A 55,561-nucleotide genomic window follows, 5' to 3' on the forward strand; every position below is an offset into this window, starting at 1 on the left:
GTGGAGTCCGGCAGGCCGCGCGTCAGGCGCAGCGCGACGTCGAAGCCGTCTTCGATCAGGTCGACGATGCGGTCGTTGCAGACCAGGTCCACTGTCAGGTCGGGATATTGCGCGATGAAGGCGGGCAGCCAGCCGGCCAGTTCCAGCGTGCCGAAGGCCATCGGCGCGTTGATGCGCAGGCTGCCGGACGGGCGCGCCTGGTGCTGCCCGACGGCGCGGTCCGCGTCGTCCAGCGCGTCGAGAATCTGGCGGCTGGCTTCGTAGTATTGCTTGCCGGCGTCGGTGAGGGCGAAGCGGCGCGTGGTGCGGTTCAGCAGCTGCGCGCCGAGGTGGGCCTCCAGCTGCTTGATCTGGCGCGAGACGGCGGTGTGGCTGAGATCGAGCGCCTCGGCGGCAGCCGTGAAGCTGCCCAGTTCGACCACGCGGCGCAGGGCGCGCAGCGCAGCCAACTGGTCGATGCGCGCCGGCTCAGCCAACTTCGTGCTCACTGCCTAGGCAAAGCGCAAGCCGTCGAGCGCGAAGCCCTTGATGAACTCGGCCGCCGGCAGGCGTTTGCCGCCCGGCTTTTGCAGCTCGGTCAGGCGCAGCGAACCGCCGCCGCCGCAAGCGACCACGATGCCGTGCTGCGCGTCGGCCGCCAGCACCTGGCCGGCCGGGGCGGAACTGTCGGCGTCCAGCACTTCGGCGCCCCACAGCTTGATGGTCACGCCGTTCACCTCGCCGTGCGCGCCGGGGAAGGGATTGAAGGCGCGGATCCTGCGGCCGATCTCGCGCGCGGACTGGGAAAAGTCCAGCGCCGCTTCTTCCTTGCTGATCTTGGCGGCGTAGCTGACGCCCGCTTCCGGCTGCGGTACCGCTTCCACCACGCCTTGTTCCATCTTGCGCATCACCTTGACGACCATGCGCGCGCCCATCGCCGCCAGCTTGTCGTGCAGCACGCCGGTGCTGTCCTGCGGGCCGATCGGCAGGCGCTCGATCAGCAGCATGGGGCCGGTGTCCAGGCCTTCTTCCATCTGCATGATGGTGACGCCGGTTTCCGCGTCGCCGGCCTCGATGGCGCGGTGGATGGGCGCCGCGCCGCGCCAGCGCGGCAGCAGCGAACCGTGGATGTTGATGCAAGGCTTGATGTCCAGCGTGCTGCGCGGCAGGATCAGGCCGTAGGCGGCCACCACCATGGCGTCGTAGTCGGTGGCCAGCAGCAGCTCGTGGGCTCGCTTCGCTTCGGCGGCGCGCTGCGGGTCTTTGCTGTCCATGCGCAGCGACAGCGGCTGCGCGACCGGGATCTGGTGCGCCACCGCGTACTGCTTGACGGCGGACGGGTGCAGATGCATGCCGCGTCCGGCGGGGCGGTCGGGCTGTGTCAGCACCAGGGGGATCTCGAAACCCGCCTCGTGCAGGCTTTGCAGCGCAACGGCTGCGAATTCGGGTGTGCCCGCGAAGATTATTTTCATGTTTTTTCCTCTTGAGGTGGCACTAAGCTAACATGGCCGGACTGTGCCGGCCATGTGGGGGGGAGTGGTGCGTCAGATGCGGCGGCCTTGCTCGCGCAGCGCTTTTTCGCGCTGCAGCCCGCGTTCTTCCTTGATCATGCGGGTCTTGATGCGGTTGCGCTTCAGCGGCGACAGGTATTCCACGAACACCTTGCCCACCAGGTGGTCCATTTCATGCTGGATGCACACGGCCAGCAGGCCGTCCGCTTCCAGTTCAAACTGTTCGCCCTTGACGTCGAAGGCGCGCACTTTCACCTGGGACGGGCGTTCCACGCCGTCGTACACGCCGGGCACGGACAGGCAGCCCTCGTCGTACACCTGGCGCTCTTCGCTGGCCCAGATGATTTCCGGGTTGATGAAGGCGATCAGGTTGCTCTTGTCTTCGGTGATGTCGATGACGACAACGCGCTCATGGACGTCCACCTGGGTGGCGGCCAGGCCGACGCCGGGTGCGTCGTACATGGTTTCGGCCATGTCGCCGACCAGTTTGGCCAGGCGCGCATCGAAGGCGGTGACAGGCTGCGCGATCTTGTGCAGGCGCGGGTCGGGATAGCGGAGGATATTCAGTATGGACATGCGGATTGGTCGTGTGACTTAAAAATGCAACAGGCGCACCCTGCTGCGCAGCGTGGTTTCTCTTGCTAGTTCAGGGTATTATGGGCAGAATTTGATTCAGCAGGGCAACCTTCAGGTCGCGATCCAGCCTTTCGTCCATGCCCGCCTTTAACGGACATCTCAATGAAAAATTTTAGCACAGTCGGCGCACGCCTGTTGATCGCGACGCTCATTTCCGGTGCAGCGGCAGCCTCGGCGCAGGCCATGAACTGCGAATTCCGGCCCAACGCGCCGGACCAGCACGTGGTGGTCAAGGGCGATACCCTGTGGGATATCTCCGGCAAGTTCCTGGAGCGGCCGTGGTGCTGGCCCCAGGTGTGGGGCATGAACCGCGACGAAATCCGCAATCCCCACTGGATCTACCCGGGCCAGATCGTCTACCTGGACCGCGCCGCAGGCCGCTTGCGCCTGGGCAACCGGGTGGGCGCCGGCGGCGGCAGCGGATCCGGCGATCCGTCCGCGCTGCGCCTGTCGCCGCAGCTGCGCATGGAGGGCCTGGGCAAGGACGCCGTGCAATCCATCCCCACCGGCGACATCGAACCCTTCCTGACCCAGCCGCTGATTATCGAGGAAGACGAGCTGCAGAACGCACCGCGCATCATTGCGGCGCAGGAGGGCCATGTTTTCCTCGGCAAGGATGAAAAAGCCTATGTGCGCGGCGACCTGAAGGGCGGCACCTCGTTCCAGGTGTTCCGTCCGGGCAAACCGCTGAAGGATCCGGTCACCAAGGCCGTGATCGGCCAGGAAGCTTTCTATTTAGGCACGCTCAAGCTGGTGACGGCCGCCAAGCCCGGCTCCGAAGTGCACACCTTCATGGTGGCCACGGCCAAGGAAGAAATGGGCAAGGGCGATTTGCTGATGCAGGCGCCGCCCACGCCGATGCAGAATTATGTGCCGCACCCGCCGGAGCGCCAGGTGGACGCCGCCGTGGTGGCGATTTACGGCGGCGTGAGCCACGCCGGCCAGAACCAGGTTGTCAGTATTAATCGCGGAAAGCTTGACGGACTCGATATCGGCTCCGTGCTGCAGCTGTACCATAAGGGACAGACGGTGACTGATCCGGGCGCCAGCAAAGGCTGGCACAACCTGGGCAAGCCGCAGGTCAAGCTGCCGGACGAGGAAGTGGGCAGCTTGTTTATCTTCCGCGTGTTCAAGCATATTTCGTACGGCCTGATCATGCAGGTCACGGCGCCAGTGGAAGTGGGCGACGTCGCCAAATCGCCGGAGTAAACCCCGCCGTGCAAGCCACGGATACCCCCACCCCCCGCCCGCAGCCGCTCAGTGCCCGCGCCCTGGCCAGCTGGCTGCGTCTGCAGTTGACGCCCGGTGTCGGCGTCACCGCCGCTGCTGCACTGATAGCTGAACTGCAACATCCCGACCGCGTTTTCGAGGCCGATCCCGCCGCGCTGGGCAGCGTGCTGTCCGAGGTGCTGGCGGACAAGCTGGTGCCGGCCGCCGTGCAGGCGTTGCGCCGCCCGCCGCCGGCGCTGCTGGACGAGTGCGCCGGCCTGGCCGAGGCCGCGCTGCGCTGGCTGGAGTTGCCCGGCCACCAGCTGATGGCGCTGGACGACCCGGCCTTCCCGTCCCAGTTGCGCAACATTCCGGCCGCGCCGCTGCTACTGTATACAAGGGGGCGGCGCGCGTTGTTGTACCAGCCATCTGTTGCCATCGTCGGCAGCCGCAACGCCAGCGCGCAGGGCGTGGCCAACGCGGACCGCTTTGCCGAGGCGCTGGCGGCGTCCGGACTGACGGTGGCCTCCGGGCTGGCGCTGGGCATCGACGCGGCCGCGCACGCCGGCGCGCTGGCCGCCGGGCCGGCCGGGGGCGGCACGGTGGCGGTGGTGGGCACCGGCATCGACCGCCTGTATCCGGCCCGTAACCGCGAGCTGGCGCTGCGCATCGCTGCCGAAGGCTGCATCGTCAGCGAGTATCCGCTGGGCACCGCGCCGCTACCGGACAACTTTCCGCGCCGCAACCGCATCATCAGCGGCCTGGCGCGCGGCGTGCTGGTGATCGAGGCGGCCGCGCAGTCCGGTTCGCTGATCACGGCGCGCTATGCCCTGAACCAGGGGCGCGACGTGTTCGCCGTGCCCGGCTCCATCCATGCTACGCTGAGCAAGGGCTGCAATGCGCTGATACGCGAATGCAAGGCCAAGCTGGCCGAGTCCGCCGCCGACGTGCTGGAAGACTTGCTGCCGGAAGCGCCGACCGGCGCCGGCGCCGAGCGGCTGCAGGTCACCGCCCAGCTGCGCGCCGAACTCGACGCGGTGCTGACCGCACTCGGCCACGACCCGGCCAACGCCGACGCCCTGGCGCTGCGCGCCGGCCTGTCCGCCGCCGACGCGCACAGCCATCTGCTGGCGCTGGAACTGGCCGGGCTGGTCGAGCGTTTGCCGGGAGGAATTTTTCAGCGCCTGACCCGGCAGCGGCCGTAACGATGCGGTGCAGGGCTTGTGTTTCGCCGTTCTTAACTGTTAGAGTAGCGCCATGTTCGACATCCTTGTTTATCTCTACGAGACTTATTACCGCCCCGATGCGTGCCCGGAACCGGCCGCATTGGCAAGGAAACTGTCGGCCGTCGGTTTCGACGACGAGGAGATATCCGAGGCGCTGGTCTGGCTGACCGACCTGAATGAAATGGCCGGGGTCGAGCAATCGCTGACGGCCGCGTCCACCGGCACCCGCTACTATGTGGAGGAGGAGCGGGACGCGCTGGGCACCGCCGCCATCGGCTTCATCCAGTTCCTCGAAAGCGCCCAGGTGCTGTCGCCGCTGCAGCGTGAAATCGTCATTGAACGCGCGCTGGCGCTGGATGAAGTTCCCGTGTCGCTGGGCAAGCTCAAGGTCATCGTCCTGATGCTGCTGTGGAGCCAGGGCAAGGAGCCGGACGCGCTGATGTTCGACGACCTGTTCGGTTCCGACGAAGATCAGACGCCGCGCCTGCTGCACTGACCGCTTCCCGTTGTTCCCCGCTTGCATGCCGCAAGACTACAAGATTACCCTGTGCTGCGGCCGTGCCGTGCCGCCATACCGCGGCAGCCATACCGGGATTGCAAAAGTTCGGCATGCGGTATAAGAATGTTCTGTATGATGCGCATGCTGCGCCAAATCCAGAGTAAAAAAACAAGAGAATACTAAAACTATGAGCAAAACCCTCATCATCGCCGAGAAGCCATCTGTCGCGAACGACATCGCGAAGTCGCTGGGCGGCTTTACCAAGCACGATGAGTACTTTGAGTCCGACGAATACGTGCTGTCCTCGGCCGTGGGCCACCTGCTGGAAATCGCGGTGCCGGAAGAGCACGACGTCAAGCGTGGCAAATGGAGCTTCGCGCACCTGCCGATGATCCCGCCGTACTTCGCGCTGAACCCGATCGCCAAGACCGAGTCGCGCCTGAAAGTGCTCAACAAGTTGATCAAGCGCAAGGATGTCACCGGCCTGATCAACGCATGCGACGCGGGCCGCGAAGGTGAACTGATCTTCCGCCTGATCGCGCAGAACGCCAAGGCCAAGCAGCCGGTGCAGCGCCTGTGGCTGCAGTCGATGACGCCCAACGCGATCCGCGAAGGCTTCAGCAACCTGCGCTCGGACGACGAGATGCTGCCGCTGGCCGACGCCGCGCGCTGCCGCTCGGAAGCGGACTGGCTGATCGGCATCAACGGCACCCGCGCCATGACCGCGTTCAACTCGAAAGAGGGCGGCTTTTACCTGACCACCGTGGGCCGCGTGCAGACGCCGACCCTGTCCATCGTGGTCGAGCGCGAAGAGAAAATCAAGAAATTCGTCTCGCGCGACTACTGGGAAGTGCGCGCCGAGTTCATCTGCGCGGCCGGCGTGTACGAAGGCCGCTGGATGGATGCCAGCTTCAAGAAGGACGAGAACGATCCGGAGAAGCGCGCCGAGCGCCTGTGGTCCAAGGCCGCCGCCGACAGCATCGCGCTGGCCTGCAAGGGCAAGCAGGGCAACGTCACCGAGGAATCCAAGCCGACCACCTCGATGGCGCCCGGCCTGTTCGACCTGACCAGCCTGCAGCGCGAGGCCAATGGCCGCTTCGGCTTCTCGGCCAAGAACACGCTGGGCCTGGCCCAGGCGCTGTACGAGAAGCACAAGGTGCTGACCTACCCGCGTACCGATTCGCGCCACCTGCCGGAAGACTATCTGGACACCGTCAAGGAAGTGCTGGGCGTGCTGGGCGAGAACAACAATTACCACACTTTCGCCAAGCAGATCCTGACCAAGGGCTGGGTCAAGCCGAACAAGCGCATCTTCGACAACAGCAAGATCTCGGACCACTTTGCCATCATTCCGACCGGCATCGCCCCGAAGAATTTGTCCGAGCCCGAGCAGAAACTGTACGACCTGGTGACGCGCCGCTTCATGGCCGTGTTCTTCCCGGCCGCCGAGTTCCAGGTCACCACCCGCTACACCGAAGTGTCCGGCCACCAGTTCAAGACGGAAGGCAAGGTCATGACCAATGCCGGCTGGATGGCCATCTATGGCAAGGACGTGGCCGCCGACGACGACAAGGAAGGCAGCGGCATGCTGGTGCCGGTCGCCAAGGGCGAGAAGGTGCACACCGAAAAGGTCACCGCCAATGGCCTGGTCACCAAGCCGCCTGCACGCTACAGCGAGGCGACCTTGCTGTCGGCCATGGAAGGCGCGGGCAAGCTGATCGACTCGGACGAGCTGCGCGACGCCATGTCCGGCAAGGGCCTGGGCACGCCGGCCACGCGCGCGGCCATCATCGAGGGCCTGCTGGGAGAGAAATACCTGCTGCGCGAAGGCCGCGAACTGATGCCGACCGCCAAGGCTTCCCAGCTGATGACCTTGCTGCGCGGCCTGGGCGTGAACGAACTGACCGCCCCCGAGCTGACCGGCGAATGGGAATACAAGCTGTCGCAGATGGAAAAGGGCCGCATTTCGCGCGAGGAATTCATGCGCGAAATCGCCCAGATGACGCAAATCATCGTCAAGCGCGCCAAGGAATACGACAACGACACCATTCCGGGCGACTACGCCACCTTGACCACGCCATGCCCGAACTGCGGCGGCGTGGTGAAGGAGAACTACCGCCGGTTCGCCTGCACCAAGTGCGAATTCTCGATGAGCAAAACGCCGGGCAGCCGCCAGTTCGAGATCGCCGAAGTGGAGCAGCTGCTGAAAGAGCGCACCATCGGTCCGCTGCAAGGCTTCCGCTCCAAGATGGGCCGTCCCTTCGCCGCCATCCTGCGCATCGTGCGCGACGAGGACATCAGCAACTTCAAGCTGGAGTTCGACTTCGGCCAGAACGACGAGGAAGGCGAGGACGGCGAAGGCGTGGACTTCACCGGCCAGACGCCGGTCGGCCCGTGCCCGAAATGCGCCGCCAACGTGTATGAGATGGGTCTGGCCTATGTGTGCGAGCACAGCGTGGCCAAGCCGAAGACCTGCGACTTCCGCAGCGGCCGCATCATCCTGCAGCAGGAAATCCTGCCCGAGCAGATGAGCAAGCTGCTAAACGAAGGCAAGACCGACCTGCTGCCGGGCTTCGTGTCGCAGCGCACGCGCCGTCCGTTCAAGGCCTTCCTGACCAAGGGCAAGGACGGCAAGATCAGCTTCGAGTTCGAAGAGCGCAAGGCCAAGCCGGGCGCCAAGCCGAAAGCGGGCAAGGCGGACGCGGCTGAAGGCGCGGAAGGCGAGGCGGCAGCGGCGCCGGCAGCTCCCGCCAAGAAAGCCGCCGCCAAGCCGGCCGCCAAGAAAGCGGCCGCCAAGCCTGCGGCGAAAAAAGCGGCAGCCAAACCGGCCGCCAAGAAGGCGCCGGCCAAGAAAGCTGCCGCCACCGCAGAGTAATCAGCGCCTACCGGCGGCATAAGCAAACGGGACCTTCGGGTCCCGTTTTTATTTCTGCAGTCGTGCTCGCACCGACCGCAAGCTGCGTCTGCCATGCAGCACTACCAAGGAGTCGCGGGCAATGTACGCTGCAATGGAGTCAAGGTCCTCGATTGCTTTTTCAGACCGAACTATGGGTTTAGCCATGTGTTGAGCCGCCGTTCGTTCGCGCTGCTGCTGTGCGTGCGCCCGGCGGTGCAGCTGCCTAAGCCAGCGCCGTAACGCGCCAGTGGCCGGGGGCGAAGGGCAGGGTGGTGACGTCCGCCAGCGCGAAAGGCTGGGCCGCCAGGGCGTCCGCATCGGGCACGTCCAGCCCCTCCTGCCAGGCGCAATTGGAGCCGGCAACGCGCCAGCCGCCGCCCTTGTGCAGCACGGTGAATTCGCTCCAGGACCCGGAGCCGGGCGCGGAAGGGGAATAGGCGTCGGCGGGGCTGCCGCAGGCCCAGGCCATCCAGCGCTCGCCGATGATCAGGTAGGCAATCGACGCTCCCGTCGGCCCGGCCGGCCCGGTTGATTCGAGCCGCACGCCGCGCATCGGCGCCGAGGCCATGCGTACCCAGTCTTCTTCGTAGCTGTTGTCGATGCCGGTTTCGTGGACGGCGTCCTCGCTGTCGAAGCGCATCCAGCCCGCGTCCAGGTCGGCGCTCAGGGTCGGGAAGGCGATCTCCGGCCGCCACTCGCAGCGCTCGCCCGCCACCACGGTCTTCCCGGCGAAGCCGGTCTGCGCGCTGAAGCGGGCCAGTTGCGCAGGAGCCAGCGCGGCCAGCTGGGCGCGGCTGTCCATGGAAGGGCGGTCGATGGGGATGCGTAAATCGATGTGGAAACTGGCCGACTGAAACCACCAGACTTGCGTGCTCAGGTCGCTGGTGCCATTGCTGCGCCAGATACCGGTGCGTCGCCACAAGCCTTGGTAGATCGCAGGAACTGTCATCACCGCAAGTCTTCGGTAGAGAAGTAGACCGTGCCGCGTATGGCGGACGGAACTGCCTGCAGCGCGGCGGCCAGTGCCTTGGCTTCCGGTTCTGCCATGCCGTGCTTGGCGATGGTAAGGGACGCGTAGGGCGCATGCGATGCTGCACGGTAAGAAACAATATGATCCAAATCAGGCCGGCTGTCGATCTTCTTGATGAGATAACGCTGCTTGCCGTTGCCTATTTGCACATAAGTTGCCGTGGAGTTTGTTTTTACGTCGGGAGAAAGCTGCCGGAACAATAAAACTTTATCCACTATCAATGTTGCATTACTGTACTGCGTCTTGCCGCCTTGTTCGAAATGGCCCAGCACCAGCTGGGCTTTGAACCGGCGCAATGGATGGGCCGCGTCCGGCGCCAGCCGGTCCAGCTCGAATTTTTCAGGGTCCACGGTCCACAGCGCGGTTTTGCCATCCAGCCGCTTTTTTAGCGCCGCGTCCAGTTTGGGATCGGCCACGCGGACCTGCAGCACCACCTGGTAATCGTGCGGCGCATGGAACATCGGCAGATGCGAGGCATACAAGCCGTCCTTGCCGCCGAACAGCGCCATGCCGTGGGTGCCGAAAGTCGGGCCCGCTGCCAGCGCCGAAGCCGCCAGCGGCCAGGCCACGGCAGTCACTGCCGCTGCGCGCGGCCACGTTGTGAGGAACAGTGTTTTCATTCCGTAATGGTATTCCCGCTGGCCGGTCCGTGTACAGCAGCGCTCATCCTTGCGTTCACTGTCGAGGTGACTATAGTGAAGCTATGATCCCCGCGCTAACATTGCCGCTTAGCTACTCCCTGTACCAGCCTCCCGCGATCGAGGAGACCGGCACGGAGGACGCTGTGCTGCCGTCGATCGCGGTCAGCCTGTCGGCGCAGTCCAGCGTGGTGGCCTCCCTGGGCGGCAACAACTCGACGGCGCAGGTCTACACGGCGTCCGGCTTGCTCGATTCGATCCTGCAGGCCGGTACGCTGCCCGATCCGGTGGCGGTGCCGCCGCTCGGCAGTTCCACCCAGGGGCTGGCCCTGCAGCAGCAAAACCAGCGGATCGCCGCCAGCCTGGAAGCGGGCGCCTTCAATTCCGGGCTGTACACCGGCGCCGGACTGCTGCAAAGCTCACCGTCCTCGGCGCTGTCGTCCTACTGGGGCGACGTGCTCAAGACCCGGCCCAACCTGGCCGGCGTGGCCGCCAGCGCCATGTTCAACGGCGCCGTGCTGGGTGCGTTCGAGGCGTATGCATAAAATCTACGTAGTTTCCACGAGGCACTAATTTTCGACTTCGTGTTACACTCCTGCCCTTCCCTAGCAGTTCTATCAATACCAAGTGCCGCTATCCCACAGCAGCACGCTGTCTCATTGTCGCAATCGCAGTTTCCCATGGACGCACTGGCACCAGTTTTCAGCCGGGGCGCGGTTTATCCGCCTGTGTCCCATACATAGTTTTTTGAGAGAAAAAATGAACAACCTGAAAATTGGCACCCGCCTCGCCGGCGGCTTTGGACTCGTGTTGCTGCTCACTATGCTGATGACCTGGATCGGCCTGAGCCATATGCAGTCGGTTGCCGACGCGACCAGCGAAATGATGCAGCAGCCGCTGGCCAAGGAGCGCATGATCTCCGACTGGTACCGGCTGATCCATACCAGCGTGCGCCGCACCACCGCGATCTCCAAGTCCAGCGACCCCAGCCTGGGGCCTTTCTTCGCCGCCGACACCGCCGCTTCCACCAGCGAAGTGAACGAGCTGCAGAAGAAAGTCGAGCCCTTGCTGGAAAGCGATGCGGAGAAGAAGCTGTTCGCCGACATGGTGGCGGCACGCAAGCGTTATATATCTTCACGCGACGCCATCGTGGCGCTGAAAAAGGAAGACAAACTCGAGGAAGCCGCCGCCGTGCTGGAACAGCGCTTCATCCCTGACGGCAAGGCCTACCTGGATGCGCTGAACGGCCTGCTGGTGATGCAGCGCCACAGCATCGACGCCAATGCGGCCAGCATCGACGCCGAATACCACGCCAACCGCAGCTTCATGCTGGCCTTCGCCGCCGTGGTGCTGGCGCTGGGCGGCGTCTGCGCCTGGCGCCTGACGCGCGGCATCACCCGGCCGCTGGGCCGCGCGGTGGAAATCGCCTGTGCCGTGGCCTCCAACGACCTGCGCAGCGACATCGTGGTCGACAGCAAGGATGAAACCGGCCGCCTGTTGCAGGCGCTGAAAACCATGAACGACGGCCTGGCCCGCATTGTCGGCGAAGTGCGCGCCGGCACCGACCAGATCGCCACCGCGTCCGGCCAGATCGCCGCCGGCAACCAGGACTTGTCGGCCCGCACCGAGCAGCAAGCGGGCAGCCTGGAAGAGACCGCGTCGTCGATGGAGGAACTGACTTCGACCGTGAAACAGAACGCCGACAATGCGCGCCAGGCCAACCAGCTGGCCGAGGCCGCCTCGCACGTCGCCGAGCGCGGCGGCGAAGTGGTGGGGCAGGTGGTCGACACCATGGAATCGATCAACGCCTCGTCGCGCAAGATCGTGGACATCATCAGCGTCATCGACGGCATTGCCTTCCAGACCAACATCCTGGCGCTGAACGCGGCCGTGGAAGCGGCGCGGGCCGGCGAACAGGGCCGCGGCTTCGCCGTGGTGGCCACCGAAGTGCGCAACCTGGCGCACCGCAGCGCCGCCGCCGCCAAGGAAATCAAGGCGCTGATCGACGACTCGGTCGGCAAGGTCAACGCCGGCAGCCAGCTGGTCGAACAGGCCGGCATGACCATGAGCGAGGTGGTCGACAGCATCAAGCGCGTGACCGACATCATGGGCGAAATCACCACTGCCAGCATGGAACAGAGCGCCGGCATCGAGCAGGTGAACGAGGCCATGATCCAGATGGACCACGTGACGCAGCAGAACGCGGCGCTGGTCGAAGAAGCCGCCGCCGCCGCCGGCGCGCTGCAGGAGCAGGCCGAATCGCTGGCCGGCGTGGTCGGCGTGTTCAAGCTGTCCGAGGGCTACAGCCATGCGCCGGCGCTGACCGTGCACAGCTCCGCCGCCGTGCCCGCCGCGCCGCGCGCCGCGCGTCAGCCGGCGCTGCGCCTGCACGCCTGATTCGCTAGCTCTGCAGCAGCGCGCTGCAAAAACCCCGAAGTATGTAGACTGTGACAACAACTACATGCTTTGGGAGAAATTATGCGAAATACCTGTCTGAAACTGAGCGCCCTGGGCGCCGCACTGCTGCTGTCCGCTTGCCAGACCATGCAGACCAGCAATACCGCCGCCCAGGACGAAGCGCCGTCGCCGAAGAACCCGGAATTCACCTCCGAGATGGCGAAATTCAACGCCCAGTTCCCGAACGCCAAGGTCAGCAAATACGAGGATGAATCGATCGCCTACAACAACGCGCAGAAGTTCGATGAGCGCGGCAATTGCCATGGCAAGTCCAAGTATCCGGTCACCATCATGCTGCTGCTGGACGCGAACGGCAAAGTCACCAGTACCGTCACCGACGTGGAAAACAGCAAGGCGGCCTGCTTCCGCCAGAACTACGCCTCGGTGCAGTTCCCCAAACCGCCCATCGCGCCATACCGCAAAGCCATCCTGCTGAAGTAAGCCCGCCGCACTGCGATCAGAGTTCGACGGCGATCATGTTGTCGTCGGGCTTGCGGTCGATCAGCTTGTTGTCCGGGTCGATGCCGGCCTTGGCCGGCCGGCCGTTCACCACCAGCGTGTACACGCCTTCCTTCTGCGACACCAGCTTGCGTTCGCGCAGCAGGCTGTTGCCGTCCTTGTCGTCCACGCCGATGTCGATCAGGTCGCGGATCGCCACTTCCTTTTCCGCGCCCAGTTCGTCCGCACGCAGCTTGCTCGCGTGTACTTTCAAGGTCACCTCGTACTTGCCGTCCTGCCGCTTGCGCGCCGTGGCGCTCAGCGCGCGGTTGTCGTGCAGCACGATGGCGTTGAACAAGTCGTCGATCAGGTAAGCCTGCTCGGGCGGCGCGATCTGGCGCAGCGCGTCCACCAGCACCGTCACGCTCGGATAGGGCGGGGCGTGGAAGGCGTGCTGCGCCAGCAGGCCCTTCAGCACGGCGTTGACCTTGTCCTCGCCGAGGATGTCCTGCAGCTGGTACATGGCCAGGCTGCCCTTGCGGTAGTGGATGTAGGGCTGGTTCTCGTTGTCGGCCAGCGGCAGCTCTTTCTTGTTCTCCAGCGCGCGCCCCATCAGGTACTGGTTCAGGTCGTAGCGCAGGAAGCGGCGCATGCGGTCCGGGCCGTACTGCTTCTTCATCACCATCAGCGCCGAGTATTCGGACAGCGTTTCGCTCAGCACGGTGGCGCCGCGCGTGTCGCCGCCCACCAGCTGGTGCGCCCACCACTGGTGCGCCACTTCGTGTGCCGTGACGTAGAACGGATAGTCGATGTCCTTCGGATTCTTGTCGTCCACCTTGGCGATGAAGCCCACGCTTTCCGAGTACGGTATGGTGTTCGGGAAGGACTGCGCAAAGCCCGCGTAGCGCGGAAACTCGACGATGCGCACCACCTTGTGCTGGTAGGGGCTGTAATTCTTGCTGTAGTAGTCCAGCGCGTCCTTCACGCCCTTGGCCATGCGGTCCAGATTGTATTCGTGGCCGGGGTGGTAGTAGAGCTCGATGCCCACGTCCTGCCACCAGTCGTGCTTGACCGCGTAGCGGGCCGACTGGAAGGCGTAGAAGTTCAGGATCGGCTTGTCCATCTTGTAGTGGAAGTAGCGCCGGCCCTTGGCTTTCCATTCCTTCTCCAGGTAGCCGGGCGCCACCGCGATCTGGTCCGCGCTGGTGCTGACGGTGGCGTCGAAGGTGACCCAGTCGGCGTCGTTGCCGAGATAATTGTTGGCCAGGCCTTTCGGATCGTCGCGCGGCAGCGCGCGTTCCTGCGCCGGCAGGCCGTGGCGCTTGCGGTCGCGCGGATCGGTCAGCTCGGCCTGGCGCTGGTAGCCGATGTGGGGCAGCACGGTATTGTTGAAGAAGGTGCCGTTGGCCACCACCGGCGTGTCCTGGCCCAGGCCGAGGATGCCCTTGGGGGCATAGTCCAGCTCGAACTCCAGCGGCATGCGCGCGCCCGGCGCCAGCGGGGTGGACAGGGTGTAGCGGTACACGCCCAGGTCCTCGTCCTTCATTTTCAGCTGCGCCACCTGGCCGAAGCGCAGCGGCTGCATGTCGGCCGTGGTGTCCTGCGTGATGTAGATGTCGGAGATGGCCTGGGCGCTCTTGTTCTCCAGCATATAGCGGCCCTTCACGTGCAGGCGGCGCTTTTCCGGCTCGATAGACACGCCCAGCTGGACGTCCGTGATGCGCGGCTGCGCCAGCGCGGCCAGCTGCTGGTACTTGCGCTCGTAGTCGGCGCGGTCGGCCAGCTTCTGGTAGGACGATTTGTAGCAGTTGGCAATATGCAGGTTGTAGAACAGCACGCCGCCGGCGCCCAGCACGATGCTCACGCCCAGGGCCAGCGTGGCCAGCACCGGCATGGTCAGCGCGTGGCGCGCCAGCGCGATGCGCTGGCGCCATTCGTCGTTGTTGCCGCGCGCCCAGAACAGCAGCGACAGCACCAGCAGGATCAGCGCCGCGCCGCCCCAGTACAGTTCGAACCAGCGTTCGCGCACCAGGTAGTGGCCGTAGCCGTTCATGGCCGAATAGACAAAGCTGGGCGAGGTGCCGTACACCAGCAGCGGGTGCTCGATGCCCAGCGAGGGCAGCGTGATGCTGGCCACGAAGTAGACGATCATGGCGAAGTGGGCCATGTATTTATGGTTCAGCACCACCTGCGCGGCGATGGCCAGCACGGCCACCAGCGCGTAGGACGGCAGCTGGATGGTGAACAGGTGCTGGAAGTACAGGCCCGGTTCAAACTGGAAGTAGCCGTTGACGACCTGGATGGTCATACCGCACAACATCACCACCAGCATCAGCAGGGCTTGCAGGCCGATCAGCGCGAACAGCTTGGACAGCAGCGGCAGCCAGCTCGGCACCGGCAGCGCGTCCAGCATCTGCGCCATGCGGTTCTCGCGCTCGCGCCACACCAGCTCGCCTGCGTAGAAGGTGGTGATCACCAGCATGAACAGCGCGAAGGTGTCCGACACCATTTCCAGCACCATGTAGGTGATGGGATAGGTCTTGGTGCCGAACATGGAACCCATGTCCAGCGCGCCGGCGAACATGGTCAGCACGCCGGCCAGCACGATCACCAGGAAGTAGACGTTCTTCACCGTTTCGCGCAGGTTCAGCCAGCTCATCTTGGCCAGCAGCAGGCCCAGGCTGCGCGACTGGAAGTCCGGCGCCTGGTGCGTGTGGCTGGCCGAGTGGCTGATGCGCAGCGCCGGTTCGGCCTCGCCGCGCGCGTCGGCCTTGCCGCTGTCGATGCTGCTGACGAAGCGGAAGCGCCAGTAGCCCAGCAGCAGCACCACCAGCGAGAACGAGGTCCAGATCACGCGGTTCAGCAGGTACACGCCTTCCGGCAGCACCAGGCGCGTGTTGCGTTCGGCGATGGGCCAGTATTCGGTGAGGTTGATGGCGGCGGCGGTGCCGAAGGGGTCGATCAGCGCGGCCAGGGTCTTGTAGTCCAGGTCGCGCGCCAGGCCGGGTGCGACGATGTAGCCGATCAGCATTACCACGCTGGAAATATAGACCGGCAGCATGCGCCGCGTCAGCGCGGCCAGCACGAAGAAGATGGCGCCGAAGATGAACAGGTTGGGCAGCAGCGTGGTGAAGTAGGGGATCAGCCAGGCCGCCAGCGGCGGCTTGCCCAGCCGCTCGGGATCGATGCCCGGAATGAAGGTGCCCAGCCATGCGCCCAGCAGGATGGAGGAGAACACCACCGCCAGCGTCAGGTAGGCGCCGATGAAGCGGCCCAGCATGTACTGGACCTTGCGGATCGGCGCGCTGAAGAAGAAGTGGTGCATGTCGTATTCGAAGTCCTGCTGCACCGAGCGGCCCATCATGGCGGCCACCACGATCACGCCCAGGCAGCCGAGGAAGCTGGCGGTAAACAGGATGGAGCGCGGCGCGTTGATGAACACGCGGCCGCCGAAGGTGACCACGGCTTCCTTGAACACGCCGCCGGCGGCCGCCATCCACAGCATGGCCAGCAGCAGGAACATGCCGAAGTAGACCCAGGTGGACAGCATCTTCAGGCGCTGGCGCGCTTCGAACAGGGCGATGGCGAACATGGTGGCCGCCTTAATCGCAGCTATCGGCTGCGCTGTGGCGGCCGGCGATGGTGGCGAAGTAGAGGTCTTCCAGGTCGCCGATGGCTTCCTCGAAGCCGTCGCCCGGGTCGTCGTCGCTGTAGACGTGGATCAGGGTGCGGCCGGACAGCAGCCGGGTGGAGATGACGGCGTGGCGGGTCTGGAACTGCTGCAGGTCTTTCTTGTCCACGAAGCGCGCCCAGATCTTGCAGCTGATGTCGTCGATCAGCTGCTGGGTCTGCCCGGTGAGCAGCAAGTGGCCCTTGTTGATGATGGCCATGCTGGCGCACAGGTCGGCCACGTCGCTGACAATGTGGGTCGACAGGATCACGGTGCGGTCTTCGCCGATGTCCGACAGCAGGTTGTGGAAGCGCACCCGTTCCTGCGGGTCCAGGCCGGCGGTCGGCTCGTCGACGATGATCAGTTTCGGGTCGCCCAGCAGCGCCTGGGCGATGCCGAAGCGCTGGCGCATGCCGCCCGAATAGGTGCCCAGTTTCTGGTGGCGCACCTCGAACAGATTGGTCTGCTGCAGCAGACCGTCCACCACCTCGCGCCGGCGGGCGCGGTTCGACAGGCCTTTCAGCACCGCGAAGTGGTCCAGCATTTCGTAGGCCGAGACCTTGGGATAGACGCCGAAGTCCTGCGGCAGGTAGCCCAGCAGGCGGCGGATCTCATCCTTCTCGTCCAGCACGTCCAGCTCGCCCAGGAACACCGAGCCCGAATCACATTCCTGCAGCGTCGCCAGGGTCCGCATCAGGGTCGACTTGCCGGCGCCGTTGGGGCCCAGCAGGCCGAACATCCCGGCCGGTATCGTGAGCGAAATATTGTCCAGCGCCACCACCCCGTTGGCGTAAGTCTTGGACAAATTGCGGATGCGTAATTCCATGCTGACTCCTGTCGTGTCCTGCTGCACCGCAACAGGACATACCACTATTCAATGTTGGCATTGTATTGAAATTGCGGCTGAGCGGTGGCTTCATTGCGACAGTCGGCACAATCGGGGTTCCAGATTGCCGAAAGCGGGCGCTTTGCCAGAGAATGTTAATTCCGGAACAGCACCTGTTCACGGCTGAACCACCAGCGGCACAGGGCCAGCAGCGCGCCGGCCGTGATGGTGGTGGAGACCAGGATCACCGCGAACATGCGGTAGTCCATGGTGCCTTTCACCAGTTCCTTCATGGCCAGCGAAACGTTGGTCAGCGGCACCATGGCCCAGAACCAGTTCAGCTCCACCCCGGGCAGCAGGGCCACCATCACCGGCAGCAGCGACAGCAGCATCAGCGGCGAGATCAGGCCCGCCGCTTCCTTGTAGCTCTTGGCGTAGATCGACAGCGACAGCAGCACGGAGGCGAAGATGGCGGCGGTCGGCGCCAGCATCAGCGCCAGCATGGCCATGTCCAGCACGCCGATCGCGCGCACCATGGCGGCCAGGTCGGGCGAGGCGGTGGCGCCGAAGAAGAACAGCAATGCGCTCATGCTGCCCACCATGAGCACCGACGAGGTCAGGCCGATGGTAAACAGCACCAGGAACTTGGCCAGCACGATGGCGCTGCGCGGCACCGGCGCCAGCAGCAGGGTTTCCAGCGTGCCGCGCTCCTTCTCGCCGGCGCCCAGGTCGATGGCCGGGTACATGGCCGCCATCAGGCAGCCCATCAGCAGCAGATAGGGCAGGATGCCGCCCAGCATGGCGCCCATTTTCTCGCGCTGGCCGGCGGTGGAGCGTTCCTCCAGTGTCACCGGATTGAGGGCGAAGCGCAGCTGGCTCTTGCTCAGGTTGAGCGCCGACAGCTCCTGCTCGCGCAGCTCGGCGTTGTGCGCATCGAGCTCGGCTGAAACGCGCTTGCGGATCACGTCCACCATCACGGCGCTGTTGTAATGCAGCACCACGCTGGCTTGCTGCTTGCCGTCCAGCCGCCGCTGGAATTCGGGCGGGATCACCAGCGCGAACTTGATCACGTCCTTGTCGATCGCGTTGCGCACGTCGTCCGGCGTGGCCAGCGCCACTTCGCGGAAGCCGCGCTCGGCGGTGAAGCGCCGGCTCAGGCCGGGCGCGTATTCCTTGCCGAACACCGCGTAGCTCAGTTCGGCGGTGCGCGCGCGGTTGAACATATTGGTCGACAGGTAGCTGAAGCCGCCCAGGATCAGCGGCATGGCCAGCACCGGGATCAGCACGGTGAAGATGAAGGTCTTGCGGTCGCGCGCCAGCTCCAGGATTTCCTTCAGGTAGATGGTCCACATGGCTCAGCCCTCGCGGTTGACGACGTCGATGAAGGCGTCGTACAGGTCGGCGCTGCCGCCCAGGTGGCGCAGCTGGTCGACAGTGCCGTTGAAGGCGGTCTTGCCGTGGTTGATGATGCACACGCGGTCGCACAGCTTTTCCACCTCGTGCAGGTGGTGGGTGGAAAACACCAGCGGGATGCGCAGCGCCTTGTAGCTGGCGATGAAGTCCAGCAGGATTTTGGACGACATGACATCCAGTCCGGTGGTCGGCTCGTCCAGGATGACGATTTGCGGATTGTGCACCACGGTGCGGGCGATGGCGCATTTCTGCTTCATGCCGGTGGACAGGTGGTCGGCGCGCTTGCCGCCATAGTCCTGCATTTGCAGCAGCTCGAACAGCTCGTCGCAGCGGCGCTTCAGGTGCGCTCCTTCCATGCCGTGCAGGCGGCCGAAATACTCGACGTTCTCGCGCGCCGTCAGGCGCCCGTACAAACCGGTGGAACCGGACAAAAAGCCGATGCGCTGGCGCGCCAGCAGCGGGTGCTGCAGCAGGTCCACGCCGTCGACCATGGCCTTGCCCGCGTCCGCCGTCAGCGCGGTCGACAGCAGGCGCAGCGTGGTGGTCTTGCCGGCGCCGTTGGGGCCAAGCAGGCCCAGCACTTCCCCGGGCGCGCAGCTGAAGCTCACGTCACGCACCGCGTGGAACCAGCCGTCGTGGCCGCGCGGATCGCGCGTGGCGGCCGGCTGTCCCTTCTGTCCATGCAGGCGGAAGCGCTTGGCCAAGCCCTGAACTTCGAGCATTTTGTTATCCTGTTGTAAAGATGGTGAGCAAGGGTAGCATGCCAAAATTCCGGCGTGCAAGGTACAAAAGCGTTTTGTCTTGCTATAGTCGAGCCACTATGAAAAACAGCCAGCTGATCGATAGCGCCACCAAGGAAAAAATCCTCGCCGTCACGCGCAGCGGCACCACCGTGTCCGAAGCCACCGGCTTTTTCCGCGTGGCGCTGGGCCTGCATTACCTGTCCGGCCTGATGACCAAGGAAACCCTGGACTTCAAGAGGCTGGACAAGGAGTACAACCGCTTCATCTACCACGCCATCGGCAAGGGCCACAGCATCACCAGCATCCTGCAATACATGAGCGGCGAGAAGGTGATCAAGGTAGTCGATTCGCCGCGTTTCCTGCGCTCCTTTGGCCAACACTGCGACGCCGTGCCGGTGGACAGCATCCCCTTCCTGCTGGGGCTGAACCTGGGCGTGGCCAAGGATTTGTCCGGCATCGACGTGCGCGGGCCGGTGGCGGACTGGATCGAACGCCAGCGCATCCTGCGCGAAGAGCGGGAAGGCAGGGCTTGAGGCCGCGCTTGGGGCATATAATGGTGTCTTCTGAACCAGCTTGAGCAGAACATCATGGCAGCAAACCATTTTCACACTCCCCTGGACCGCTTCATCGCCGGCGCCGACAAGGCGCTGCGCGTCATGGCCGGCGTGGCCTCGGCCTCGCGCCCGAACCCGGCCGCGCACGCGGCGGACGCGGCCCTGACCGAAGCCGAGCAGCGCCACGCCGCCGGCCTGATGCGCGTGAACCACGTGGGCGAAGTGATGGCGCAGGCGCTGTACAACTCGCAGGCCCGCTTCGCGCGCAGCGACGAGATCCGCCGGCAGTTTGAGCACGCCTCGCGCGAGGAAGAAGACCACCTGGCGTGGACCGCGCAGCGGCTGGGCGAGCTGGGCTCGCAGATCAGCGTGCTCAATCCGCTGTTCTACGCGGGCGCCTACGCGCTGGGCACGGTGGCCGCCGTGCTGGGCGATGCGCGCAGCCTGGGCTTTGTGGTGGAAACCGAACGCCAGGTGGAGAAGCACCTGACCAGCCACCTGGACAAGCTGCCGCCGCAGGACGCCAAGTCGCGCGCGATTGTCGAACAGATGCGGGTCGATGAGGTGGCGCACGGCGCGGCCGCGCAAGAGATGGGCGCCGAAGCGGCGCCCTTGCCGGCGCGGCTGGCCATGACGGCCATGGGCAAGCTCATGACCGGCACCGCGTACTACATTTAAGGTCTGGCGGGGTCGCGCAGCGCGTCACCCGCCGCCGTCAGCCTTCCACAATCTCGTACGAGTGCGTGATCTCGGCCGTCTTGGCCAGCATGATGGACGCCGAGCAGTACTTGTCGTGCGACAGCGACACCGCGCGTTCCACCGTGGTCTGCTTCAGGGCCTTGCCGGTGACGGTGAAATGGAAGTGGATCTTGGTGAACACTTTCGGGTCGGTGTCGGCGCGCTCGGCCTTCAAGGTTACGTCGCAGCCGCGCACGTCTTCCCGGCCGCGCTTGAGGATCAGCACCACGTCATAGGCGGTGCAGCCGCCCGTGCCCAGCAACACCATTTCCATCGGGCGCGGCGCCAGGTTGTGACCGCCGCCTTCCGGCGCGCCGTCCATGTTCACCAGGTGGCCGGAGCCGGTCTGGGCCAAAAAGCTCATGCCCGACGGGCCGTTCCAGCTGACTTTGCATTCCATTTCATTTCTCCGTAAAAAAACTTTGCCACCATTGTAATGGAGCAAAGCCGGCCGCGCTTCGTCCCCTCCCCGGCGCCGTGGTGCAGTGCGACATCTTTTGCTGCCGGCCAGCCCGGTTTCAGTGGATAGCCATCTGCAATGCACTGCAACATAAATGTTGCTGCCGCCCACGCAATCTCGCATACTGATGCGCACCGTAGTTCGCCTCACCCTTGCGTCCATCCCTTTCATACAGGTAGGTAACCATGAGCCATACGACCGCATCCGAGACCAGTTTCAAGCACCTGTGCCACTACGGCGAGCTGGCTTTGCCCGGCACCACCGAGCGCGGCGCGCTGCCGGACGATTTCACCATGAATTCCCCGGTCGGCGTTGCGCGCGACAACTACAACCACGTGTGGGTGTGCGATACCGGCAACAGCCGCGTGCTGGTGTTCACGGCCGATTTTGAAACCCTGCTGCACGTGATCGACGGCGACCCGGCCAGCACCGGCCTGGACCAGCGCCTGCTGATGCCCTTCCACCTGTGCCCGCACCCCACCGACGACATCATGTACTGCACCGACATGGGCAACGGCCGCGTGGTGGCTTTCGAATACGACGAGCACAGCGCCGGCTTCCAGTTCGCCTTCGGCAACGTGGCCGGCAAGACCTTCATCCCCTTGTCCGACCCGAACGGCATCACCGTGGTCAAGGAAGCGGACGGCGAGCACTACCTCTACGTGGCCGACGAGTTCTTCCACACCGAGGGCGACGTGCGCAGCCGCTGCGTGAAGTTCACGCTGGAAGGCGAGTTCGTGCTGCAGTTCCGCGCCGTGCAAGACTCGAACAGCACCCACGAACTGCTGTGGCCGCAAGGCCTGGCCAGCGACTCGAAGGGCAACCTCTATCTGGCCAACACCGGCTACTACGAAATCCTGAAGATCGACACCGCCTGGCCCATCAGGAACGAGACCGTGCAGGCCACCAGGGAAACCGCCTTGCTGCACGGCTTCGGCCTGCCCACCGGCATCGGCAAGTTCAACGTGATGCGCTCGGTGTGCGTCATCGACGACTATGTGTTCGTGCCGGGCCAGGTGGAAAACGCCATCATGGTCTACAACCCGCAAGGCCAGTTGCAGGAAAAAGTGATGGGCATGCTGCCCATGTGGAACCACGAACCCGAGCCGGTGCATTCGTACACCGACCTGGTCTATGGCGCGCTGGAAGACCGCGTCTTCGTCGGCCCTTACCAGATCTGCGCCGGCAAGGAAAAGAACACGTACTACATCAGCGAGCCGTTCGCCTCCACGGTGCTGCACGTGAGCATCAACATCATTGACGACAGCCTGCCCACCGTGGCCGTGCTGCTCGATTCGGTCGGCCACCGCCGCGACAACGCGTCGAAGGCGTTGGCCACCTCGCAGTTCAACTGCATGACCTCGGTGATCCGCGTCGACCCCAAGCGCAAGGGCGACGGCGTTTTGCCCAGCAATAATTGGTGGGACGGCTGGGCCAAGACCACGGCCGGCGTCTACCAGTACTGGTACGACCATGTGCTCAAGCACACCGGGCTGGACCCGCTGGCCCATGTCGGCACGTCCTCGTACAACATCGACTCGGGCAACTGGTGCCTGAAAACCTACAACACCGCCGTCAATCCCTACGCCCAGCTGCAGGACATGGTGCGCGGCTTCTTCACGCCCGGCGATATCGCCATGACGGCCTATTACCCGTCGCAGCCGCTGCTGGGCCAGGTCTGCCCCGGCACGCCGCTGATCTTCATCACCAACTTCAACATGTGCACGGTGTCCATGTACCAGTACGGCCCCAATGGCCACCTGCTGAACTACGGCGTGCCGTTCGGCCGCGAAGGCGTGGGCGGCGAGGGCACGCTGAAGGCGCCGCAGGGCATCGCCGTCAACAGCCACGGCGAAATCTACATTGCCGATTCGCTCAACAACCGCATCGCCAAGTGGCAGCTGCAGGCCACCGGCATCGTCACCTTCGTCAAGAACTTCGTATGGCAGGAGGGCGGCCAGCCGCTGGCCTCGTTTACCCCGTGCGACATGGACGTCGACTCGCAGGACCGGGTGTTCGTGTGCGACCAGTTCAATAACTGCATCCGCGTGTTCGACCGCGACGGCAACAGCCTGTGGAGCTACGGCAAGGCCGGCTATTGCGACGACCTGGAGAAAGATTATGAAAACTTCTACTTGCCGGCCAGCTTGTGCATAGACGAGGGCGACAACCTGATTGTCAACGACCTGGTGAACCGCGCGCTGAAGGTGTTCAAGATCCAGGACGGCACGCTGGAATACAAGACCGGCGACCTGGTGTTCAAGAAATACCCGGAGGCCGGCGGCGTGTGGATGCCGTTCTTCATCTATGCCCACAAGGGCAATGTGTATGTGCCGGACACCACCTTCAACGTCGTCAACGTTTACAGTTATTGACCGGAATGCGCAAGCCGGGCTATAATTGCCGGCTTTCCCATTCGCTCAGGGAAAGTAAACAACAAGGATGCGTCCGCTGCAACACCGGGGCGGAACCACCAGATGAGCGTTTTTATCTTTCACAGAAAGTCATAACATGAAAACTTTTTCCGCTAAGGGCCATGAAGTCCAGCGCGATTGGTTCGTGATTGACGCGACGGACAAAGTCCTCGGCCGTGTTGCCAGCGAAGTGGCACGCCGACTGCGCGGCAAGCATAAGCCAGAGTTCACCCCTCACGTCGACACCGGTGACTTCATCGTCATCATCAACGCAGGCAAACTGCGCGTGACCGGCACCAAAGCAACCGAGAAGACCTACTACCGTCACTCGGGCTACCCAGGTGGCATCTACGAGACGAACTTCCTGAAAATGCAACAGCGTTTCCCAGGCCGCGCTCTGGAAAAAGCCGTCAAGGGCATGCTGCCCAAAGGCCCACTGGGCTACGCAATGATCAAGAAGCTGAAAGTGTACGCCGAGGGTTCGCACCCGCACGCTGCTCAGCAACCTAAAGCACTCGAAATCTAAGGAACTGACATGATCGGTAACTACAACTACGGCACCGGCCGTCGCAAGAGTGCAGTGGCTCGCGTGTTCATCAAGGCAGGCACTGGCCAAATCATCGTTAACGGCAAGCCAGCGGCTGAGTACTTCTCCCGCGAAACCGGCCTGATGGTAATCCGTCAACCACTGGAACTGACCGGCAACGTTGAACGTTTCGACATCAAAGTCAACGTACACGGCGGCGGCGAGTCCGGCCAGGCAGGTGCTGTGCGTCACGGCATCACCCGCGCACTGATCGACTACGATGCAGCTCTGAAGGGCGACCTGGCACGTGCCGGCTTCGTCACTCGCGATGCGCGCGAAGTTGAACGTAAAAAAGTTGGTCTGCGCAAAGCACGTCGCGCAAAACAATTCTCGAAGCGTTAATATGCTTCACGCAGCGCTGGCTGGTCCAGCGCTGTATCGAAAGCCGCCCGGTACGCCGGGCGGCTTTTTTTCAGCCCTGCTAAAATGGGCGTCCCCTCTTCATTTACTCCCAAGGAAAGAACATGATCAAAGTTGGCATCGTCGGCGGCACCGGATACACCGGAGTGGAACTGCTGCGATTGTTGGCCGTCCACCCGCAAGTGCAGCTGACGGCAATCACGTCGCGCAAAGAGGATGGTTTGCCGGTGGCTGACATGTATCCTTCCCTGCGCGGCCGCGTCAACCTGGCGTTCTCGGCGCCGGACAAGGTCGACCTGGCCCAGTGCGACGTGGTGTTCTTCGCCACCCCGCACGGCGTGGCCATGGAGCAGGCGCCGGCGCTGCTGAAGGCGGGCGTGAAAGTGATCGACCTGGCGGCCGACTTCCGCATCAAGGACCAGGCGGTATTTGAAAAGACGTACAAGATTCCGCACACCGCGCCGCAGCTGATCGAGGAAGCCGTGTACGGCCTGCCCGAGCTGAACCGCGACGACATCAAGGGCGCCAAGCTGATCGCCAACCCCGGCTGCTACCCGACCACCATGCAGCTGGGCTTCGTGCCGCTGCTGAAGGCGGGCGTGATCGACGCCGGCAACCTGATCGCCGACTGCAAGTCGGGCGTGTCCGGCGCCGGCCGCAAGGCCGAGATCGGCATCCTGTTCTCCGAGTCGAGCGACAACTTCAAGGCCTACGGCGTGTCCGGCCACCGCCACACCCCGGAAACCGTGGCCCAGCTGCAGCGTTTCAGCAGCGACAAGGTCAACCTGATCTTCACGCCGCACCTGGTGCCGATGATACGCGGCATGCACTCGACGCTGTACGCGCGCCTGACCAAGGACATCAGCAACGACGAGCTGCAGGCTCTGTTCGAGGACGCCTACCGCGACCAGCCGTTCGTCGACGTGATGCCGTTCGGCGCGCATCCTGAAACCCGCAGCACGCGCGGCGCCAATATGCTGCGCCTGGCGCTGCACCGCCCGGACAACGGCAACACCCTCATCGTGCTGGTGGTGCAGGACAACCTGGTCAAGGGGGCTTCCGGCCAGGCCGTGCAGTGCATGAATCTGATGTTCGGCCTGGAAGAAGGCATGGGCCTGAACAACATCGCGCTGCTGCCGTAACCGCAGGCGGGCAGCGTGGCCAAGAAATGGCAGGGGCGCGGCGCCTCGGCACCGGCAACCGTGCTGGTGGAGCAGAAGGCGCCGCTGTTCAAGCGCATCGCCGCGATTGCCATCGCGCTGGTGCTGGGTGGCGTGCTGGTGGTGTGGGGCGTGGACCTGGGGCAGCGCATCTTCGGCGCCAGCCAGGGGGCGCCCACTGCGCAGCAGCAGCTGGAACTGGTGCAGGCCGAACTGCTGCAAGTGAGCGCCGAGCGCGATGCCTTATTGGCCATTGTGAAGCAGGCCGGCCTGCCGCTGCCGGGCGAAGAAGCGAAAACTGTTGCCCCTGAACCAAAGCCGGTACAGGAAATCAAGCCTTGACAGCATGAGTTCCGACTAAGGTCTATAATGGCCGTATGAATTTTGAGGAGTACCACATGAATGCAGTAGCCGAAGTGCAAGACGAAGTAATCCCGGTCCCTATCGTGTTCACCGACAGCGCCGCGCAGAAAGTTGCGCAACTGATCGAAGAAGAGGGCAATCCAGACCTGAAACTGCGCGTATTCGTGCAGGGTGGCGGCTGCTCGGGCTTCCAGTACGGTTTCACGTTCGATGAAATCGTCAACGAAGACGACACCACCATGGATAAGAACGGCGTGCAACTGCTGATCGATTCCATGAGCTACCAGTACCTGATCGGCGCCGAAATCGATTACAAGGACGACCTCGAAGGCGCGCAATTCGTCATCAAGAACCCGAACGCCAGCTCGACTTGCGGCTGCGGTTCCTCGTTCTCGGCTTAACAGAAGCCTGAGGCCGCCCCGCGCGGCACTTGCACGGCGGACAAGCTTGCTTGCTCCGCCGTTTTCCGTTGTGCGCGCCGGTCGGACCAGGCGCCGCCTTGCCACGCTTTAGCGCGGATACAGGGCCCCCAGCACGCGCTCGCCGCGCGCACCCGTCACCGCCGGCACATTGCCGGCCAGCCGCTCATTGAAGCGGAACGCCAGCCACGCGAAAGCCAGCGCCTCCACCCGGTTCGGCTCTACGCCCAGCGCTGCGGTCGATTCCACCGCCACGCCCAGTTCGGCCGCCAGGCTGCGCATCAGCACGCCGTTATAGGCGCCGCCGCCGCACACGTACACCGCCTCGGTTTTCGGCGCCTGCTCGCCGATGGCGCGCGCCAGGGTCAGCACGGTCAGCTGCGTCAGGGTGGCTTGCACGTCCTGCGGCGCGGCCGATGCGTAGGGTGCCAGCCGGGCATCCAGCCAGTCCGCGTGGAACAGGTCGCGGCCGGTGCTTTTCGGCGCCGGCAGCGCGAAGTAGGGCTCGCGCAGCATGGCGTCCAGCAGCGGCTGGATCACCTTGCCGGTGGCGGCCCAGGCACCGTCGTCATCGTAGGCCTTGCCCTGGTGGCGGGCGATCCATTTGTCCATCAGCACGTTGCCGGGCCCGGTGTCGAAGCCGGTGGTCCTGCCGTCGCCGTGCAGCACGCTGATGTTGGCGATGCCGCCGATATTGGCCACCACGCGGGTCTTGCCCGGCAGGCTGAACAGCGCCTGGTGGAACGCCGGCACCAGCGGCGCGCCCTGGCCGCCGGCGGCCACGTCACGGCTGCGGAAGTCCGCCACCACGTCGATGCCGCACAGCTCGGCCAGCAGCGCCGGGTTGCCGGTCTGGCGCGTAAAGCCCAGTTCCGGCCGGTGGCGGATGGTCTGCCCGTGCGAGCCCACGGCGCGCACATCGGCCGGCTTCATCTCGGTTTGCGCCAGCACGTCCGCCACGCACTGCGCGTAGTACTGCGCCAGCGTATTGGCCGCCAGCGCCTCGCGTTCCAGCTCGTTCGGGCTGGCCGCCTGCAGCGCCATCAGCTCCTCCCGCAGCGCCGGCGGGAACGGCACATAGGCCGCCGCCAGCGTGCGCGCCGCGCCGGCCCAGAAATCCACCAGCACCCCATCCACCCCGTCCAGGCTGGTCCCCGACATCAGGCCGATAAACAGGCTCATACGCCACCTCCTCATAGTTTCCCGCTATTGTGCCTCACCTCAGCCAAAATGGGGTCAGGGTTAATATTGCAAAAATAATTAACCCTGACCCCATTTTGCTTGGGCGAAAAAAAACGGCGCCGATTCGGGCGCCGTCCTTGCTTCCGGATGGGAAGCTTATTTTGCGGCCAGGCTGGAGGCGTTGGCGTTGGTGGGGCGCAGCAGCGCGAAGCGGTGCATCATGTCGCCGGAGACCATCTTGAAGCGCGACAGCTCGGCGGCGGTCAGCGGGGCTTGCGCCTGCACGTTGAGCTTGTTCGGGTCCCTGGCTTCGCCGCCGACGCGGAATTCGTAGTGCAGGTGGGCGCCGGTGGACCAGCCGGTGCTGCCGACATAGCCGATCACGTCGCCCTGGCTGACCTTGCTGCCTTTTTTGATGCCGGGTGCGAAGCGGCTCATGTGGGCGTAGGCGGTGGTGTAGTTGGACCAGTGCTTCAGCACCACCAGGTTGCCGTAGCCGCCCTGCGAGCCGGCAAAGTCCACCACGCCGTCGCCCGAGGCGCGGATCGGGGTGCCGGTGGCGGCCGCGAAGTCGATGCCCTTGTGGGCTTTCCAGTTGCCGGAGATCGGGTGCACGCGCATCGAGAAGCCGGACGAGATACGGGAGAATTCCAGCGGCGATTTCAGGAAGGCCTTTTTCAGGGACTTGCCGTCGAAGCTGTAGTAGCCGCCGCCCTGGTTGCTGGCCGGGTCTTCAAACCACACCGACTGGTAGGTCACGCCGCGGTTGGTGAATTCGCCGGCCAGGATGCGGCCGGCGCGGATGAACTCGCCGTCCTGCCAGAAAGTTTCGTAGACCACGTTGAAATGGTCGCCGCGCTTCAGGTCGGAGCGGAAGTCGATATTGGTGGAGAACATTTCCACGATCTGGCGCACCACGCTGTCGGGCAGCTTGGCGCCGTCGTTGCTGGCGTCGGTGGCCGCGTACAGCGAGGAGGAATTGATGGTGCGCGCATGCATTTCCACGCGGCGCTCCAGCTTGGCCGCTTCTTCGCTGGCAGTGAAGCCGTCGCCCTTGCGGCTGACCAGGATGTTCTTGACCGGCGTGTCCTGGCTGTCGACCACGGTGGCGCGCAGCCACACCAGGTTGCCGTTCTCGTCGGTTTGCGCTTGCACGCGCTTGCCGGTTTTCAGCTGCATCACACCTTTCGCCACCTTGTCCTTCTTGATGAAGGTTTCGGCCGCGTCGTCTTCCACGCCGAGTCGGGTCATCAGCGTGGCGAGCGTGTCGCCGGCGCGGATGCGTTCTTCGTGGACGTACTTTTCGGTGGATTCTTGCTGCTGGAGGGCGCCGATTTGCGCGGAGATGTTCGGAAGTTCGAGGGCGGTGGAGACTGACTTGACCGGCAGGTCCGCCGCGTCTGGCGCGAGCGGCGCTACGCCGGCCGCACCGAAAGCGCACACAGCAAGGAAAATTGCCGATGCACTCATGATGCGCGCCTTGCGCGTCGAACCTAGCAAGTTGACCAAGCCTTGGCTTGTGAATTTGTTTATAGGGTTCATGCAATCAGTTAAAATTTACCGCTTGAACTGTTCCGAACTTTGATGTTTTTGTAATTGTCGTCTTATCGAGTTTTCATGCGGCAAGATTGATGGGATCGCGAATTATATCAAACTATCGGACTCATCCTACATTTTCACGAGAATTGTGCCTCCCTTATGGTAACTGCAACCCAAACCGCTCTGCCGCTGACCGACCGCGTGCAGGAAGCGCTCGCCATCACCAAACGCGGTGTCGATGAGCTGCTGATCGAATCCGAATTCGCGCAAAAGCTGGCGCGTTCCGAGCAGAGCGGCGTGCCGCTGCGCATCAAACTGGGCCTGGACCCGACCGCGCCGGACTTGCACCTGGGCCATACCGTGGTGCTGAACAAGATGCGCCAGCTGCAAAACCTGGGCCACCAGGTGATTTTCCTGATCGGTGACTTCACGTCCATGATCGGCGACCCGTCCGGCCGCAACGCCACCCGTCCGCCGCTCACGCGCGAGCAGATCGAAGCCAACGCCGCCACCTATTTCAAGCAGGCCTCGCTGGTGCTGGACCCGGCCAGGACCGAGATCCGCTACAACTCCGAGTGGTGCGACCCGCTCGGCGCGCGCGGCATGATCCAGCTGGCCTCGCGCTACACCGTGGCGCGCATGATGGAGCGCGACGATTTCACCAAGCGCTTCAAGAACGGGACCCCGATCTCGGTCCATGAGTTCCTGTATCCGCTGATGCAGGGCTACGACTCGGTGGCCCTGAAGGCCGACCTGGAACTTGGTGGCACGGACCAGAAATTCAACCTGCTGGTGGGCCGCGAACTGCAGAAAGACTGGGACCAGGAGCCTCAGTGCATTTTGACCATGCCGCTGCTGGAAGGTTTGGACGGCGTGGAAAAAATGTCCAAGTCGAAGAACAACTACATCGGCATTACCGAGCCGGGCAACACCATGTTCGCCAAGATCATGAGCATTTCCGACGTGATGATGTGGCGCTACTACGAACTCCTGTCGTGGAAAACGATCGAAGAGGTAGCGGCGCTGAAGCGCGCCGTGGAGCAGGGCGGCAACCCGCGCGACGCCAAGGTGGCGCTGGCGCAGGAAATCGTCGAGCGCTTCCATTCGCGCCAGGCGGCCGAGGACGCGCTGGCCGACTTCGTCAACCGTTCCAAGGGCGGCATTCCGGACGACGTGCCGGAAATCACCCTGGCCGGCGCGCCGGCCGGCATCGCCCAGTTGCTGAAGCAGTCCAATCTGTGCGCTTCGGTATCGGAAGCCACCCGCATGGTGGATCAGGGCGGCGTGCGCGTGGATGGTACCGTTATCAGCGACAAGGCGCTGAAGCTGGACGCCGGCACGTTCGTGCTGCAGGTGGGCAAGCGCAAGTTCGCGCGCGTCACCTTGACGGCATGATAGGGCTGCTGCAGCGGGTCAGCAGCGCGGCCGTGGTGGTCGATGGCGCGACCGTGGGCGCCATCGATGGCGGCCTGATGGTGCTGGTGTGCGCCGAGCGCGGCGACAGCGAGCGCGAAGCAGACGCCCTGCTCAACAAGCTGCTGGGCTACCGCGTGTTTGCGGACGAGGCGGGCAAGATGAACCGCAGCGTGGCCGACGTGGCCGGCGGCTTGCTGCTGGTGCCGCAGTTCACGCTGGCGGCCGACACCAAGTCCGGCACGCGCCCGTCGTTCACGCCGGCCGCCGCGCCGGCGGACGGCGCGCGGCTGTTCGAGTATTTCGTGCGCCAGGCGCGGCTCAGGCATGCGCGAGTGGCCACCGGCCAGTTCGGCGCCGACATGAAAGTGTCGCTGACGAACGATGGTCCGGTAACGTTCTGGCTGCAGGTCGAGCCTAAACTACAGTGAAAAAACAGTGAAACAACCAGGAAGCGGGAGGCTGCGGTGAAACTGTGGAGTGACTCTTTCAAGAACGGCGGCAGGATTCCTGCCGAATTCGCGTTTGCCGAGCCGGACCCGCTGGGCCGTCTCAGGCTGGCCGCCAACCGCAATCCGCACCTGGCATGGAGCGAGGTGCCGAACGGCACCGAGTCGCTGCTGCTGCTGTGCATAGACGGCGACGCGCCCGCCAGCGCCGCCAAGGTCAACCAGGAAGGCCAGACGCTGGATGCGGCCGACGAGCGCGCCGATTTCTACCACTGGGCGCTGGCCGACATCCCGCCTGCGCTGGCTTGCATTGCCGCCGGCCAGCTGGCCGACGGCGTGGTGCCCAAGGGCAAGCCCGGGCCGGACACGGCCTTGGCCGTGCTGGACGGCACGCAGCATCCGTTGCGCCAGGGCATCAACGATTACACCGGCTGGTTCGCGGGCGACCCCGGCATGGCGGGCGACTATTTCGGTTATGATGGCCCCTGCCCGCCGTGGAACGACTTGCGGGTGCACCACTATGTGTTCCGGCTGTACGCGCTGGACGTGCCGCGCCTGCCGGTCGACGGCCGTTTCACCTGCGTGCAGGCGTACCAGGCCATGCGCGGCCACATACTGGACGAAGCACAAATCATCGGCGCCTATAGCCTGAATCCGCAGGCGCGCTAAACCAGGGTTACATGACTACCAGCATCCTATTGATACGCCATGGCGAAACGGCGTGGAACGCCGTGCGCCGCCTGCAAGGCCACATCGACATTCCCCTGAACCTGGAAGGCCAGCGCCAGGCCGAGGCGCTGGCGTCCGCGCTGGCGTCCGAACCGTTGCACGCCATCATCGCCAGCGACCTGCAGCGCGCGCTGCAGACCGCGCAGGCGGTGGCCGGCCAGCAGCGCGGCGCCGGGGCGCAGCGCAAGGTCCAGCAGGACGTCCAGCTGCGCGAGCGCTGCTACGGCGTGTTCGAAGGCATGCTGTACGCCGACATCGAGCGCACCTATCCGGCCGAATTCGCCGCCTGGCAGGCGCGCGACATCGACGCCGTGATGCCGTCCGGCGAGCGGGTGGCCGAGAGCTTCCGCCAGTTCTTCCAGCGCTGCATGGACGGCATCGCGGCCTGGGGCGAGCGCCATCCGGGCCAGACCATCGCCATCGTGGCCCACGGCGGCGTGCTGGAGTGCGCCTACCGCGCCGCCACCGGCATGACGCTGGACAGCCCGCGCGACTTCCAGGTGAAGAACGCCAGCATCAACCGTTTTACTTTTGATAACGGCAGGCTGGCGCTGCAAAGCTGGGGCGAGAGCGCGCACCTGGAACCGCTCGTCCTGGACGATATTATCTAAGCCGCATTGGTTGAAAATTCTGCCCGGAAACACAGTTTCATAACTGCCAAGCTGCACAAGCACGGGAATCAGAATAAATAGTGCTTATTATTTGTGCACGCCTTGGGTTAGAATAGACGGTTTCCCCGCTCCACTTTCAGGCATACCCAGTGCAAATCGGTCCTCACATTCTCCGCAACAATGTCTTCGTCGCCCCTATGGCGGGCGTGACGGACAGGCCGTACCGGCAGCTGTGCAAGGAGCTGGGCGCGGGTTACGCGGTGTCGGAGATGGCGGCGTCGAATCCGCGCGTGTGGGCCTCGGAAAAGAGCGCGCGCCGCATCGACCACGCCGGCGAGATGGAGCCGAAAGCGGTACAGATCGCCGGTTCCGACCCGCAGGAACTGGCCGATTGCGCAAAACACAACGTCGACAAGGGCGCCCAGATCATCGACATCAACATGGGCTGCCCGGTCAAAAAAGTGTGCAACAACTGGTGCGGTTCGGCGCTGCTGCCGCACGAGGACCTGGTCGAGCGCATCCTGCATGCCGTGGTGGGCGCGGTGGACGTGCCCGTGACGCTGAAATTCCGCACCGGCTGGGACCGCGAAAACAAGAACGCGCTGCGGATTGCCCGCATCGCCGAGCAGGCCGGCATCCAGATGCTGACCCTGCACGGCCGCACCCGCGCCGACGGTTATACCGGCGACGCCGAATACGACACCATCGCTGCCGTCAAGGCATCGGTGGCCATCCCGGTGGTGGCCAACGGCGACATCACCTCGCCCGAGAAAGCCCGCTATGTGCTGGACAAGACCGGCGCCGACGCCGTCATGGTGGGCCGCGCCGCCCAGGGCCGGCCGTGGATCTTCCGCGAGATCGACCATTACCTGCGCACCGGCACCCATCTGCCCGCGCCGCTGGTGGCCGAGGTGGCCGCACTGATGGACGACCACCTGCAGGCGCACTACGCCTTTTACGGCGAGCGCAAGGGCTTGCTGACGGCGCGCAAGCACATCGGCTGGTATGTGCGCGACCTGGAAGGCGGCGAGGAATTCCGCCAGCGCATGAATCGCCTTGAGTCCACGCAAGAACAGTTGCTGTCGGTCAAAGAATTTTTCGAATCCCAATGGAAGTATGGCGAGCGGTTACAATACCGCCTCGCCGAAGAAAAGCTGGCCGCCTGAACGGCGCCGGCGTGGCAGATCAATTAGCAGAAATATATAAAAATGAGCAAAGAAAGCATTCAGGAAGTCGTCCAGAAATCGCTGGAAGATTACTTCAACGATTTGGGCGAGCAGCAGGCGTCGAACATCTATGACATGGTCGTGCTGACCGTGGAACGTCCGATCCTCGAAGTGGTCATGACCCGCGCCGACGGCAACCAGTCGCATGCCGCGCAGATGCTGGGCATCAACCGCAACACCCTGCGAAAGAAATTGCAGGAGCACGGCCTGCTGTAAGGTCCGCTGACGTCCCGGCTTGCATGGCTGTGACCGGCCAATGCGGCCGGCGAGTGTCCCTTGTCCCCACAGAACATTCAACAACCTAGCCACAGCCATGATTAAACAAGCTCTCATCTCCGTTTCCGACAAGACCGGCGTCCTGGACTTCGCCCGTGCCCTGTCCACCATGGGCGTCAACATCCTGTCCACCGGCGGCACCGCCAAGCTGCTCGCCGACAACGGCGTTGCCGTGACCGAAGTGGCCGACTACACCGGCTTCCCGGAAATGCTGGATGGCCGCGTCAAGACGCTGCACCCGAAAGTGCACGGCGGCATCCTGGCGCGCCGCGATTTCCCGGAGCACATGGCCAAGCTGGAAGAGCACGGCATTCCGACCATCGACATGGTGGTGGTGAACCTGTATCCGTTCCAGGCCACGGTGGCCAAGGACAGCTGCACGCTGGACGACGCGATCGAGAACATCGACATCGGCGGCCCGGCCATGCTGCGCTCGTCGGCCAAGAACCACAAGGACGTGGTGGTGATCTGCGACCCGTCCGACTACGGCCACGTGCTGGCCGAGATGAAGACCACCGACAACGCGCCCGGCTACGTGTCCTACGAAACCCGCTTCATGCTGGCCAAGAAGGTCTACGCGCACACCGCGCAGTACGACGGCGCCATCGCCAACTACCTGTCCAGCCTGGGCCCGGACCGCGAGCACGCCACCCGCGCCGCCTACCCGCAAACGCTGAACGCGCACTTTGAAAAAGTGCAGGACATGCGCTACGGCGAAAACCCGCACCAGTCGGCCGCGTTCTACCGCGACCTGGCGCCGGTGGCCGGCGCGCTGGCCAACTACACCCAGCTGCAGGGCAAGGAACTGTCGTACAACAACATCGCCGACGCGGACGCCGCGTGGGAATGCGTGAAGTCGATGGGCAGCTTCGACCAGTCGGCAGCCTGCGTCATCGTCAAGCACGCCAACCCGTGCGGCGTGGCGCTGGGCGCCAACGCGGCCGACGCCTACAAGCGCGCGCTGCAGACCGACCCGACCTCGGCCTTCGGCGGCATCATCGCCTTCAACGTGGAAGTGGACGGCAGCGCCGCCGCCGAACTGGCCAAGCTGTTCGTGGAAGTGCTGATCGCGCCGTCGTTTACCGCGGAAGCCAGGCAGATCCTGTCGGCCAAGCAGAACGTGCGCCTGCTGGAAATTCCTTTGGGCAACGGCGTCAACGCGATGGACTTCAAGCGCGTCGGCGGCGGCCTGCTGGTGCAGTCGGCCGACTCGAAAAACGTGCTGCTGGCCGAGCTGAAAGTGGTGACCAAGCTGCAGCCTACCCAGCAGCAGCTGCAAGACCTGATGTTCGCCTGGCGCGTTGCCAAATACGTCAAGTCCAACGCCATCGTCTTCTGCGGCAACAACATGACGCTGGGCGTGGGCGCCGGCCAGATGAGCCGCATCGACTCCGCGCGCATCGCCTCCATCAAGGCGCAGAACGCCGGCCTGACCCTGGCCGGTTCGGTGGTGGCGTCGGATGCCTTCTTCCCGTTCCGCGACGGCCTGGACGTGGTGGTTGACGCCGGCGCGAGCTGCGTGATCCAGCCGGGCGGCTCGATGCGCGACCAGGAAGTGATCGACGCCGCCGACGAGCGCGGCGTGGTGATGCTGTACACCGGCACCCGCCACTTCCGCCATTAATCGCAGTCAGGTTCCCGGAAACGGGGCCGGACGGGGAAACCTGTCCGGCCCCGTTTTTATTGCACTGTGCATATATACAGCTTTTGCTGCTTGCCAGCCATGTTGTTGATGTACAATCCGAGCATGATTATTCTCGGCATCGACCCAGGCTTGCGCACCACCGGCTTCGGCGTCATCCACAAGCAGGGCGCGAAGCTGCGCTACATCGCGTCCGGCACCATCAAGTCTGGCGAAGGCGACCTGCCGACCCGGCTCAAGGTCATCCTGGACGGCGTCGGCGAAGTGGCCGCCACCTACCAGCCGGACTGCTCGGCCATCGAAAAAGTCTTCGTCAACGTCAATCCCCAATCGACCCTGCTGCTGGGCCAGGCGCGCGGCGCGGCCATCTGCGCGCTGGTCAGCAACGGCCTGTCCGTGGCGGAGTACTCGCCCACCCAGCTCAAGCAGGCCGTGGTCGGCACCGGCAAGGCCGCCAAGGCCCAGGTGCAGGACATGGTGGCGCGCCTGCTGGCGCTGCCCGGCCTGCCGGGCTCGGATGCGGCCGACGCGCTCGGCGTGGCCATCTGCCACGCCAACAGCCACGACGCGCTGGCCATGATCGCGCTGGCCGGCGCGCTCCCGGACCAGGCCGGCCAGGCCGGCAGCCCCCTGGCCGGGCTGCGCATGCGCCGCGGCCGCCTGGTCGATTAAACCCATACTGAAGGTTCACACATGATCGGACGTCTCTCCGGCATCCTGCTTGAAAAAAATCCCCCGCAACTGCTGGTTGACGTGCAAGGCGTCGGCTACGAAGTCGACGTGCCCATGAGCACCTTCTACAACTTGCCCGGCGTGGGCGAGAAGGTGGTGCTGTTCACTCATCAGGCCATCCGAGAGGACGCGCACCTGCTGTTCGGCTTCGGCAACGCTGAAGAACGCGCCGTGTTCCGCCAGCTCATTAAAATCAGCGGCGTGGGCGCGCGCACCGCGCTGTCCATCCTGTCCGGCATGTCCATCGCCGACCTGGCGCAGGCCGTTACGCTGCAGGAATCGGGCCGCCTGGTGAAAGTGCCCGGCATCGGCAAGAAGACCGCCGAGCGCCTGCTGCTGGAGCTGAAAGGCAAGCTGGGCGCGGATATCGGCGCCGGCCACGCCCACCCGGTGCACGACGCGCAAGCGGACATCCTGAACGCGCTGATCGCTTTGGGGTATTCTGACAAGGAAGCGCTGCTGGCGCTGAAGACCGTCCCCGCCGGCGCCGGCGTGTCGGACGGCATCAAGCAGGCGCTCAAAGCGCTGTCCAAAGGTTAAAAAGTAATGAGCATCCAGACCGACAATTTCACCGAGCAGCGCATCATCGATGCCGCGCCCTCGTCGCCGAACGAGGAGGCCATCGAACGCGCCTTGCGCCCCAAGCACCTCGATGAATACGTCGGGCAGGCCAAGATCCGCGACCAGCTGGAAATCTTCATCGCCGCCGCGCGCGGCCGCAAGGAAGCGCTGGACCATACCTTGCTGTTCGGCCCGCCCGGCCTGGGCAAGACCACGCTGGCCAACATCATCGCGCGCGAAATGGGCGTGAACCTGCGCCAGACTTCCGGCCCGGTGCTGGAGCGTCCGGGCGACCTGGCGGCCATCCTGACCAACCTGGAAGCGAACGACGTGCTGTTCATCGACGAGATCCACCGCCTGTCGCCGGTGGTCGAGGAGATCCTGTACCCGGCGCTGGAAGACTACCAGATCGACATCATGATAGGCGAGGGCCCGGCGGCGCGTTCCGTGAAGCTGGACCTGCAGCCGTTTACCTTGGTGGGCGCCACCACCCGCGCCGGCATGCTGACCAACCCGCTGCGCGACCGCTTCGGCATCGTGGCGCGGCTGGAGTTCTACACCGTGCCCGAGCTGACCAAGATCGTCAGCCGCAGCGCCGCGCTGCTCAAGGCCAGCATCGACGTGGAGGGCGCGGCCGAAATCGCGCGCCGCGCGCGCGGCACGCCGCGTATCGCCAACCGCCTGCTGCGCCGCGTGCGCGACTTCGCGGAAGTGAAGGGCAACGGCGACATCACGCGCGAGGTCGCCGCCGCCGCGCTGGTGATGCTGGACGTCGACACCGTCGGCTTCGACGTGATGGACCGCAAGCTGCTGGAGGCGGTGCTGTACAAATTCGGCGGCGGCCCGGTCGGCATCGGCAACCTGGCGGCCGCCATCGGCGAGGCCGCCGACACCATCGAGGACGTGCTGGAACCGTATTTGATCCAGCAAGGCTACCTGCAGCGCACGCCGCGCGGCCGCGTGGCCACGGCGGCGGCCTACCAGCATTTCGGCGTCACCCCGCCGCGCACCAATCCAACCGGCGACTTGTGGGACCAATAATGCGTAACGCAACCTTCACTACGGCGGCGCGCCTGGCCGCCGCGCTGGCGCTGTGCGCGCCGGTCTTTGCGTCATCCGCCGCGCAGGCCGCCTTGCCGGTGTACGGCTACGAAATCAAGCGCAGCTATCCGCACGACCCGCAAGCCTTCACGCAAGGCTTGCTGTTCCAGAACGGCATCCTGTACGAGAGCACCGGCCTGAACGGCCGCTCATCGGTACGCAAGGTGGCGCTGGAAACCGGCAAGGTGCTGCTCAAGACCGACATCCCGCCGCAATTCTTCGGCGAAGGCATCACGGCGGTGGGCAATGTCATCATCGGCCTGACGTGGACCAGCCAGACCGGCTTCATTTTCGACAGCGAAACCCTGCAGCTGAAGCAGACCTTCAGCTACCCCGGCGAAGGCTGGGCGCTGGCGACCGACGGCGAGCGCCTCTACATGAGCGACGGCACCGCCTACATCCGCGTGCTGGACCCGAAAACCATGCAGCAGACGCGCCGCATCCGCGTCACCGCCGACGGCGAGCCGGTCACGCAGATCAACGAGCTGGAGTGGGTGGAAGGGCAGATCTACGCCAACATCTGGCAAACCGACAAGATTGCCCGCATCGATCCGTTCAGCGGCCGCGTGCTCGGCTGGATCGACCTGAGCGGCCTGGCGGCCAAGGCTGGCATCGAAGCGGGCGGCGACAATGTCCTCAACGGGATCGCCTACGATAGCGCGAAGCGCCGCCTGTTTGTAACCGGAAAGCTATGGCCCAAGCTGTTTGAAATCGAGCTGAAACGCAAATAGCTATGTTGCAACAGGCGATAACACCTCGCCAACTCCGGCGCCGATTCGGCGGCGTGGCGCCTGTGGACGGGCTGCGACAGTAACTTTCGGTCGTAACGAAGCGTCATTGAATGTTGCGGTGTGCAGGGTTAGGCTGCTAAATATTGCCTTGCGGTATCACAAGGCCAGCCCAGCCACTGCACCCTCTTCAGTTCGATCGGACACCTCCCCATGGACATTACCGTTCCCCGCCTCGTCAGCTTTTCCATGTCCTCCACGCTGGACCTCAGCCTGGGCTCGCGCAACCTGGCGCTGCGGGTGGACGCGCGCGATGAAGTCGGCGGCTCGGGCCCCGGCTGGGCGCAGGTCTGGATGCAGCAGGCGCCGCTGTCGCCGCTGGGGCCCAGCCAGGCCATCGCCATCGGCTTGCCGGGCAGCGCCGACCCCTTGAGCGATGGCTCCTCCAGCCGTGTGTTCCCGCTCAGCACCGCCACGCCGCCTGGCGTCTACAGCGTCTACGAAGTGGAAGTCTTCGACCTGGCGGGCAATGTGCGCCACTACTTTGAAAGCGACCTGAAGGCCATGGGCTTCAACACCTCGGTCACGGTGACCGGCGGCGTGGCCGACACCACGGCGCCGGTGCTGACCGGGCTGGTGCTGCCCGGCGTGGTGGACCTGAGCAGCGGCGCCCAGCAGCTCAGCTTCACCGCCCACGCGCAGGACGGCGAGGGCGGCAGCGGCGTGGCTGGGGTGGACCTGTTCTTCGACCGCGACTTCTATCTCGACACCTTTACCGGTCCGGCGGTATCGATCGGCGGCTTCGTCGGCGGCAGCGACACCTTCTTCGACGGCACGCTGAACACGGCGGCCTACACCGGCACGCTGTCGGCCGAAACCGCGCTGGGCACCTACAACCTGTTGAGCGCCGTGGTCACCGATCAAAGCGGCAACTCGACCGAATACAGCGCGGTCCAGCTCGCGCTGATGGGCATCACCACCCAGTTCGTGGTGCAGGACGGCACGGTGCAGGGCGCGCCGCCGCCCAGCCCGTCGCTGGTGCTGGGCAGCGCGGGCCTCGACGAAGTGAAGTACGCGAAGGCCAGCACCGAGTTCACGCTGCGCAAGTCCGCCGGCGGCTTCCTGGCCACCGACGGCCACGGCATCAGCGACGCGCTGGTCAACGTGGAGCGGGTGGTGTTCTCCGATCGCACCATCGGCCTGGATGTGGACGGCAACGCAGGCCAGGCCTACCGCCTGTACCAGGCCGCCTTCGACCGCCAGCCGGACCTGCCCGGCCTGGGCTTCTGGATTGCATCGCTCGACGCCGGCGTGGCGCTGCGCGACGTGGCCTCGTCCTTCCTGGGCAGCCCCGAGTACGCGCGGCTGTACGGCAGCGGGCAGTCCAACCAGCAATTCGTCACGGAGCTGTACCACAACATCCTGCACCGCGATCCGAAGCAGGCGGGGCTGGACTTCTGGGTGAACGCACTGGACAATGGCGCCATGCGTGCGCAGCTGCTGGTGGACTTCAGCGAAAGCCCGGAAAACATGGCGCAAGTCATCGGCACCATAGAGCACGGCATCGCCTATATTCCTTTTTAAGAAAGCAGTACATGCAAATTTGGGTGGACGCGGACGCTTGTCCGGCCGTGATCAAGGAGATCCTGTACCGGGTGGCCGAACGTACGCAGATGCAGGTCACCCTGGTGGCGAACCAGCTGATGCGGGTGCCGCCGTCGCGCTTCGTGCGCTCGGTGCAAGTGCCGTCCGGCGCGGACGTGGCGGACCAGGAAATCGTGCGCCTGCTGGCGCCGGGCGACCTGGTCGTCACGGCCGACATCCCGCTGGCGTCGGACGTGCTGAAGAAGGGCGGCCTGGCGCTCAATCCGCACGGCGAGTTCTACACCAATGACAACATCGCCCAGATGCTGACCATGCGCGCCTTCATGGAAGAACTGCGCAGCGGCGGCGTCGACACCGGCGGCCCGGCGCCATTCAGCCAGGCCGACAGCCGGAGTTTCGCCAACACGCTGGACCGCCACCTGGCCAAGGTGAGAGCCGCCGGCCTGCGCGGCGCCGGCCCGGCCCCGGCCCATCCTTAATTACTGTTCCACCAGCTCCACGCGGCGGTTTTTGGCGCGCCCGGCCTCGCTGCCGTTGGACGCCACCGGCGCCAGGCTGGCCACGCCGCGCGCCAGCAGGCGCCTGGTGTCGATCTTGTAGGTGCCACCCAGCGCAGCCACCACGGCTTCCGCGCGCTTTTGCGACAGCGTGCTGTTGGCTTCCAGGCTGCCCTGGTTGTCGGTGTGGCCGACGATGGCCACCTTCAGCTGCTTGTTCTGCGTGAGCAGCTTGCCCATTTCGTCCAGCTGGGTCTTGGATTCCGGCCTGAGCCCGGCCTTGCCGGTGTCGAAGAACACGCCGTACAGGGCGATCTTGCCCTCTGCGGCCAGGCCTTTGCCCAACTCGTCCGCGCTCACCGTGACGTTGCCGGCCTTCATTGCGCCCGATTCGATCACCTGCAGGAAATAGGGGCTGCCGACGCCGTTGTCCTTCTGCGTGCTGGAGGCCGGCTGCACCGTGAGGATGGCCGTCACATTGCCTTCCGGCCGCGCCAGCTGCGCCACCAGGTAGCGCGGCGGGTAGTTGCCGTTCTCGCCCAGGCGGGTGATCGAGGAATAGCCGCCGACGAAGGCTTGCGGCTTTTCCGACCAGCTTGCCGCGTAGGCGCCCAGCTTCTGGCGGGCGCACTGTTCCGGCACGTCGCAGGCGTACAGGATCTTGAAGCGGCTGCGCTCCAGTGCCGCCTGGTAGCTGCGGAATACTTCCAGGTCGCCCACGCTGGCCGGCGCGACATAGTAGTAGTTATGGAACTTGCCTTCCAGCGGCATGCTCTTGCCGTCGCCCAGCGGCACCACGGCCTGCTCGAAATTGATGCTGCCGGCGTTGGCCAGGATGGAGCCCTGGAAGCGGCTCAGCAGCGGGTAGTCGCTGGCGCCGGCCTTTTCCTTGTAGCTGCCGCCGGCGGCGCCGGCCAGCAGGGGCATGCAAACGGAGAGGGCGATCAGCGCGTGGCGGCGGACGGACGGCATGGCTTTTCCTTTTCAAAAGAACAACACGGGAATATAGGCGTTTTGGGCTGTTCGCCGCGCACGCCTGAGTTGTCCCACGCGCGGTTCCGCTCTGTTGTTCCACTCAGTTGTTCCGCTCAACTGATCCATTCTGCAACACCTGTCTCAACACGGCTCGTTGTGGCACGGCGCACAGGTGCCGTGCACGGCGCGAGGCCGCACGGCACGGAAGTTGCGAGGGTAGGGATGAACGTCCCGGGGCGCACGCTTCGGGGCTTCAATCCACTCATATACCCAAGGAGACTGTCATGCAATGGAGCAAACCCGAATTCATCGACTTCCGTTTCGGCTTCGAAATCACGCTGTACGTTTTTAATCGCTAAGGCTGGCCGCAGCCGCCGGCTTCGGGCGGCGGCTGCGGCGCCGATCGGACGCATCATGAAAATTATCGTACTCGGCTCGGCGGCGGGCGGCGGTTATCCGCAGTGGAACTGCAATTGCCGCAACTGCGACGGCCTGCGCCGGGGCGCCATCCGCAGCCGCGCGCGCACCCAGTCGTCCATCGCGATCTCGGCCAACGGCAGCGACTGGCTGCTGGTCAACGCATCGCCCGACATCCTGGCGCAGATCCGCGCCACGCCTGCCTTGCAGCCGGCCCGCGCGGCGCGCGACAGCGGCATCGCCGCCGTGCTGCTGATGGACGCGCAGGTGGACCACACGACCGGCCTGATGATGCTGCGCGAGGGGCGGCCGATCCCGCTGTACTGCAGCGCGCCCGTGTGGCAGGACCTGCAGGGCGGCTACCCGCTGGCGAAGGTGCTGGGACATTACTGCGGCGTGCAATGGCGCGAGCTGGCCGTTGCGCGCGGCGAGCCCTGCAGCTTCGCGGTGCCGCAGCTGGAGGGCATCCGTTTCACGGCCGTGCCGCTCGACAGCAAGGCGCCGCCTTATTCGCCGCACCGCGAGCAGCCGCAGCCGGGCGACAACATCGGCCTGCTGGCGCACGACCTGCTCACCGGCAAAAAGCTGTTCTACGCGCCCGGCCTGGGCGCCGTCGCGCCATTGACCGCTGCCGCCATGCGCGAAGCCGACTGCCTGCTGGTGGACGGCACGTTCTGGACCGAGGACGAGATGATGGCGCAGGGCTTCTCCGGCAAGCCCGCCGCCGCCATGGGCCACCTGCCGCAGTCCGGCGCCGGCGGCATGATGGAGGTGCTGGACGGCTTGCCGGCCAGCCGCAAGATCCTCATCCACATCAACAACACCAACCCCATCCTCGATGAAGACTCGCCGCAGCACGCCATCATGCGCGGGCGCGGCATCGAGCTGGCCTACGACGGCATGGAGATACTGCTATGAACATGGCGCCCCGCTGGGATCCGCTCACTTTCCAGGCGCAATTGCTGGCCAAGGAAACGCACTACCACATCCACCATCCCTTCAATGTGCGGATGCAGGAAGGCAGCCTGACCCCGGAGCAGCTACGCGGCTGGGTGGCCAACCGCTTCTACTACCAGATCCGCATTCCGCAGAAGGACGCCGCCATCCTGGCCAACTGCCCGGACCGCGAAACGCGCCGCCGCTGGCTGCTGCGCATCCTCGACCATGACGGCTGGGGCGACAACGAGGGCGGCATCGAAGCCTGGTCCCGGCTGGGCGAAGCGGTCGGCATTGCGCGCGCCGAACTGTGGTCGCTGCAGCACGTGCTGCCCGGCGTGCGCTTCGCGGTGGACGCCTACGTCAACTTCGCGCGCCAGGCGTCGTGGCAGGAGGGCGTGTGCTCATCGCTGACCGAGATGTTCGCGCCCCGTATCCACCAGGACAGGCTGGCCAGCTGGCCGCGCAACTACCCGTGGATAGACCCGGCCGGCCTGCACTACTTCCGCAGCCGGATTTCGCTGGCCGAGCGCGACGTGGAGCACGGCTTGCAGGTGACGCTGGCGCATTTCGTCACGCGCCCGCAGCAGGAGCGCGCGCTGGAGATACTGCAATTCAAGCTCGATGTGCTGTGGTCGATGATGGATGCGATCGACCGCGCCTACGGCTAGTCAACCAAGTGAGGCAAGCATGGAAACGATGACCAGTCAGCCCCGGCTTTCGCGGATGTTCCGCCTGCAGTGGGAAGAGGCGCAGGGCGCCTATGTGCTGCTGTACCCGGAGGGTATGGTGAAGCTGAACGGCAGCGCGGCCGAGATCCTCAAGCGCTGCGACGGCCGCAGCGCCTTGCCGGACATCGTGGCGCAGCTGGAGCAAGCCTTCAACGCCAGCGGGCTGGCGGCGGACGTGCAGGCCTTCGTGGCCGATGCGCGGCAGCGGGGCTGGCTTGTCTGAGGCGGCCACCCGGCAGGCTGGCGACGCACCGGTGGCGCCTGTGGCGCCGCCCTTGTGGTTGCTGGCCGAGCTGACCTACCGCTGCCCGCTGCATTGCGCGTTCTGCTACAACCCGGTGGACTACGCGCGCAACCGCGCGGAGCTGACGACCGAACAGTGGCTGGACGTGCTGCGCCAGGGGCGCGAGCTGGGCGCCGCGCAGCTGGGCTTCTCGGGCGGCGAACCGCTGCTGCGCGATGACCTGGAACTGCTGGTGGCCGAGGGGCGCCGGCTGGGCTACTACACCAACCTGATCACGTCCGGCATAGGCTTGACCGAGGAGCGCCTGCGCCGCCTGTCGGAGGCGGGCCTGGACCACATCCAGCTGTCGTTCCAGGATTCCACGCGCGAGATGAACGACTTCCTCAGCAGCACCCGCACCTACGAGCTGAAGTCGCGCGTGGCGGCGCTGATCAAGCGTTTCGAGTATCCGATGGTGCTGAACGTGGTGCTGCACCGCTTCAATCTCGACCATGTGGACCGCATCATCGACATGGCGCTGGCGATGGGGGCGGAATACCTGGAGCTGGCCAACACGCAGTATTACGGCTGGGGCCTGGTGAACCGCGCCCAGCTGATGCCGACGCAGGAGCAGCTGCGCAGGGCAGAGGCGGTGGTGGAGCGCTATCGCGAGCGGGTCGGCGACCGTTTGCGCATCCTGTTCGTGGTGCCGGATTATTTCGAGGGCAGGCCCAAGGCCTGCGTGAACGGCTGGGGCTCGATGTTCATGGCGGTGGCGGCGGACGGCGCCGCGCTGCCGTGCCATGCGGCGCGCAGCATCCCGGGGCTGGCGTTCCCGCACGTGGCGCAGACCGGCCTGCGCGACATCTGGTACCACAGCGAGGCGTTCAACAAGTTTCGGGGCGACGCGTGGATGCAGGAGCCGTGCCGCAGCTGCGAGGACAAGCACAAGGACTTCGGCGGTTGCCGCTGCCAGGCGCTGGCGCTGGCCGGCGACGCGGCCGGCACGGACCCGGTGTGCGCCAAGTCGCCCCGGCACGGCGAGCTGAAACAGATCGTGGTGCACGCCCACCGCGCGCAGGCGGCGGGCACGCTGCAGCCGCTGGTGTTCCGTAGCGACGCGAATTCGCTGCGGCTGTCGGAACCGCTGCCGGCGCCCGAGCCGGAGCAGCAGCCGGTCTAGCGCACGGCTGCCTTACTCCTGGCGCAGCCAGGTCTGCGAGCGGCCGAACATCGGCACGCCGACGTAGCCGCGCACCTTCAGCTTCTTGCCGCCGTCGGCCAGTTCCATCTTGCTCTTGTAGACTTTGCCGTCTTCCGGATCGACGATCTCGCCGCCGGTATAGGCGTCGCCATCTTTCTTCAGGCCGGTCAGCAGCTGCATGCCGATGATGGGCTGGTCCTTGCGCGCGTCGGTGCACTTGTCGCACTTGGGATTCTGTTCCTGGTCCGGGGCGCGGAACAGCTTCTCGATTTTGCCTTGCAATACGCCGTTGCTCTCGCTGATGCGGATCAGCGCTTTCGGCTTGCCGCTTACGTCGTCGATATTCTTCCACAGGCCGACCGGCGAGGCGTCATTGGCGAAGGCGGGGGCCATGGCCATGATGGCGGCGGCGAAGGCGCCGGTGTTGATCCAGTTGCGCATAAGGTTGTCTCCAGGGTTATATTTGTCTGGCGAGTGTAGCGGTAAAAAATAGAGTAGTCGTTCGATTTTTCACGAGGACGAAAAAAAGCCGGCGCGAGGCCGGCTTGCGGGGGAGTGCGGCGGGCTTAGGCTGGCAGCTTGGCCAGCTGTTCGCGCATCTTCTCGATGGTGGCGGTGAAGTTGGCCAGGCGTTCCTTCTCCTGCGCCACCACGGCCGCGGGCGCGCGCGCCACGAAGCTTTCGCTGGACAGCTTGGTGCTGGCCTTGGCGATTTCCGCGTCGATGCGGGCGATTTCCTTCGACAGGCGCTCGCGCTCGGCCGCCACGTCGATTTCCACTTTCAGCATCAGCTTGGTGGTGCCGACGATGGACACGGCCGCCGTGGTTTCCGGCAGCGCGTCGACGATGGCCACGTCGGCCAGCTTGCCCAGCGCCTGGATGTACGGCGCGTACACGGCCAGGCGAGCCTTGTCCTGCGGCGACGACGCTTCCACGATCAGCGGCACGCGCAGCGACGGCGCCAGCTTCATTTCGCCGCGCAGGTTGCGGGTGGCGTCGGTCAGCGTTTTCAGCTCGCCCATCCAGGCTTCGGCCGCTTCGTCGATGTTGGCCAGGTTCGGCAGCGGGTATTGCTGGGTCATGATTGATTTGCCCGCGCTGTCCTTGCCGGCCAGCGGCGCCACGGCCTGCCACAGTTCCTCGGTCACGAACGGGATGATCGGGTGCGCCATGCGCAGCACCACTTCCAGTACGCGCAGCAGCGTGTGGCGGGTGGCGCGCTGCTGGCCTTCGGTGCCGTTCTGGACCTGCACCTTGGCCAGCTCCAGGTACCAGTCGCAGTACTCGTCCCACACGAACTTGTAGATGGTGCTGGCGATGTTGTCGAAGCGGTAGTCTTCGAAGCCCTTCACCACGTCCGCCTCGGCCTTCTGCAGCAGCGAGATGATCCACTTGTCGGCCTGCGACAGGTCCGCATCGCTGGCGCTGCAATCCTTGCCCTCGGTGTTCATCATCACGAAGCGGGTGGCGTTCCACAGCTTGTTGCTGAAGTTGCGGTAGCCTTCGCAGCGGCCCAGGTCGAAGTTGATGTTGCGGCCCAGCGAGGCGTAGGACGCCATCGTGAAGCGCACCGCGTCGGTGCCGTAGGCGGCGATGCCTTCCGGAAACTCCTTGCGGGTGGCCTTGGCGATCTTCTCGGCCGTTTTCGGGTTCATCAGGCCGGTGGTGCGTTTTTCCACCAGCGCGTCGATGCCGATGCCGTCGATCAGGTCGATCGGGTCGAGTGTGTTGCCCTTGGACTTGGACATCTTCTGGCCCTGCGAATCGCGCACCAGGCCGTGCACGTACACGGTGTTGAACGGCACCTTGCCGGTGAAGTGCGCGGTCATCATGACCATGCGCGCGACCCAGAAGAAGATGATGTCGAATCCGGTCACCAGCACGGACGACGGCAGGAAGGCCTTCAGGTCAGGCGTTTCTTCCGGCCAGCCCAGGGTGGAGAAGGGCACCAGCGCGGACGAGAACCAGGTGTCGAGCACGTCGCTGTCGCGGCGCAGGGCGCCGGTGCTGCCGGCCGCCTGCTGCTTGGCCACGGCTTCGGCTTCGGTGCGCGCCACGAAGATGTTGCCCTGCTCGTCGTACCATGCAGGGATCTGGTGGCCCCACCACAGCTGGCGCGAAATGCACCAGTCCTGGATGTTGTTGAGCCACTGGTTGTAGGTGGTGCTCCAGTTTTCCGGCACGAATTTGATCTCGCCGCTGGCCACTTTTTCCAGCGCCACGTCGGTGATCGACTTGCCCGGGTTGAAAGTGCCTTCAGGGGCCGGCTTGCTCATGGCGACGAACCACTGGTCGGTCAGCATCGGTTCGATGACCACGCCGGTGCGGTCGCCGCGCGGCACCATCAGCTTGTGCGGCTTGACCTGCTCCAGCAGGCCTTGCGCGTCCAGGTCGGCCACGATCTGCTTGCGGGCGGCGAAGCGGTCCATGCCCTGGTAGGCGGCCGGCGCGTTGTCGGCGATCTTCGCGTCCAGCGTCAGGATGGTGATCATTTCCAGCTTGTGGCGCTGGCCGACGGCGTAGTCGTTGAAGTCGTGCGCAGGGGTGATCTTCACGCAGCCGGTGCCGAAGGCCTTGTCCACGTAGGAGTCGGCGATGACGGGGATCTCGCGGTCGCACAGCGGCAGCTTGAGCATCTTGCCCACCAGCGCTTGGTAGCGCTCGTCGGTCGGGTCCACGGCCACGGCCACGTCGCCCAGCATGGTTTCAGGACGGGTGGTGGCCACGGTCAGCGAGCCGCTGCCATCGGCCAGCGGGTACTTGATGTACCACATCGAACCGTCTTCCTCTTCCGACACCACTTCCAGGTCGGACACTGCGGTGCCCAGCACCGGGTCCCAGTTGACCAGGCGCTTGCCGCGGTAGATCAGGCCCTGTTCGAACAGGCGCACGAACACTTCGGACACCACTTTCGAGCGCGGCTCGTCCATGGTGAAGTATTCGCGGGCCCAGTCAGGGGAGGTGCCCATGCGGCGCATCTGGCCGGTGATGGTGGAACCGGATTTCTCTTTCCACTCCCAGACTTTTTCGATGAACTTTTCACGGCCCAGGTCATGGCGCGAAATCTTCTGCGCGTCCAGCTGGCGCTCCACCACGATCTGGGTGGCGATGCCGGCGTGGTCGGTGCCCGGGATCCAGGCGGTGTTATGGCCCAGCATGCGATGGTAGCGGGTCAGGCCGTCCATAATGGTCTGGTTGAACGCGTGGCCCATGTGCAGCGTGCCGGTCACGTTCGGCGGCGGCAGCTGGATGCTGAAGGAAGGCTTGGACAGGTCGAGGGAGGCGGCGTAGTAACCGCGCTTCTCCCACTCGCTGCGCCAGAACTGTTCAATGTCGGCGGGCTCGAAAGACTTGGCTAATTCCATGATGTTGGGCTGTGTTGTAGGCGAAAACGACCATTATAAAGGGGCAATGCCCCCTGCGCATGCCGCCGGCACCGCAGTGCACAATTTTTTTGGCCATGCTTAGGCCCTATAATGCTGCCATATTGATAATTTTGACGGCCATATGGACGCAGTTGCAACCAGTACGCCCCGTAAGCGCTCCGCCGCGCGGCGCTGGATCAGCCGCGGTTTTCTGGCCTGGGCCGTTTTATCGAGCGTCTGGCTGGTCAATTCCTACCGCACCCAGGGCGTGGACAGCCGCTTGCTGCAGGCCGATGCGCGCGCCGCCGTCCGGGAGGACGCCGCCTACCTGGAATTCCAGCCCGCAGCGCCCGGCGCGCGGACCGCGCTGCTGTTCTTTTGCGGTGCGGGCGTGGCGGCGCAGGCTTACGCGCCGTTGCTGCGGCCGGTAGCGGACGCTGGCTTCCCGGTCGTCATCGTCAAGTTGCCCTACCGTTTCGCGCCGCTGCAATCGCACAAGGCCGAGGCGCTGGCACGCGCCGCGAGCGCGATGGCGGCGCATCCCGGCGTTGCCGGCTGGGTGGTGGCCGGGCATTCACAGGGCGCTGCGCTGGCGGCGCGCCTTGCCGGCGGCGGCGGGCGCGGCGCCGCAGCGCTGGTACTGATCGGCACCACGCATCCGAAGGAGCATAGCCTGGCAGCGCTCACCATGCCGGTGGCCAAGGTCTACGCCGGCAATGACGACGTGGCGCCGGCGGCGCGCGTGCTGGCCAACTGGCGCCTGCTGCCGCCGCAGACGGAGATGGTGCAGATCGTGGGAGGCAACCATGCCCAGTTCGGCCATTACGGCCGCCAACTGGGGGACGGCGCGGCGACCATCACGCGCGAAGCGCAGCAGGAGCAGGCGCGCGCGGTGCTGCTGAAGGCGCTCCGCCGCGCCGCCCTGTAGCGCGTTGCCGGTGCTAAGATGCGCCCATGTCCGCACCTCGTTCCGCACCACCCTTTGTTTCCCGCCTGCTGCGCTATGCCTGGGCTTCCCCATGCACGGCGCTCGGCCTGTGCCTGGCCGCTCCCGCCTTCCTGTTCGGCGCCCGCTCGCGCCTTGCCGACGGCGTGGTCGAGGTGGCGCTGTCGGAGCGCGGGCAGGCTGCCTGGCTGCGCAGGCTGCCCTTCACCGCCATCACGTTCGGCCATTGCGTCATCGGCACCACCGCGCAGGAGCTGGAACGCCTGCGGCCGCACGAGCATGAGCATGTGCGCCAGTATGAAAGGTGGGGGCCGGTGTTCCTCGCAGCCTATCCACTGGAAAGCCTGTGGCAGATGCTGCGCGGCCGGCGCGCCTATTTCGATAACCGCTTCGAACGGCAGGCACGCTCCAGGGAAGTCCATCTGTAAGCAAATACAGCAAGTTGTAAGCACGTGTAAGGGGCGTCAACCGCATCGGCTCCGGCCGCGTTTTTCGCTCAGTGACACGGCAAACGTGCCCTACACCACAACTTTGATAGAGGACTCTGAACATGAAAAACGTAATCGCTACCCTGATCGCCGGCCTGTTCGCTACCGCAGCATTTGCTCAGACCCCAGCCCCTGCCGCAGCACCAGCCGCCACCACGGTGCCGGCCGCCAAAGCTGAAGCCAAAGCGGTGAAAGCGGAAGCCAAGGAGCACAAGGAAGTTGCGAAAGCCGAAGCCAAGGAAACCAAGGCCGTCGCCAGCGCCCACGAAGACATGGCCAGCGCCAAAGCGGACGCCAAAGTAGAGAAAGCCAAGGCGCACGAGAAGTCCGAAAAAACCAAGGCCAAGGCGCATGCCAAGGCTGCAAAAGAAGTAAAGCCTGCGGAAGTGGCGAGCGCACCTGCCGCCAAGTAATCGGCTTCCGCCTTGACAGAAATCCCCGCAATTGCGGGGATTTTTTTTGCCGGTACAATCGCTCCAACTTCAAGGAGCCGACCATGACCCCAGCCAACCTGTTTGCCGACGCAGCCCCGCCGCCCGAAGGCGAACGCTTCGAAGCGCTGCTTAGCCACAAAGGGCTGCTGGTGGAGCGCATCGTCAGCTCGTCGAAAATCGCATCGCAGGAATATGTGCAGGAGCAGGACGAATGGGTGGTCCTGCTGCAGGGCGAGGCGCTGCTGCAAGTGGATGGCGAGAGCGTGCAGCTCAAATCCGGCGACTACCTTTTCATCCCCTCGAGAACCCCGCACACGGTGCTGAGCGTCAGCGACGGCGCGCTGTGGCTGGCGGTGCACCTGCACAGCCGCTGAGCGGCAGCGCGCCTGGCGCTATCGCGGTTCAACGATGGTGCCCGCCGCCGTATCGCGCACCGCGAAGCCCGCCGCCTCGATGGCCAGCCGCGTGGCGTCCGCGTCGGCCCAGCGCCTTTCCGAGCGCGCCAGGTCGCGCGCGGCAGCCAGTTGCTGCACCGGCTCAGGAATGGCGTGCCGGGGCGGCGTCCACTCATCCAGCCTCAGGCCCAGCACCTGGTCCAGCCACCGGATGGTCGCTTTCTGCACTGCGCCCGGAAGCGGGGATTTCAGCAGCTCCCACATCAGTGCCAGCGCCCTGGGCGTATTCAGATCCTGATTCAGGTTGGCCAGCATCGCCTGCCGGTATGCGGGATCGGGTCGGCCGCCGTCCGGCAGGCGATGGCAGGCCTGGCGCAGGCGGCCGAGCGCCGTGTGCGCGGCATCCAGCGCGTCCCACGAGAACGACAGCGGCGAGCGGTAGTGGGCCGACAGCGCCAGATAGCGGTATGCCAGCGGATCGTAGCCGCGCTCGGCAACTGTGGCGAGGCGCAGGAAACCGCCGTCGGACTTCGACATCTTGTCGCCGCCTTCCAGCTTCAGGAATGCGCCGTGCAGCCAATAGCGCGCCGGCGGGTGGCTGTGGCATGCCTCGTGCTGTGCGATCTCGTTGGTATGGTGGACCGGGATATGGTCCTCGCCGCCGATATGAATGTCGAACAGCGCGCCCAGATAGCGGGTGGACATGGCCGAGCATTCGATGTGCCAGCCCGGGAAGCCCCGGCCCCAAGGACTGTCCCACTCCATCTGGCGCTGTTCAGCGCCGCTGAATTTCCACAGCGCGAAATCGGTGGCGGAGCGCTTGTCGCGAATGTCCACGCGGTGGCCGGACTGCTGGCCCGCGATGTTGAGGCGCGCCAGGTGGCCGTAGCGTTCCAGGCGCTGCGTGTCGAAGTAGATGCCGTCCGCCGTGCGGTAGGCAAAGCCGTTGCGCTCGATCTCGGCAATGAAGGCGATCTGTTCTTCTATGTGCTGCGTGGCGCGTGCCCATACCGTCGGCGCCTGGATGTGCAACTGCGCGAGATCCTGCTGGAACGCCCTGGTGTAGAACTCCGCAATCTCCCACGCCGACTGGCTGGTGCGGCGGCTGCCTTTCTCCATCTTGTCCTCGCCGGTATCGGCGTCCGAGGTCAGGTGCCCGACGTCGGTGATGCAAAGCACGTGCGTAACTTGGTAGCCGTTCAATGCCAGCACGCGCCGCAGCACGTCGCCGAACAGGTAGGTGCGCAGGTTGCCGATATGCGCGTAGTCGTAGACCGTCGGTCCGCATGCGTAAAGGCCGGCCTTGCCCGGTTCAAGCGGCTTGAAAGGACGCAGCTCGCGCTGGTAAGTGTCGTACAGCATTAGCTCCGGGATTTGCTCCATTGAAGGCTCCAAAAATGCAAAAGGCCACAGGAGCAGAAACTCGCTGTGGCCGATAGAAAAACTGAGGATGTGTGGGGTAACGCGATCAGCAGGCTTCTATGGCCTGCGGGGACATGCTTCGAAATGTGCGGCTTGCGCCGATTGCGGGATGGATGGCGTGATCATTTTCCGATAGTAGCACGAGTGCGCGAGAGGGGGCCAACTGTAAGCAATTGCAGCAAGTTGTAAGCGCGTGTAAAGGCCGTCAACTGCCGGGGGGCGGGCCGCGTTTTCTGCCCAGTGACACGGCACATGTGCACGAGATAGAGGAAGCAGCAAAGCCAGCTGCCCCTGCAGTGAAGTAAGCAGTAAAAAACAACCTAAACCGTTTATATCATTACAGAGGAAATACATCATGACCAAGACCATCGCTACCCTGATCGCCGGCCTGTTCGCTACCGCAGCTTTCGCTCAAACCCCGGCTCCTGCCGCCGCCGCAGCAGCACCTTCGGCCAAGACCGAAGCGGTTGCCGCCAAGGCTGAAGTCAAGGAAGCCGCCAAGACCGACGTGAAGGCGGAGCCAGCGAAGGAACACAAGAAGACCGTGAAGAAAGTGCGTCACACCAAGACCGAGAAGGAAGCCAAGCCAGCGGAGAAGACCGCAAGCGCTCCGGCCGCCACCCCGGCCACCGCGGCCATCCCGGCTACTGCGGCCACCCCGGCAGTCGCTTCGGCAGCCAAGTAATCGCAGCACTGGACACTGAAGACAACGCACACTCACTGAACAAGGAAAAACCATCATGACCAAGACCATCGCTACCCTGATCGCCGGCCTGTTTGCTACCGCTGCATTCGCACAATCCCCGGCCACGGCCACCGCGCCGTCGGCCAAGGCCGAAGCCAAAGTAGAAAAGGCAGAGAAGTCGAAAGAGAAGGCGCACGCCAAGGACGGCAAGCACCACGCCGACAAGGCAGCGCATGCCGCCACCCCGGCCACGCCAGCCGCCCCGGCTTCGGCAGCCACCCCGGCTTCATCGGCAGCGCCTGCAACGGCTGCAACCCCGGCCGCGCCTGCTGCGCCAGCGACTCCGGCGCACCCCGCCAAGTAATTCCAGGCGCTTCGCGTCAGCCCCGCTTCGGCGGGGCTTTTTTGTTCCGGGATGCCCGGTTATCATAGGCGCTCGTATAGTTGACGGAGCAGGGCAGTGAAAGCGTTTGTGGCGGGATGGATGATGATGGCGGCCGGCGTAGCGGCGATGGTGGCGCAAGCTGCGCCTGCGGCGCAGGCGCGCGCACCGCAGGAGGTGTCGCTGATCGAACTGGTGGCCAACCCGGCCCGCTTCGACGGCAAGCAGGTGCGCGTTACCGGCTACCTGGTGCGCGAGTTCGAAGGCGACGCCATCTACTTTCACCGCGACGACTACGACCATGGCATCCGGCGCAACGGCCTGTGGGTCACCTTCAGCAAGGATGGCGCGGACCTGCGCTGCAAGACCTTGCGCTACGCTTTCGTGCAAGGCAAATTCGTGGCGAAAAACCGTGGCCATCTTGGCTTGTGGAGCGGTGCGATTGAAGGCATTGCCAGCTGCGGCGTGTCCCGCTAGGCGCTGTTAAGCCTGAGACATCGCTCGCAGCTGTGTCTATTTTTGTAATTTTTTTGACTCCGTTCCCGCCACTGTTTACCTTGGGCCGCCTGAAAACCGACTCCTGGAGACTGACATGGCAGCTCGTATCAACGCATTGATCGTCGCCGGCCTGCTGGCCGGCGCGTCCGCCGGCGCCTGCGCGCAGAACGGCACGATATGGATCACCGTGGGCGACGCCGCCTACGAGCAGCTCAAGAAGAACGCGCCGCAAGCGGTCAAGCGCGAGAGCCGCTCCACCATGGTCACCAGCGTGGCCGCCGGCGGCGCCAACGCCATCGCCGCCCAGGAGAAGGTGCACCTGGTGGAGGTGAGCGAGCAGCAGATGCTGGCGCTGTCGGCAGCCGTGCACAAGGAACTGCACCGCTGCGGCGGCTTCATGGCGCACGTAAGCGAAGCGGCCGGCATTTCCGCGCTGGCGCCCAAGACCACGCTGGCCGTCCTGGCCGTGCCGCGCCCCTCATACGCGATCGACCAGCAGACCGTCATTAATCCTCTGCTGCCGCAGATGCAAGCGTCCAACATCGCCCAGACCATCATCGACCTGTCGGCGCACACCAACCGCTACTACACCACCACCAGCGGCGTGGCCGCCTCCAACTGGCTGAAGCAGAAGTGGACCACCATGGCGGCCGGCCGCAGCGACATCACGGTGACGCAGTTCACGCACGCGGCCTATCCGCAGAAGTCGGTCGTCGCCACCATCGCCGGCACCGACAACGCTGCGGAAGTGGTGGTGCTGGGCGGCCACCTGGATTCGATCAGCGGCAGCGGCACCGGCGAGTCGACCCGCGCGCCAGGCGCGGACGACGACGCCTCCGGCATCGCCAGCATGACCGAGGCGCTGCGCGTCATGATTGCCAGCGGCTACAAGCCGCGCCGCACCATCAAGATGATAGGCTACGCCGCCGAGGAAGTCGGCCTGCGCGGCTCGCAGGAAATCGCGCAGTACCACAAGAACAACAACATCAACGTGGTCGGCGTGATGCAGCTGGACATGACCAACTACAAGGGCTCGCCGTCCGACATCTACATCTACACCGACTACACCGACAGCCAGCAGAACACCTTCGTCGCCAACCTGATCACCACCTACCAGCCCACGCTGACGATAGGCTACGACAAGTGCGGCTACGGCTGCTCGGACCATGCCTCCTGGACCGCCGCCGGCTACTGGACTTCGATGCCGTTCGAGACCTCGTTCTCGCAGGACAACCCCTACATCCACACCGCCAACGACACCTACGCCAACAGCGGCAACCAGGCCGACCACGCGCTCAAATTCGCGCGGCTGGGCCTGAGCTTCGCGGTGGAGCTGGGCAGCGACGGCCCGGGCGTGCTGCCGCTGCCGGACAAGGTGGAAACCTTCAGCGGCAGCCTGGCCCGCAACCAGACCCGCAGCTTCGGTCCGTTCAAGGCCGGCGCAGGCAGCTTCAAGGCTTCCACCACCGGCAGCGGCGACACCGACCTGTACGTGCGCAAGACCAGCGTGCCCACCACCAGCACCTATGACTGCAAGTCCGACGGCTCGACCAGCACCGAGAGCTGCACCGTCACCATGGCCGCCAACGGCGATGTGTACGTGCTGCTGAACGGCTATTCCGCTTCCAGCTACACGCTGACGGTAACGTACCGCCCGCAATAGGCGGTATTGTTTCAAATATAAGTTGTACACAGCTATGGGAGATGTATAATTCGATTCGCTGCCGCAAGGCGGCACACGCTAGGGGTCCTGCGTCGCGAAAGCGGCGCGGGTGAGAAATACCCTCCGAACCTGATCTGGATAATGCCAGCGAAGGGAAGCTTTAGGCCTCCATCCGCAACGCCGCGCGCCCGCGCTTCGGGGTGCGCGCCGCTGCCGCGATTTGCCGAATCCTCCTTTGCTGGCTCCTGTAGCTAACAAAGGAGCCAAATGAACGCCAATCC

At 64.7% G+C, this 55,561-nt stretch carries 58 protein-coding genes and 1 riboswitch (2 of these 59 only partly in view); of the genes, 42 read left to right on the forward strand and 16 right to left on the reverse strand.

Going from position 1 to position 55,561, the window contains the following annotated elements:
• From ASD15_RS08370 to def, 3 genes are all read right to left on the reverse strand, one after another.
• Nucleotides 1–488, reverse strand: partial view of a LysR family transcriptional regulator gene (locus ASD15_RS08370; protein ID WP_307188271.1) — the 5' portion only. The gene continues 445 nt to the left of window position 1, outside the view; the window shows 488 of its 933 coding nt (coding positions 1–488); it begins with the start codon at nt 486–488; its stop codon lies off the left edge, out of view.
• Nucleotides 489–491: 3 nt separating this feature from the next.
• A complete protein-coding gene (fmt, locus tag ASD15_RS08375; protein ID WP_057154383.1) occupies nt 492–1,451 on the reverse strand; it encodes a methionyl-tRNA formyltransferase in 960 nt (319 codons plus the stop codon).
• A gap of 72 nt (nt 1,452–1,523) precedes the next feature.
• Complete coding sequence (gene def, locus ASD15_RS08380) at nt 1,524–2,066, reverse strand: peptide deformylase (RefSeq protein WP_057154384.1); 543 nt, start codon at nt 2,064–2,066, stop codon at nt 1,524–1,526.
• A 162-nt stretch (nt 2,067–2,228) separates the two neighbouring features.
• On the opposite strand from def, the gene ASD15_RS08385 reads away from it, so the two are divergent.
• From ASD15_RS08385 to ASD15_RS08400, 4 genes are all read left to right on the forward strand, one after another.
• Nucleotides 2,229–3,335, forward strand: coding sequence for a LysM peptidoglycan-binding domain-containing protein (locus ASD15_RS08385; RefSeq protein ID WP_057154385.1), 1,107 nt, complete (start codon nt 2,229–2,231; stop codon nt 3,333–3,335).
• 8 nt (nt 3,336–3,343) lie between these two features.
• Nucleotides 3,344–4,540, forward strand: coding sequence for a DNA-processing protein DprA (gene dprA / locus ASD15_RS08390; RefSeq protein WP_057154386.1), 1,197 nt, complete (start codon nt 3,344–3,346; stop codon nt 4,538–4,540).
• Nucleotides 4,541–4,592: 52 nt separating this feature from the next.
• Nucleotides 4,593–5,057, forward strand: a complete 465-nt coding sequence (locus ASD15_RS08395) for a DUF494 family protein (protein ID WP_057154387.1) — start codon at nt 4,593–4,595, stop codon at nt 5,055–5,057.
• 190 nt (nt 5,058–5,247) lie between these two features.
• Nucleotides 5,248–7,935, forward strand: coding sequence for a DNA topoisomerase III (locus ASD15_RS08400; protein ID WP_057154388.1), 2,688 nt, complete (start codon nt 5,248–5,250; stop codon nt 7,933–7,935).
• 244 nt (nt 7,936–8,179) lie between these two features.
• Here the strand turns inward: ASD15_RS08400 and ASD15_RS08405 are convergent, their stop codons facing one another.
• Both ASD15_RS08405 and ASD15_RS08410 read right to left on the reverse strand, forming a co-directional pair.
• Nucleotides 8,180–8,905 (reverse strand): hypothetical protein, encoded by a 726-nt coding sequence (locus ASD15_RS08405; protein ID WP_057154389.1) that lies wholly within the window; start codon nt 8,903–8,905, stop codon nt 8,180–8,182.
• A complete protein-coding gene (locus ASD15_RS08410) occupies nt 8,905–9,606 on the reverse strand; it encodes a hypothetical protein (protein ID WP_057154390.1) in 702 nt (233 codons plus the stop codon). The genes ASD15_RS08405 and ASD15_RS08410 overlap by 1 nt, the downstream gene beginning before the upstream one ends.
• A gap of 83 nt (nt 9,607–9,689) precedes the next feature.
• Here ASD15_RS08410 and ASD15_RS08415 point away from each other — a divergent pair, with 83 nt between their 5' ends.
• The 3 genes from ASD15_RS08415 to ASD15_RS08425 all read left to right on the forward strand — a co-directional run bounded on the left by ASD15_RS08415 (nt 9,690) and on the right by ASD15_RS08425 (nt 12,522).
• Entirely contained in the window at nt 9,690–10,169 is a 480-nt protein-coding gene (locus ASD15_RS08415; RefSeq protein WP_157200865.1) for a hypothetical protein, read from the forward strand.
• A gap of 214 nt (nt 10,170–10,383) precedes the next feature.
• Nucleotides 10,384–12,021 carry a methyl-accepting chemotaxis protein gene (locus tag ASD15_RS08420; RefSeq protein ID WP_082551683.1) on the forward strand — a complete coding sequence of 546 codons (1,638 nt, stop codon included), beginning with the start codon at nt 10,384–10,386 and terminating at the stop codon, nt 12,019–12,021.
• An 81-nt stretch (nt 12,022–12,102) separates the two neighbouring features.
• A complete protein-coding gene (locus ASD15_RS08425) occupies nt 12,103–12,522 on the forward strand; it encodes a hypothetical protein (protein ID WP_057154392.1) in 420 nt (139 codons plus the stop codon).
• Between the two features lie 16 nt (nt 12,523–12,538).
• Here the strand turns inward: ASD15_RS08425 and ASD15_RS08430 are convergent, their stop codons facing one another.
• The 4 genes from ASD15_RS08430 to ASD15_RS08445 all read right to left on the reverse strand — a co-directional run bounded on the left by ASD15_RS08430 (nt 12,539) and on the right by ASD15_RS08445 (nt 19,150).
• Entirely contained in the window at nt 12,539–16,111 is a 3,573-nt protein-coding gene (locus ASD15_RS08430) for an ABC transporter permease (RefSeq protein WP_057154393.1), read from the reverse strand.
• 10 nt (nt 16,112–16,121) lie between these two features.
• Entirely contained in the window at nt 16,122–17,015 is an 894-nt protein-coding gene (locus tag ASD15_RS08435; protein ID WP_057154394.1) for an ABC transporter ATP-binding protein, read from the reverse strand.
• 155 nt (nt 17,016–17,170) lie between these two features.
• Nucleotides 17,171–18,367, reverse strand: coding sequence for an ABC transporter permease (locus tag ASD15_RS08440; protein WP_057154395.1), 1,197 nt, complete (start codon nt 18,365–18,367; stop codon nt 17,171–17,173).
• A gap of 3 nt (nt 18,368–18,370) precedes the next feature.
• Nucleotides 18,371–19,150: an ATP-binding cassette domain-containing protein gene (locus tag ASD15_RS08445; RefSeq protein ID WP_057154396.1), complete on the reverse strand. Its 780-nt coding sequence runs from the start codon at nt 19,148–19,150 to the stop codon at nt 18,371–18,373.
• A gap of 98 nt (nt 19,151–19,248) precedes the next feature.
• Between ASD15_RS08445 and ASD15_RS08450 the strand changes: the two genes are divergently transcribed.
• Together ASD15_RS08450 and coq7 are read left to right on the forward strand one after the other, a co-directional pair.
• Nucleotides 19,249–19,704, forward strand: coding sequence for a hypothetical protein (locus ASD15_RS08450; RefSeq protein ID WP_057154397.1), 456 nt, complete (start codon nt 19,249–19,251; stop codon nt 19,702–19,704).
• A gap of 54 nt (nt 19,705–19,758) precedes the next feature.
• Nucleotides 19,759–20,403 (forward strand): 2-polyprenyl-3-methyl-6-methoxy-1,4-benzoquinone monooxygenase, encoded by a 645-nt coding sequence (coq7, locus tag ASD15_RS08455; protein WP_057154398.1) that lies wholly within the window; start codon nt 19,759–19,761, stop codon nt 20,401–20,403.
• 37 nt (nt 20,404–20,440) lie between these two features.
• Here coq7 and ASD15_RS08460 read toward each other — a convergent pair whose 3' ends face one another.
• Complete coding sequence (locus ASD15_RS08460) at nt 20,441–20,863, reverse strand: OsmC family protein (RefSeq protein WP_057154399.1); 423 nt, start codon at nt 20,861–20,863, stop codon at nt 20,441–20,443.
• Nucleotides 20,864–21,108: 245 nt separating this feature from the next.
• Between ASD15_RS08460 and ASD15_RS08465 the strand changes: the two genes are divergently transcribed.
• The 6 genes from ASD15_RS08465 (at nt 21,109) to erpA (ending at nt 26,207) form a co-directional block, all read left to right on the forward strand.
• On the forward strand, nt 21,109–23,298 hold the full coding sequence (locus ASD15_RS08465; RefSeq protein WP_057154400.1) for an NHL repeat-containing protein: 2,190 nt from the start codon (nt 21,109–21,111) through the stop codon (nt 23,296–23,298).
• Between the two features lie 136 nt (nt 23,299–23,434).
• Nucleotides 23,435–23,863 carry a 50S ribosomal protein L13 gene (rplM, locus tag ASD15_RS08470; protein ID WP_056398365.1) on the forward strand — a complete coding sequence of 143 codons (429 nt, stop codon included), beginning with the start codon at nt 23,435–23,437 and terminating at the stop codon, nt 23,861–23,863.
• A gap of 9 nt (nt 23,864–23,872) precedes the next feature.
• Complete coding sequence (gene rpsI, locus ASD15_RS08475) at nt 23,873–24,265, forward strand: 30S ribosomal protein S9 (RefSeq protein WP_056398368.1); 393 nt, start codon at nt 23,873–23,875, stop codon at nt 24,263–24,265.
• Between the two features lie 122 nt (nt 24,266–24,387).
• Nucleotides 24,388–25,425, forward strand: coding sequence for an N-acetyl-gamma-glutamyl-phosphate reductase (gene argC / locus ASD15_RS08480; RefSeq protein WP_057154401.1), 1,038 nt, complete (start codon nt 24,388–24,390; stop codon nt 25,423–25,425).
• A gap of 15 nt (nt 25,426–25,440) precedes the next feature.
• Nucleotides 25,441–25,785 carry a hypothetical protein gene (locus ASD15_RS08485; protein WP_057154402.1) on the forward strand — a complete coding sequence of 115 codons (345 nt, stop codon included), beginning with the start codon at nt 25,441–25,443 and terminating at the stop codon, nt 25,783–25,785.
• Nucleotides 25,786–25,841: 56 nt separating this feature from the next.
• Entirely contained in the window at nt 25,842–26,207 is a 366-nt protein-coding gene (erpA, locus tag ASD15_RS08490) for an iron-sulfur cluster insertion protein ErpA (protein ID WP_057154563.1), read from the forward strand.
• Between the two features lie 108 nt (nt 26,208–26,315).
• On the opposite strand, the gene ASD15_RS08495 is transcribed toward erpA, so the two are convergent.
• Nucleotides 26,316–27,407 carry an anhydro-N-acetylmuramic acid kinase gene (locus ASD15_RS08495; RefSeq protein ID WP_057154403.1) on the reverse strand — a complete coding sequence of 364 codons (1,092 nt, stop codon included), beginning with the start codon at nt 27,405–27,407 and terminating at the stop codon, nt 26,316–26,318.
• A gap of 156 nt (nt 27,408–27,563) precedes the next feature.
• Nucleotides 27,564–28,949, reverse strand: a complete 1,386-nt coding sequence (locus tag ASD15_RS08500; RefSeq protein WP_057154404.1) for a M23 family metallopeptidase — start codon at nt 28,947–28,949, stop codon at nt 27,564–27,566.
• A 156-nt stretch (nt 28,950–29,105) separates the two neighbouring features.
• Between ASD15_RS08500 and tyrS the strand changes: the two genes are divergently transcribed.
• From tyrS to ASD15_RS08565, 13 genes are all read left to right on the forward strand, one after another.
• The gene (gene tyrS / locus ASD15_RS08505) at nt 29,106–30,341 is read left to right on the forward strand and encodes a tyrosine--tRNA ligase (protein ID WP_057154405.1); all 1,236 of its coding nucleotides are present in this window, start codon (nt 29,106–29,108) and stop codon (nt 30,339–30,341) included.
• Nucleotides 30,338–30,790 (forward strand): D-aminoacyl-tRNA deacylase, encoded by a 453-nt coding sequence (gene dtd / locus ASD15_RS08510; protein ID WP_057154406.1) that lies wholly within the window; start codon nt 30,338–30,340, stop codon nt 30,788–30,790. Before tyrS ends, dtd begins: the two co-directional genes overlap by 4 nt.
• Nucleotides 30,791–30,826: 36 nt before the next feature.
• Complete coding sequence (locus ASD15_RS08515) at nt 30,827–31,477, forward strand: YbhB/YbcL family Raf kinase inhibitor-like protein (protein WP_057154407.1); 651 nt, start codon at nt 30,827–30,829, stop codon at nt 31,475–31,477.
• An 11-nt stretch (nt 31,478–31,488) separates the two neighbouring features.
• Nucleotides 31,489–32,148, forward strand: a complete 660-nt coding sequence (locus ASD15_RS08520) for a histidine phosphatase family protein (RefSeq protein ID WP_057154408.1) — start codon at nt 31,489–31,491, stop codon at nt 32,146–32,148.
• Between the two features lie 149 nt (nt 32,149–32,297).
• Nucleotides 32,298–33,314 carry a tRNA dihydrouridine synthase DusB gene (gene dusB, locus ASD15_RS08525; RefSeq protein ID WP_082551684.1) on the forward strand — a complete coding sequence of 339 codons (1,017 nt, stop codon included), beginning with the start codon at nt 32,298–32,300 and terminating at the stop codon, nt 33,312–33,314.
• 42 nt (nt 33,315–33,356) lie between these two features.
• Complete coding sequence (locus ASD15_RS08530) at nt 33,357–33,590, forward strand: helix-turn-helix domain-containing protein (RefSeq protein ID WP_056398400.1); 234 nt, start codon at nt 33,357–33,359, stop codon at nt 33,588–33,590.
• Nucleotides 33,591–33,687: 97 nt separating this feature from the next.
• Entirely contained in the window at nt 33,688–35,274 is a 1,587-nt protein-coding gene (purH, locus tag ASD15_RS08535; RefSeq protein WP_057154410.1) for a bifunctional phosphoribosylaminoimidazolecarboxamide formyltransferase/IMP cyclohydrolase, read from the forward strand.
• 123 nt (nt 35,275–35,397) lie between these two features.
• On the forward strand, nt 35,398–35,964 hold the full coding sequence (gene ruvC, locus ASD15_RS08540) for a crossover junction endodeoxyribonuclease RuvC (RefSeq protein ID WP_057154564.1): 567 nt from the start codon (nt 35,398–35,400) through the stop codon (nt 35,962–35,964).
• Nucleotides 35,965–35,985: 21 nt separating this feature from the next.
• Nucleotides 35,986–36,564 (forward strand): Holliday junction branch migration protein RuvA, encoded by a 579-nt coding sequence (gene ruvA, locus ASD15_RS08545; protein ID WP_056398405.1) that lies wholly within the window; start codon nt 35,986–35,988, stop codon nt 36,562–36,564.
• 6 nt (nt 36,565–36,570) lie between these two features.
• A complete protein-coding gene (ruvB, locus tag ASD15_RS08550; RefSeq protein WP_057154411.1) occupies nt 36,571–37,626 on the forward strand; it encodes a Holliday junction branch migration DNA helicase RuvB in 1,056 nt (351 codons plus the stop codon).
• Entirely contained in the window at nt 37,626–38,417 is a 792-nt protein-coding gene (locus tag ASD15_RS08555; RefSeq protein ID WP_057154412.1) for a glutaminyl-peptide cyclotransferase, read from the forward strand. The genes ruvB and ASD15_RS08555 overlap by 1 nt, the downstream gene beginning before the upstream one ends.
• Before the next feature lie 210 nt (nt 38,418–38,627).
• On the forward strand, nt 38,628–39,998 hold the full coding sequence (locus ASD15_RS08560) for a DUF4214 domain-containing protein (protein ID WP_057154413.1): 1,371 nt from the start codon (nt 38,628–38,630) through the stop codon (nt 39,996–39,998).
• A gap of 11 nt (nt 39,999–40,009) precedes the next feature.
• Nucleotides 40,010–40,498, forward strand: coding sequence for a YaiI/YqxD family protein (locus ASD15_RS08565; RefSeq protein WP_057154414.1), 489 nt, complete (start codon nt 40,010–40,012; stop codon nt 40,496–40,498).
• On the opposite strand, the gene ASD15_RS08570 is transcribed toward ASD15_RS08565, so the two are convergent.
• Nucleotides 40,499–41,488: an OmpA family protein gene (locus ASD15_RS08570; protein WP_057154415.1), complete on the reverse strand. Its 990-nt coding sequence runs from the start codon at nt 41,486–41,488 to the stop codon at nt 40,499–40,501.
• A gap of 287 nt (nt 41,489–41,775) precedes the next feature.
• Here ASD15_RS08570 and pqqA point away from each other — a divergent pair, with 287 nt between their 5' ends.
• From pqqA to pqqE, 5 genes are read left to right on the forward strand one after another with little or no spacing between them, the layout of a single operon-like run.
• Nucleotides 41,776–41,850, forward strand: coding sequence for a pyrroloquinoline quinone precursor peptide PqqA (gene pqqA / locus ASD15_RS33795; protein ID WP_093552962.1), 75 nt, complete (start codon nt 41,776–41,778; stop codon nt 41,848–41,850).
• Between the two features lie 52 nt (nt 41,851–41,902).
• Nucleotides 41,903–42,826 (forward strand): pyrroloquinoline quinone biosynthesis protein PqqB, encoded by a 924-nt coding sequence (gene pqqB, locus ASD15_RS08575; RefSeq protein WP_229418127.1) that lies wholly within the window; start codon nt 41,903–41,905, stop codon nt 42,824–42,826.
• A complete protein-coding gene (gene pqqC, locus ASD15_RS08580; RefSeq protein ID WP_057154417.1) occupies nt 42,823–43,515 on the forward strand; it encodes a pyrroloquinoline-quinone synthase PqqC in 693 nt (230 codons plus the stop codon). The genes pqqB and pqqC overlap by 4 nt, the downstream gene beginning before the upstream one ends.
• A 28-nt stretch (nt 43,516–43,543) precedes the next feature.
• A complete protein-coding gene (gene pqqD, locus ASD15_RS08585) occupies nt 43,544–43,798 on the forward strand; it encodes a pyrroloquinoline quinone biosynthesis peptide chaperone PqqD (RefSeq protein WP_229418115.1) in 255 nt (84 codons plus the stop codon).
• Nucleotides 43,770–44,981, forward strand: a complete 1,212-nt coding sequence (gene pqqE / locus ASD15_RS08590) for a pyrroloquinoline quinone biosynthesis protein PqqE (RefSeq protein WP_057154419.1) — start codon at nt 43,770–43,772, stop codon at nt 44,979–44,981. Before pqqD ends, pqqE begins: the two co-directional genes overlap by 29 nt.
• Before the next feature lie 12 nt (nt 44,982–44,993).
• Here pqqE and ASD15_RS08595 read toward each other — a convergent pair whose 3' ends face one another.
• Nucleotides 44,994–45,443 carry a DUF2147 domain-containing protein gene (locus tag ASD15_RS08595; protein ID WP_057154420.1) on the reverse strand — a complete coding sequence of 150 codons (450 nt, stop codon included), beginning with the start codon at nt 45,441–45,443 and terminating at the stop codon, nt 44,994–44,996.
• Between the two features lie 125 nt (nt 45,444–45,568).
• A complete protein-coding gene (locus tag ASD15_RS08600; RefSeq protein WP_057154421.1) occupies nt 45,569–48,367 on the reverse strand; it encodes a valine--tRNA ligase in 2,799 nt (932 codons plus the stop codon).
• 142 nt (nt 48,368–48,509) lie between these two features.
• Between ASD15_RS08600 and ASD15_RS08605 the strand changes: the two genes are divergently transcribed.
• The 4 genes from ASD15_RS08605 to ASD15_RS08620 all read left to right on the forward strand — a co-directional run bounded on the left by ASD15_RS08605 (nt 48,510) and on the right by ASD15_RS08620 (nt 50,609).
• Nucleotides 48,510–49,295 (forward strand): alpha/beta hydrolase, encoded by a 786-nt coding sequence (locus tag ASD15_RS08605; protein WP_057154422.1) that lies wholly within the window; start codon nt 48,510–48,512, stop codon nt 49,293–49,295.
• A gap of 26 nt (nt 49,296–49,321) precedes the next feature.
• The gene (locus ASD15_RS08610) at nt 49,322–49,741 is read left to right on the forward strand and encodes a hypothetical protein (RefSeq protein ID WP_057154423.1); all 420 of its coding nucleotides are present in this window, start codon (nt 49,322–49,324) and stop codon (nt 49,739–49,741) included.
• A gap of 122 nt (nt 49,742–49,863) precedes the next feature.
• Complete coding sequence (locus ASD15_RS08615; protein ID WP_057154424.1) at nt 49,864–50,214, forward strand: hypothetical protein; 351 nt, start codon at nt 49,864–49,866, stop codon at nt 50,212–50,214.
• Between the two features lie 83 nt (nt 50,215–50,297).
• On the forward strand, nt 50,298–50,609 hold the full coding sequence (locus ASD15_RS08620) for a cupin domain-containing protein (protein ID WP_057154425.1): 312 nt from the start codon (nt 50,298–50,300) through the stop codon (nt 50,607–50,609).
• 18 nt (nt 50,610–50,627) lie between these two features.
• On the opposite strand, the gene cysS is transcribed toward ASD15_RS08620, so the two are convergent.
• A complete protein-coding gene (gene cysS, locus ASD15_RS08625) occupies nt 50,628–52,013 on the reverse strand; it encodes a cysteine--tRNA ligase (RefSeq protein ID WP_057154426.1) in 1,386 nt (461 codons plus the stop codon).
• A gap of 394 nt (nt 52,014–52,407) precedes the next feature.
• On the opposite strand from cysS, the gene ASD15_RS08630 reads away from it, so the two are divergent.
• The 5 genes from ASD15_RS08630 to thiC all read left to right on the forward strand — a co-directional run.
• Nucleotides 52,408–52,737, forward strand: a complete 330-nt coding sequence (locus ASD15_RS08630; protein ID WP_057154427.1) for a hypothetical protein — start codon at nt 52,408–52,410, stop codon at nt 52,735–52,737.
• A gap of 55 nt (nt 52,738–52,792) precedes the next feature.
• The gene (locus ASD15_RS08635; protein ID WP_057154428.1) at nt 52,793–53,101 is read left to right on the forward strand and encodes a hypothetical protein; all 309 of its coding nucleotides are present in this window, start codon (nt 52,793–52,795) and stop codon (nt 53,099–53,101) included.
• Nucleotides 53,102–53,197: 96 nt separating this feature from the next.
• Nucleotides 53,198–53,596, forward strand: a complete 399-nt coding sequence (locus ASD15_RS08640) for a hypothetical protein (protein WP_157200866.1) — start codon at nt 53,198–53,200, stop codon at nt 53,594–53,596.
• 115 nt (nt 53,597–53,711) lie between these two features.
• A complete protein-coding gene (locus ASD15_RS08645) occupies nt 53,712–55,280 on the forward strand; it encodes a M20/M25/M40 family metallo-hydrolase (RefSeq protein ID WP_057154430.1) in 1,569 nt (522 codons plus the stop codon).
• 70 nt (nt 55,281–55,350) lie between these two features.
• Nucleotides 55,351–55,453: riboswitch (TPP riboswitch) on the forward strand.
• A gap of 94 nt (nt 55,454–55,547) precedes the next feature.
• A protein-coding gene (gene thiC / locus ASD15_RS08650) for a phosphomethylpyrimidine synthase ThiC (protein WP_057154431.1) crosses the window boundary here: on the forward strand, nt 55,548–55,561 show its 5' portion. 1,867 nt of this gene lie beyond the right edge of the window; only the first 14 of its 1,881 coding nucleotides appear in the window; its start codon is at nt 55,548–55,550; its stop codon lies beyond the right edge, outside the window.

Source organism: Massilia sp. Root351, assembly GCF_001425045.1.
GTDB lineage: Bacteria > Pseudomonadota > Gammaproteobacteria > Burkholderiales > Burkholderiaceae_D > Rugamonas.

Bases quoted from the DNA above. Each gene is read 5' to 3' on its own strand.
- coq7 (WP_057154398.1), top strand. From the start codon at position 19,759: ATGGCAGCAAACCATTTTCACACTCCCCTGGACCGCTTCATCGCCGGC.
- ASD15_RS08560 (WP_057154413.1), top strand. From the start codon at position 38,628: ATGGACATTACCGTTCCCCGCCTCGTCAGCTTTTCCATGTCCTCCACG.
- ASD15_RS08440 (WP_057154395.1), bottom strand. From the start codon at position 18,367: ATGTGGACCATCTACCTGAAGGAAATCCTGGAGCTGGCGCGCGACCGC.
- cysS (WP_057154426.1), bottom strand. From the start codon at position 52,013: ATGGAGCAAATCCCGGAGCTAATGCTGTACGACACTTACCAGCGCGAG.
- def (WP_057154384.1), bottom strand. From the start codon at position 2,066: ATGTCCATACTGAATATCCTCCGCTATCCCGACCCGCGCCTGCACAAG.
- ruvB (WP_057154411.1), top strand. From the start codon at position 36,571: ATGAGCATCCAGACCGACAATTTCACCGAGCAGCGCATCATCGATGCC.
- ASD15_RS08500 (WP_057154404.1), bottom strand. From the start codon at position 28,949: ATGAACCCTATAAACAAATTCACAAGCCAAGGCTTGGTCAACTTGCTA.
- pqqC (WP_057154417.1), top strand. From the start codon at position 42,823: ATGAACATGGCGCCCCGCTGGGATCCGCTCACTTTCCAGGCGCAATTG.
- ASD15_RS08605 (WP_057154422.1), top strand. From the start codon at position 48,510: ATGGACGCAGTTGCAACCAGTACGCCCCGTAAGCGCTCCGCCGCGCGG.
- ASD15_RS08530 (WP_056398400.1), top strand. From the start codon at position 33,357: ATGAGCAAAGAAAGCATTCAGGAAGTCGTCCAGAAATCGCTGGAAGAT.
- rpsI (WP_056398368.1), top strand. From the start codon at position 23,873: ATGATCGGTAACTACAACTACGGCACCGGCCGTCGCAAGAGTGCAGTG.
- ASD15_RS08610 (WP_057154423.1), top strand. From the start codon at position 49,322: ATGTCCGCACCTCGTTCCGCACCACCCTTTGTTTCCCGCCTGCTGCGC.
- ASD15_RS08410 (WP_057154390.1), bottom strand. From the start codon at position 9,606: ATGAAAACACTGTTCCTCACAACGTGGCCGCGCGCAGCGGCAGTGACT.
- ASD15_RS08430 (WP_057154393.1), bottom strand. From the start codon at position 16,111: ATGTTCGCCATCGCCCTGTTCGAAGCGCGCCAGCGCCTGAAGATGCTG.
- ASD15_RS08595 (WP_057154420.1), bottom strand. From the start codon at position 45,443: ATGCGCAACTGGATCAACACCGGCGCCTTCGCCGCCGCCATCATGGCC.
- fmt (WP_057154383.1), bottom strand. From the start codon at position 1,451: ATGAAAATAATCTTCGCGGGCACACCCGAATTCGCAGCCGTTGCGCTG.
- rplM (WP_056398365.1), top strand. From the start codon at position 23,435: ATGAAAACTTTTTCCGCTAAGGGCCATGAAGTCCAGCGCGATTGGTTC.
- ASD15_RS08630 (WP_057154427.1), top strand. From the start codon at position 52,408: ATGACCAAGACCATCGCTACCCTGATCGCCGGCCTGTTCGCTACCGCA.
- ASD15_RS08635 (WP_057154428.1), top strand. From the start codon at position 52,793: ATGACCAAGACCATCGCTACCCTGATCGCCGGCCTGTTTGCTACCGCT.
- ASD15_RS08420 (WP_082551683.1), top strand. From the start codon at position 10,384: ATGAACAACCTGAAAATTGGCACCCGCCTCGCCGGCGGCTTTGGACTC.
- ASD15_RS08400 (WP_057154388.1), top strand. From the start codon at position 5,248: ATGAGCAAAACCCTCATCATCGCCGAGAAGCCATCTGTCGCGAACGAC.
- ASD15_RS08645 (WP_057154430.1), top strand. From the start codon at position 53,712: ATGGCAGCTCGTATCAACGCATTGATCGTCGCCGGCCTGCTGGCCGGC.
- ASD15_RS08435 (WP_057154394.1), bottom strand. From the start codon at position 17,015: ATGGAATTACGCATCCGCAATTTGTCCAAGACTTACGCCAACGGGGTG.
- ruvC (WP_057154564.1), top strand. From the start codon at position 35,398: ATGATTATTCTCGGCATCGACCCAGGCTTGCGCACCACCGGCTTCGGC.
- ASD15_RS08495 (WP_057154403.1), bottom strand. From the start codon at position 27,407: ATGAGCCTGTTTATCGGCCTGATGTCGGGGACCAGCCTGGACGGGGTG.
- ASD15_RS08415 (WP_157200865.1), top strand. From the start codon at position 9,690: ATGATCCCCGCGCTAACATTGCCGCTTAGCTACTCCCTGTACCAGCCT.
- pqqE (WP_057154419.1), top strand. From the start codon at position 43,770: ATGCGCGGCAGCGGGGCTGGCTTGTCTGAGGCGGCCACCCGGCAGGCT.
- ASD15_RS08385 (WP_057154385.1), top strand. From the start codon at position 2,229: ATGAAAAATTTTAGCACAGTCGGCGCACGCCTGTTGATCGCGACGCTC.
- ASD15_RS08450 (WP_057154397.1), top strand. From the start codon at position 19,249: ATGAAAAACAGCCAGCTGATCGATAGCGCCACCAAGGAAAAAATCCTC.
- purH (WP_057154410.1), top strand. From the start codon at position 33,688: ATGATTAAACAAGCTCTCATCTCCGTTTCCGACAAGACCGGCGTCCTG.
- ASD15_RS08620 (WP_057154425.1), top strand. From the start codon at position 50,298: ATGACCCCAGCCAACCTGTTTGCCGACGCAGCCCCGCCGCCCGAAGGC.
- ASD15_RS08445 (WP_057154396.1), bottom strand. From the start codon at position 19,150: ATGCTCGAAGTTCAGGGCTTGGCCAAGCGCTTCCGCCTGCATGGACAG.
- ASD15_RS08520 (WP_057154408.1), top strand. From the start codon at position 31,489: ATGACTACCAGCATCCTATTGATACGCCATGGCGAAACGGCGTGGAAC.
- ASD15_RS08565 (WP_057154414.1), top strand. From the start codon at position 40,010: ATGCAAATTTGGGTGGACGCGGACGCTTGTCCGGCCGTGATCAAGGAG.
- ASD15_RS08555 (WP_057154412.1), top strand. From the start codon at position 37,626: ATGCGTAACGCAACCTTCACTACGGCGGCGCGCCTGGCCGCCGCGCTG.
- dtd (WP_057154406.1), top strand. From the start codon at position 30,338: ATGATAGGGCTGCTGCAGCGGGTCAGCAGCGCGGCCGTGGTGGTCGAT.
- argC (WP_057154401.1), top strand. From the start codon at position 24,388: ATGATCAAAGTTGGCATCGTCGGCGGCACCGGATACACCGGAGTGGAA.
- erpA (WP_057154563.1), top strand. From the start codon at position 25,842: ATGAATGCAGTAGCCGAAGTGCAAGACGAAGTAATCCCGGTCCCTATC.
- ASD15_RS08600 (WP_057154421.1), bottom strand. From the start codon at position 48,367: ATGGAATTAGCCAAGTCTTTCGAGCCCGCCGACATTGAACAGTTCTGG.
- ASD15_RS08465 (WP_057154400.1), top strand. From the start codon at position 21,109: ATGAGCCATACGACCGCATCCGAGACCAGTTTCAAGCACCTGTGCCAC.
- ASD15_RS08395 (WP_057154387.1), top strand. From the start codon at position 4,593: ATGTTCGACATCCTTGTTTATCTCTACGAGACTTATTACCGCCCCGAT.
- ruvA (WP_056398405.1), top strand. From the start codon at position 35,986: ATGATCGGACGTCTCTCCGGCATCCTGCTTGAAAAAAATCCCCCGCAA.
- ASD15_RS08425 (WP_057154392.1), top strand. From the start codon at position 12,103: ATGCGAAATACCTGTCTGAAACTGAGCGCCCTGGGCGCCGCACTGCTG.
- pqqD (WP_229418115.1), top strand. From the start codon at position 43,544: ATGACCAGTCAGCCCCGGCTTTCGCGGATGTTCCGCCTGCAGTGGGAA.
- ASD15_RS08460 (WP_057154399.1), bottom strand. From the start codon at position 20,863: ATGGAATGCAAAGTCAGCTGGAACGGCCCGTCGGGCATGAGCTTTTTG.
- tyrS (WP_057154405.1), top strand. From the start codon at position 29,106: ATGGTAACTGCAACCCAAACCGCTCTGCCGCTGACCGACCGCGTGCAG.
- ASD15_RS08570 (WP_057154415.1), bottom strand. From the start codon at position 41,488: ATGCCGTCCGTCCGCCGCCACGCGCTGATCGCCCTCTCCGTTTGCATG.
- ASD15_RS08615 (WP_057154424.1), top strand. From the start codon at position 49,864: ATGAAAAACGTAATCGCTACCCTGATCGCCGGCCTGTTCGCTACCGCA.
- ASD15_RS08405 (WP_057154389.1), bottom strand. From the start codon at position 8,905: ATGACAGTTCCTGCGATCTACCAAGGCTTGTGGCGACGCACCGGTATC.